Origin of the sequence: Variovorax davisae (genome assembly GCF_030316845.1) — a bacterium.
Classification (GTDB): Bacteria; Pseudomonadota; Gammaproteobacteria; order Burkholderiales; family Burkholderiaceae_C; genus Variovorax; species Variovorax davisae.
The window spans coordinates 219,655-275,765 of record NZ_JASZYS010000009.1 but is presented as its reverse complement, the minus strand read 5'-3'; the positions used below and the strand labels follow the sequence as shown (position 1 = coordinate 275,765).

The following is a 56,111-nucleotide window of genomic DNA, read 5'->3' as shown; positions in this document are numbered from 1 at the left end:
TTCCTGCAGCGCGACGTGGCGCTGCTGCCGCTCAACATGTTCCGCCGCGACGCCGCTGGCCGGGCGGCGGCGCCGCAGCTGCTGGCGCGGCTGGCCGACGGCACGCTGCGCCTGGACGTCCAGCCCTTCGCGCTCGAGGACGCCGCCACCGCCCTGGACTGGATCGCCCAGCGCGGCCATCGGGGCCGGGCGGTGCTGGTGGCCCGGCCCTGAGGCCGACCTTCAGTCTTCTTCTTCGACTGCTTCGCCCGGCGCCTGCGCATGCAGCGCAATGATGTGGCGCAGCGTGCGCTTGAGCTCTTCCGCGCGCTCCAGGCCGAAGGGCTCGAGCACCCGCAGTTCATGCTCGCGCGCCAGCTCCATCAAATGCTCCACCGCCTTGGTGCCGGCGTCGGTGATGCGCACCAGCGTGACACGCCGGTCACTGTCATGGGGCAGGCGCTCGATCTGGCCGCGCGCTTCCATGCGGTCGAGCAGCCGGGTCACGGTCGGCTGCTTGGTCACCGTGATCTGCGCCAGCTGCCCGATGCTGATCGCCTCGCTGCCCGCCAGCGAGGCCATGACCCGCCACTCCGAGACCGAGAAGCCGTGCTGGCGCGCCACCCGGTGGAACTCCGAGGAGATCAGCTGGCTCGCCTGCGCCAGCAGCGCGGGCAGGTAGTCGTCGACGAAGCGGTGGCTCGGCGCCGCCGCCTCCCTGAAAGGCCCCGGACCTGTGGCGGGCACGCTGCTTGCATGTCTAGGGTTATTCATGATTGTGAATACATTCAGTTGTCAACATTATAGAGACCGCGGTGCCGAAATGCGGCCCCGCAGTCCCCACGAATGAAGGAACACGATGGCAGAGCGCTCGTTCGTCGAAGAGGTGAAGAAGCTGCGGCTTTCCGCTGGCGATGTGTTCCGCGGTGAAGGCATTCTGGCAGTCACCAAGGCCTTGCTGGAGTCCGGCGTGTCGTACGTCGCGGGCTACCAGGGTGCACCGATCTCGCACCTGATGGATGTGCTGGCCGACGCGCAGGACATCCTCAGCGAGCATGGCATCCGCTTCGAGAATAGCGCCAGCGAGGCCACGGCCGCCGCCACGCTGGCGGCCTCGGTCAACTACCCGCTGCGCGGCGCCGTGACCTTCAAGGCGACGGTGGGCACCAACGTGGCGTCGGACGCACTGGCCAACCTGGCCTCGGGCGGCGTCACCGGTGGCGCGCTGATCATCGTCGGCGAGGACTACGGCGAGGGCTCGTCGATCATGCAGGAGCGCAGCCACGCCTTCGCGATGAAGTCGCAGATCTGGCTGCTCGATCCCCGGCCCAACCTGCCGTCGATCGTCGAGGCCGTGAAGCAGGGCTTCGAGCTTTCGGAGGCCAGCCACACGCCCGTGATGCTGCAGCTGCGCATCCGGGCCTGCCACGTGCACGGGCACTTCGTCGCCGGCGACAACAAGCGCGCCAAGTTCACGCTCCAGGATGCGCTCGAGAATCCGCAGCGCGACGTCGGCCGCATCGTGCTGCCGCCGGCCAGCTTCGTCCACGAGCAGGAGAAGGTGCGCGAGCGCTGGCCCGCCGCCGTCAAGTTCATCGAAGACCGCCAGCTCAACGAGTTCTTCGCCGAGGGCGCCGACGACATCGGCATCATCGTGCAGGGCGGCAGCTACAACACGCTGGTGCGCGCGCTCGAGCGGCTCGACCTGGCCGACGTGTACGGCAATTCGAAGATCCCGCTCTACGTCATGAACGTGGCCTACCCGGTGATCGAGCGCGAGGTGCTGCGCTTCTGCGAAGGCAAGCGCGCCGTGCTGATCGTCGAAGAGGGCCAGCCCAACTTCGTCGAGCAGAACCTGGCGACCATCCTGCGCCAGGCCGGTTCCACCACCGCGCTGCACGGCAAGGACATGCTGCCGGTGGCCGGCGAATACACGGCGGCCGAACTGCTCAAGGGCGCACGCGCCTTCGGCGAGCGCTACGGCCGGCTGCAGCCGCTGCCGGCGCCGGTGCGCAAGGTGATTGCGCTGACCGAGGTGGCGGCGATCGGCGTCGATGCCGCGCCCGAGCCCGCGCTGCCGCTCGGCGACAGCGTCCATGCGCGGCCGCCGGGCTTCTGCACCGGCTGCCCCGAGCGGCCGATCTTCAGCGCCATGAAGCTGGTCGAGCGCGAGCTCGGCGCCCACCACGTGAGCGCCGACATCGGCTGCCACCTGTTCTCGATCCTGCCGCCCTTCAACATCGGCAACACCACCATGGGCTATGGCCTGGGCGGTGCCGGCGCGGCCGCGCTCAATGCGCCGGCGGGCAAGCGCGCGATCTCGGTGATGGGCGACGGCGGCTTCTGGCACAACGGCCTCACCAGCGGCGTCGCCAACGCGGTCTTCAACCGCAGCGACAACCTGACCATCGTGGTCGACAACAACTACACCTCGGCCACCGGCGGCCAGGACATCCTGTCGTCGAGCGCCAACAATGCGACCCGCAGCACCGGCCATGCGATCGAGCGCGCGGTGCGCGGCGTCGGCGTGAAGTGGGTCCGGACCTTGCGCCGCACCTACGACGTCGCCGGCATGCGCGATGCGCTGAAGGACGCGCTGACGACGAAGGAGAAGGGCCCCAAGGTGCTGATCGCCCAGTCGGAATGCATGCTGAACCGGCAGCGGCGCGAAAAGCCGCTGGTGCGCAAGGCGATCGCCGACGGCAAGCGGATGGTGCGCGAGAAGTTCGGCGTCGACTCCGACACCTGCACCGGCGACCACTCGTGCATCCGGCTGTCGGGCTGCCCCTCGCTGTCGATCAAGCCCAACCCCGACCCGCTGCGCACCGACCCGGTGGCGACCGTGATGGACAGCTGCGTCGGCTGCGGCGTCTGCGGCGAGGTCTCGCATGCGGCCGTGCTGTGCCCCTCGTTCTACAAGGCGCAGATCGTGAGCAACCCCAGCCGCTGGGACCTGGTGCGCGAGCGCTTCCGCGCCAAGGTCATCGGCTGGCTGCAAAAGGGCGAGGCCAAGCGCCGCGCGGCCTATGCCTTCTAGGGCGAATTCCATGACTCAACCGATCAAGATTGCGATTCTGGCCATGGGCGGCGAGGGCGGCGGCGTGCTGGCCGACTGGATCGTCGACATGGGCGAGGCCAACGGCTACCTGGCGCAGACCACCTCGGTGCCGGGCGTGGCCCAGCGCACCGGCGCCACCATCTACTACGTCGAGCTCTACCCCGAGGCGCAGGCCGAGGCCGACGGCGGCCGGCCGGTGCTGGCGCTGATGCCGCTGCCGGGCGACGTCGACGTGGTGCTGGCCTCCGAGCTCATGGAAGCCGGCCGCGCGGTGCAGCGCGGGCTGGTCACGCGCGACCGCACGACGCTGATCGCATCCACTCACCGGGTCTACTCGATCGCCGAGAAGAGCGCGCTCGGCGACGGCCGGGTCGACAGCAGCGAACTGCTCAAGCATGCCGAGCGCGCCGCCCAGCGCTTCATCCGCTTCGACATGGCGCAGGCTGCCGAAGCCTCGGGCAGCGTGATCAGCGCGGTGCTGTTCGGCGCCCTCGCGGGCGCCGGCGTGCTGCCCTTCGGCCGGGCCCAGTTCGAGGCCACGATCGAACGCGGCGGGGTCGGCGTCAAGCCCAGCCTGCGGGCCTTCGGCGGCGCCTTCGCGCGGGCGCAAGGAGAGTTGGAGCCGGCAGCCGTGGTGCCGGAGGTGGCCGCGCCGCAGCCGCGCCATCCCGCGGTGCGGGCCCTGGTCGAGCGCGTGCAGCGCGACTTTCCGGCTTCGGCACGGCACTTCCTGCTGGAAGGCGTACGCCGCCTGATCGACTACCAGGACCTGGACTACGCGGGCCTCTACCTCGACCGCTTGTCCGTCGTCGCGGCGCTGCCGGGTGACGACGAAGGCCGCCTGCTGCGCGAGACCGCGCGCCACCTGGCGCTGTGGATGTCCTACGAGGACACGGCCCGGGTCGCGGCGCTCAAGACCCGCGCGACGCGCTTCGAGCGGGTGCGCGGCGAGGCCCGCGTGCAGGACGGCCAGGTGCTGGCGATCAACGAGTACATGCATCCGCGGCTGCAGGAGATCTGCGAAACCCTGCCGGCCGGCGTCGGCCGCTGGCTGATGGCGTCGCGCCTGCCGCGCCGCGTGGTCGAGCACTTCACGCAGAAGGGCCGCGTGGTGCAGACCAGTTCGCTGCGCGGCTACCTGATGCTGCGCACGGTGGCGGCCTGCAAGCGCTGGCGCCGCTCGACCTTGCGCTATGCCGAGGAGAACCGGCGCATCGAGGAATGGCTGGCGCGCATCGCCGAGACCGCGCCGCACCATCCCGCGCTGGCGGTCGAAGTCGCCCAGTGCCAGCGCCTGGTCAAGGGCTACAGCGACACCCACGAGCGCGGCCTGCGCAACTACGACACCGTGATGGCGGCCGTGCAGCGTGCCGGCGGCGCCATCGCGCCGGCCACCCTGCGCGAACTGCGCGACGCGGCGCTGGCCGACGAGCACGGCCACAAGCTGCAGGCCGTGCTCGCGCGGCACGCGCTCGCCTGAACCACCGGAAGCCGCCATGACCGCCCAGCCGATGACCCTGCAACTGCGCGTCGCCGAAGCGCGCGAACTGAACCCGCTGATCAAGACCTTCAGGCTTCGATCGCCGGATGGCGGCGTGCTGCCCGGCTTTGCCGCCGGCGCCCACATCCGCGTGCGCGTCCAGCTGCCCGACGGCTCGGCCGACTGGCGCCACTACTCGCTGATCAATTTTTCCGCCGATGCGAAGGCGACCGAGGCCCCGACCGACTACGTGATCGCGGTGCGCAAGGAGGCCGAGGGCCGCGGCGGCTCGCGCTTCATGCACGAGCGCCTGCGCGAAGGCGACACGGTCACGATCGAGGTGCCCAAGAACGACTTCCCGCTGCACACCGGCCCCGGCGGCACGGTGCTGCTGGCCGGCGGCATCGGCGTGACGCCCCTGGCCAGCATGGCGACCCGCCGCCGGGCCGAGGGGCTGCCGGTGCGCATGCACTACGCCGGGCGCAGCCGCGCGCTGATGGCCTTCCTGCCCGAACTCGAAGCACTGCTGGGCGACGACCTGCGCCTGCATGCCGACGTCGAGCAGGGCGGGCCCTTCGACATCGGCGCCATGCTCGACGGCATCGCGGCCGGCGACCGGCTCTATGTCTGCGGGCCCAAGCTCATGCTCGACGCCGTCCTGGCCCAGACCCAGGCCCGCGGCTGGACCCACGACCGCGTGCACTTCGAGCTCTTCACCACGCCGGTGGTGGAGGAGGGCGACCACGCTTTCGAGGTCGAGCTGGCGCAATCGGGCCAGCGCTTCACGGTGCCGGCCGACCAGAGCATCCTCGACTGCCTGATCGAGCACGGCTGCGACCCGATGTTCGACTGCAAGCGCGGCGAATGCGGCGTCTGCGCCACGCCGGTCATGGAAGGCGAGATCGACCACCGCGACTATGTGCTGACCGCGCGCGAGAAGGCGCAAGGCAACGTGATCCAGATCTGCATCTCGCGCGCCAAGGGGCAGCGGCTGGTGCTCGACATCTGAAGGAGCAACGAGACATGACTTCGTACCGAGGCAACCCCGAAGCAGTGCGGGCGCTGGTGCAGCCCGACCGCGTGCACCGCGACCTCTACACCAGCGCCGAGCTGTTCGCGCTGGAGCAGGAGCACTTCTTCGCCAACACCTGGAACTACGTCGGCCACGAGAGCCAGCTTCCGAAGACCGGCGACTACCTCAACACCGAGATCGCCGGCCGGCCCCTGATCATCGTGCGCCACACCGACGGCACGGTGCGCGCGATGATGAACCGCTGCGCCCACAAGGGCTCGCGGCTGGTGAGCGCGCCCTGCGGCAACACGGGCAAGTTCTTCCGCTGCCCGTACCACGCCTGGACCTTCAAGACCGACGGCTCGCTCTTGTCGATCCCGCTGAAGAACGGCTACGAAGGCACGCAGCTGCACGAATGCGAATCGGCCAAGGGCCTCACCACGATCAAGAACGTGCGCAGCCACCGCGGCTTCATCTTCGTCAAGATCAACGACGTCGGGCCGGATTTCGAGGAATTCTTCGGCGACTCGCTGAGCTCGATCGACAACATGGCCGATCGTTCGCCCGAGGGCGAGCTCGAGATCGCCGGCGGCTGCCTGCGCTTCATGCACCAGTGCAACTGGAAGATGTTCGTCGAGAACCTCAACGACACGATGCACCCGATGGTGGCGCACGAATCGTCGGCCGGCACCGCCAAGAGCATGTGGGCCGGCAAGCCCGAGGACGAGCCCAAGCCGATGGCGATCGAGCAGTTCGTGCCCTTCATGTCGGACTACAAGTTCTTCGAGGACATGGGGGTGCGCACCTACGACAATGGCCACAGCTTCACGGGCGTCAACTTCAGCATCCACAGCAAGTACAAGGCGATTCCCGAATACGACGACGCGATGAAGGCGAAGTACGGCGCCGAGCGCACCGCGCAGATCCTCGGCATGGCGCGGCACAACACGGTGTACTACCCGAACCTCACGATCAAGGGCGCGATCCAGGCGATCCGCGTGGTGCGGCCGATCGCGGTCGACAAGACGCTGGTCGAGAGCTGGACCTTCCGCCTGAAGGGCGCGCCGCCCGAGCTGCTGCAGCGCACGACCATGTACAACCGGCTGATCAATTCCCCCTTCTCGGTGGTGGGCCACGACGACCTGCAGGCCTACCGCGGCATCCAGGCCGGCCTGCATGCGAGCGGCAACGAATGGGTCAGCCTGCATCGCAACTTCGATCCGGCCGAGACCGCGGGCGGCGAGATCACCACGGTCGGCACCAGCGAGCTGCCGATGCGCAACCAGTACCGCACCTGGGCCAAGTACATGACGGAGACGATGTGATGCCGGCCGATGTGACCCGCCAGGACCTGATCGACTTCGTGGTCCACGAAGCACGCCTGCTCGACGCCAGGCGCTACGAGGAGTGGAACGCGCTCTTCACCGATGACGCCTTCTACTGGGTGCCGCTGGTGCCCGACCAGGAAGACGGCCTCAACCACACCTCGCATCTCTACGAGGACAAGCTGCTGCGCGAACTGCGCATCGAGCGGCTCAAGAGCCCGCGCGCCTTCTCGCAGCAGCCGCCGAGCCGCTGCCACCACCTGCTGCAGACGCCGACGGTCGAAGCCTTCGATGTCGAGGGCGGGCGCTTCGTGGTGCGCACCGAGTTCCACTACACCGAATCGCAGGGCGACGAGCTGCAGTTCTACGTCGGCACCTTCTTCCATCACCTGGTCGTGGTCGATGGTGCGCTGCGCATGACGCTCAAGCGGGTCAACCTCCTCAACTGCGACGCCGCGCTGCCGGCGGTGCAACTGTTCATCTAGGGACGCCATGCACGCCACCGTCCACGATGTCTTCGCCGCCACAGCGCGGCGCACGCCGCAGGCTGAGTTCCTGTTCACCGAGTCGGTGACCGCCGCCGCCTACGGCATCCCTGCCGGCGCGATCCGCTGGGGCGAAGCTTACGCAGGGGTCGAACGTTTGCGCATCGCCTACGCCGCCGCCGGCTACGGCCATGGCCACCGCGTCGGGCTGCTGCTCGAGAATCGGCCCGCCTTCCTGCTGCACTGGTTGGCCCTCAATGCGCTGGGTGTCAGCGTGGTGCCGATCAATGCCGAGATGCGCTCGGCCGAACTGATCTACCTGATCGGCCACAGCGAGATCGGCCTCGCGGTGACGCTGCCCGAACGGGCGGCCGACCTGCGCGCGGCGGCGGCCGAGGCGGGCATCGCCTTCGACACGATGGAAGCCGACGCCGTCGACGCGATCCCGCCGGCGCGCAGCGCGGCGCCGCATGCCGGCCGGCCGATCGGCGCCGACACCGAATGCGCGCTGCTCTACACCTCGGGCACCACGGGACGGCCCAAGGGCTGCATCCTGTCCAACGCCTACTTCCTGTGCGCGGGCGACTGGTATGCGGCGCTCGACGGCGTCTGCAGCATCCGCCGCGATGCCGAGCGCGTGATCACGCCGCTGCCGCTCAACCACATGAATGCGATGGCCTTCTCGACCATGGTGGTGCTGGTCGCGGGGGGCTGCCTGGTGCAGCTGGATCGCTTCCATCCGAAGACCTGGCTGCAGAGCGCCCGAGAGTCGGGGGCGACCATTGCCCACTACCTCGGCGTGATGCCCGCGATGCTGCTGTCTGCGCCACCGTCGGCCTCCGACCGCGACCACGCCATCCGCTGGGGCTTCGGCGCCGGCGTCGACCGCAAGAACCACGCGCCCTTCGAGCAGCGCTTCGGCTTCCCGCTGGTCGAGGCCTGGGCCATGACCGAGACCGGCGCCGCCGCCTGCGTGATGGCCAACCGCGAGCCGCGCCTGGTCGGCACCAGTTGCTTCGGGCGGCTGCCGGATTTCATGGAAGTGCGGCTGGTGGACGACCAGGGCCGCGAGGTCGCAGTCGACGCGCCGGGCGAACTGCTGGTGCGTTCGGCCGGCGCCGATCCGCGGGCGCACTTCTTCTCGGGCTACCTGAAGGACGAGCCGGCCACGACCGAAGCCTGGGCCGATGGCTGGTTCCACACCGGCGACCTGGTGCGGCGCGACGCCGAGGGCAACTTCTTCTTCGTCGACCGCAAGAAGAACGTGATCCGCCGCAGCGGCGAGAACATCTCCGCTGTCGAAGTCGAGAGCGTGCTGAACCAGCACCCGGCCGTGAAGACCTCCGCGGTGGCCGCCACGCCCGATGCGGTGCGGGGCGACGAGGTGCTGGCCTGCATCGTGCTGCACGAGGACGCGGCTTGCGCGCCTGAACAACTGGCCGCCAGCATCGTTGCCCATGCATTGGCGCAACTGGCTTACTACAAGGCGCCGGGCTACGTCGCCTTCGTCGATGCGTTGCCGCTCACGGCCTCGCAGAAGATCCAGCGCGGGCAGCTGCGCGAACTGGCGCACGCGCTGCCGGGGCAGGCGCACTGCATCGACACGCGCGCGATGAAGAAGAGGCAGTCATGAGCAGGCGGATGTCCTACGAGGGCGTGGCGGTCGCGGTGCCCGTCACCGTGCCGTACCAGCGCTACTCGACCCTCGGCGCCCACTGGTTCCTCGGCCAGGCGATGGAAGCGCTGGTCAAGGCCAGCGGCATCGCCAAGGAGCAGATCGACGGCCTCTGCGTCAGCAGCTTCTCGCTGGCGCCCGACACCGCGGTCGGCGTGACCCAGCACCTGGGCCTGTCGCCGCGCTGGCTCGACCACATGCCGACCGGCGGCGCTTCGGGCGTGATGTGCCTGCGGCGTGCAGCGCGCGCGGTGCAGGCCGGCGACGCCGACGTGGTGGCCTGCGTGGCGGCCGACACCAACCACGTGGATTCCTTCCGCCAGACGCTGGGCAGCTTCAGCAACTTCGCGCGCGATGCCACCTACCCGTATGGCTCGGGCGGCCCGAACTCGATCTTCGCGATGATCACGTCGCACTACATGCGGACCTTCGGCGCGACGCGCGAGGACTTCGGCCGCATCTGCGTCGACCAGCGCAGCAACGCGCTCAAGAACCCGAACGCGATGTTCAAGAAGCCGCTGACGCTCGACGAATACATCGCGGCGCGGCCGATCTCCGATCCGATCCACCTGTTCGACTGCGTGATGCCCTGCGCCGGCGCCGAGGCCTTCCTGGTGATGAGCGAGGAGCGGGCGCGCGACCTGGGCTTGCCGCACGCGGTGATCCGCGGCGCGATCGAGCGCCACAACGCCTACTCGGAAGACCCGGTGATGGTGCGCGGCGGCTGGCGCCAGGATCGCGACGAGCTCTATGCCCAGGCCGGCGTGCGGCCCGCCGACATCGACTTCGTCCAGACCTACGACGACTACCCGGTGATCGTGATGATGCAGTTCGAAGACCTCGGCTTCTGCGAGAAGGGCGAGGGCTCGGCTTTCGTGCAGTCGCACACGATGACGCATGACGGCAGCTTTCCGAACAACACCAGCGGCGGGCAGTTGTCGGCGGGGCAGGCTGGGGCGGCAGGCGGCTTTCTCGGGATGACCGAGACGATCCGGCAACTGACGGACACGGCCGGTCCGCGCACCGTGCCCGATGCCCGCCTGGGCCTGGTGGCCGGCTTCGGCATGGTCACCTACGACCGCTGCCTGTGCACCGGCGCCGTCATTCTCGGGAGACCTTCATGACCATGCCGCTCATGCGCCCCAAGCGCAAGAACCCGGTGCTGCGCACCCGGCAGATGAACCTGCCGCCGTGGGCCCGCGGCCGGGTGGCGCTGGGCATCACCGCGGCCGCGGCCGAGGGCCGCTTCGAGCTGCAGACCTGCGAGGACTGCGGCACCGTGCAGTACCCGCCGCGCGAGGCCTGCCACAAGTGCCTGTCGCCGCGCCTGCACTGGCGCGAGCAAGGCGGCGAGGGCGAACTGCTCAGCAGCACCACGCTGCACCACAGCAACGACCTGTTCTTCCGCGAACGCCTGCCGTGGCGGCTGGGCCTGGTGCGGCTCGACGCCGGGCCGACGCTGATGGTCCACCTGCATGGCGAGGTCGTGGACAGCGATCAGGCGCCGGCGCGCGTGCGCGTGGGCGCCCGGCTCGACCGCGCCGGGCAGGCGGTATTGATTGGATTTCCGAACGAAGGGAGCGCCCACATGGCCGACGACAAGATGCTCAGAGAAATGACCAGCGACCCGAAGTTCCGCAAGGTGCTGGTCACCGACGGCAAGACCGAGGTCGGCCAGGCGATCGTGCGCGCGCTGGTCAAGGCCGGCGCCGACATCGTCTGGGTCGGCCATGCCGAGCCCTGGAAGAAGATGGGCGGCCTGGAAGACATCACGGCGCTGCCGCAGGTGACGCTGGTGCCGCTGGACCTCACCAACGGCCGCTCGGTGACCGAGCTGGCGGGCGAGATCGGCGGCAAGGTCGACATCGTGATCAACAACGCCGAGGTGCACCGCAGCTTCGGCATCGGGTCGCGGCGCGGCACCGATGTCGCCAAGGCCGAGATGGACATCAACTACTTCGGCCTGCTGCGGCTGGCGCAGGAGTTCGGCCCGGCGCTCAAGGGCCGCTCGGCCGACGGCGCGACCGGCGCCACGGCCTGGGTCAACCTGCTGTCGATCTATGCGCTCAGCAACTTCCCGCCGCACGGCACCTTCAGTGCCTCGAAGGCGGCGGCCCATTCGCTGGCCCAGTGCCTGCGTGCCGAGATGCGGCCGGCCGGCATCCGCGTGATCAACGTGTTTCCTGGGCCGATCGACGACGAATGGAACCAGCACACGCCGCCGCCCAAGCTGGCCGGCAGCGCGCTGGCCAACGCCATCGTGAAGGCCCTGCGCGATGGCGTGGAAGACGTGTACCCCGGCGACGTGGCGCAGGAGTGGCTGGAGCGCTGGCGCGACAACCCCAAGATCCTGGAACGCGAACTCGCGGCCGGCGGCTAGAACATGAGCCACCCCCGAATCTCGCTCACTTCGTGTAGCGAGCTCCCCCTCAAGGGGGCAATACCAGCGGCCCGGCAAAGCCGGTTCCGCGGTATTCCTGGAATGAAACCGAACGCAGGAGCGAATCAATGACCACCACGACCGAACTGATGTCCGCCGCCGAGATCCTCGGTGGGCTGGTGAGCGCGATGGCCAGCGGCCGGATCCGCGTGGTCGACCTCACCCAGACGCTGACGCCCGAGTTTCCGCAGATCGCGCTGCCGCCCGAGATGGGCCAGTGCTGGCCCTTCCGCATCGAGGAGGTGTCGAAGTACGACGAACGCGGGCCGGGCTGGTACTGGAACAACTTCTCGTGCGGCGAGCACACCGGCACGCACTTCGATGCGCCGATCCACTGGATCTCGGGCCGCGACCTGCCGAACAACTCGGTCGACACCATCCCCGTGCAGCACTTCGTCGCGCCGGCCTGCGTGATCGACTGCTCCGAGCAGGTCAAAGGCGACGACGACTACCTGCTGAGCATCGCCGACATCGAGCGCTACGAAAGCCGATACGGTCGGATCCCGAAGGGCGCCTGGGCGCTGATGCGCACCGACTGGTCGAAGCGGCAGGACCCCGAGGCCTACCAGAACTTCGACGAGACCGGCCAGCACACGCCGGGCCCGAGCACCGAGGCGGTGCGCTTCCTGGTCGAGGAGCGCGACGTGATCGGCTTCGGCTCCGAAGCGATCGGCACCGATGCCGGGCAGGGTTACCACCTGCGCCCGCCGTACCCTTGCCACTACTACATGCATGGGGCCGGCCGCTACGGGCTGCAGTGCCTCAGCAACCTCGACCTGCTGCCGCCCGCGGGCGCGGTGCTGATCTGCCCGCCGCTCAAGATCGAGAAGGGCAGCGGCAGTCCGCTGCGCGTGCTGGCGCTCGTCGGAGCCGGCGCATGACGGCCAAGGTCGCTGCGGTCACCGGCGGCAGTGCCGGCATCGGCCGCGCCATCTGCGAAGACCTGCTCGCGCAAGGCTACGAGGTCGTTTCGCTGGCACGCCGGCGCTGCGACATCGACCATCCGAAGCTGCACAGCATCGAGGTCGACCTGGCCGATCGCGCCGCCACCGCGCAGGCGGTGGCCGAGCTGGTGCGGCGCTTCGAGGTGACCACCGTGGTGCACAACGCCGGCGTCATCCGCGCTGCGCTGGTCGCCGACGTCAAGCTCGACGACCTCGACGCGCTGGTCGACCTGCACCTGGGCTGTGCCATCCAGCTGGTGCAGGCGGCGCTGCCGGCGATGCGCGCGCAGCGATTCGGCCGCGTCGTGCTCTTGTCGTCGCGCGCGGCCCTGGGCCTGCAGACGCGCACCAGCTATTCGGCGACCAAGGCCGGCATGCTCGGCATGGCGCGCACCTGGGCGCTCGAACTCGCGCCCGAGGGCATCACGGTCAACGTGGTCGCGCCGGGACCGATCCGCACCGACATGTTCTACGACGTCGTCGAGGCCGGCAGCGAGCGCGAGCGCGCGCTCGCTGCGTCGGTGCCGGTGCGGCGCCTCGGCGAATCGGCCGACGTGGCACGGGCCGTGCGTTTCTTCGCCGATCCCGAGAACGGCTTCGTCACGGGGCAGGTGCTCTACGTGTGCGGCGGCACGAGCGTCGGCAGCCTGGCGCTGTGACGCCGAACGCGCGCGAATTCATGGTTCTCTCCCTTGCCATCGCAACGTCGCTTCATTAGCATTCTTGACACTTAAACATTTCATAAATCATGTTCTTGTTTGAAGTCCCCGCTTCGTCGTTCGTCTCCAACCTGAGGAGCTTTGCATGAAAGTCTTGACCCGACTCTGCGCACTGGCGGGCCTTGCGGCCGGCTTCGGCGCTTTCCACGCCACGGCGCTGGCCGCCGACCTGAAGGTCGGCTTCATCACCTCGCTGTCGGGGCCCGTGTCCTCGCTGGGCATCCCCTACGAGAAGGGCATGAAGGCCGCGGTGGCCTACAAGTCGGAACTCAACGGCCGCAAGATCCAGCTGGTGCAGCTCGACGATGCCTCCGACCCGTCGACCGCCGCCCGCAACGCGCGCAAGATGATCGACGAGGACAAGGTCGACGTCATCATCGGCACCGCGGGCTCGCCCGGCGCGCTGGCGATCGCCGCGGTGGCGCGCGAGACCAAGACGCCGCTGATCTCGATCGCCAACGCCAACCTCCCGGGCGACGACGGCGCCTGGATGGTCACCTTGCCGCAGCCGGCGCCGCTGATGGTCAGCGCGGTGGTCGAGCGGATGAAGAAGTCGGGCGTCAAGACGGTGGGCTACATCGGCTTCTCCGACGCCTGGGGCGACCTGGTCTACGACGCGCTCAAGAAGAGCGCCGAGCCGGCCGGCATCCAGGTGGTGTCGAACGAGCGCTATGCGCGCGCCGATTCGTCGGTCACCGGCCAGGTGCTGAAGATCGTCGCGCTCAAGCCCGATGCGGTGATCACCGGCACCTCGGGCACGCCCGGCGCCTTGCCCTACCTGGCGCTCGCCGAGCGCGGCTACAAGGGCCAGATCTACGGCATGCACGCCCTGATCAACCCCGACTTCGTGCGCGTCGGCGGCCCCTCGGTCGAAGGCCTGCTGGCCCCGACCGGCCCGGTGATCGTGGCCGAGCAGCTGCCCGATGCGAATCCGATCCGCAAGGTCTCGATGGACTTCCGCACCGCCTACCAGAAGGCCAACGGCGCGCCGCCGACCGATGCCTTCTCGGCCTACTCCTTCGATGCCTGGCTGCTGTTCCTCGACGCCGCCGCGCGCGCCAAGGGCGAGCCCGGCACGCCGGCCTACCGCGTGGCGCTGCGCGACGCGATCGTCAACACCAAGGAGCTGGTCGGCACCCACAGCGTCTACAACTTCAAGCCCGACGACCGCTACGGCTCCGACGAGCGCTCGCGCGTCATCGTCAAGCTCGAAAAAGGCCAATGGAAACTGGTTCCCTGATGAACTTGGCTCGCCCCCAGGTTGGCTCACTTCGTGTAGCCGCCCACCCCCGACCGGGGGCAATACCAGCGGCCCGGCAGAGCCGGTTCCGCGGTATTCCTGGAATGTCCCTTGCATTGAGTGCGGGCGGTTGACCGCATCGCATACCGGAACACATTGATCATGCGCACCTTCATTCGATTTCTCGGCGTCACGGCAGTTGCCTTCGCTGCTGCTCAGGCCTGGGCCGCGGACCTCAAGGTCGGCTTCATCAGCTCGCTCTCGGGCCCGGTCTCGGCGCTCGGCATTCCCTACGAGAAGGGCATCCGCGCCGCGATCGCCGAGCACCCGGTGCTGGCCGGCCACAAGGTCGAGCTGATCGTGCTCGACGACGCCTCCGACCCGACCACCGCCGGGCGCAATGCGCGCAAGCTGGTGGTCGAAGACAAGGTCGACGTGCTGATCGGCACCTCGGGCGTGCCCGGCGCGATGGCGATCGCGGCGGTGGCGCGCGAGCTCAACACGCCGCTGATCTCGCCGACCCCGGTCACCATTCCCGGGCCCGAGGGCGCTTGGACCGTCACCGTGTCGCAGCCCTTCCCGCTGATGGTCGCGGCGGTGGTCGACCGCATGAAGAAGTCGGGCGTGAAGACGGTCGCCTTCATCGGCTTTTCGGACGCGCTCGGCGATCTCGCCTACGACTCGCTCCTGAAGAGCACCGAGGCGGCCGGCATCAAGGTGGTGGCCAACGAGCGCTACGCGCGCAGCGATTCGTCGGTGGCGGGCCAGGTGCTCAAGATCATCTCGACCAGGCCCGATGCGGTGTTCGCCGGCAACTCGGGCACGCCGGGCGCATTGCCCTACCTGGCGTTGGCCGAGCGCGGCTACAAGGGCCAGATCTACGGCACGCACGGCCTGATCAACGCCGACTTCGTGCGCGTGGGTGGCGCCTCGATCGAAGGCCTGCAGGTGCCCAGCGGCCCGGTGCTGGTGGCCGACCAGTTGCCCGACGGCAACCCGATCAAGAAGGTCTCGATGGCCTTCCGCAGTGCCTACCAGAAGGCCAATGGATCAGCGCCGAACGACGCCTTCTCGTCCTACACCTACGACGCCTACCTGCTGCTGGCCGATGCCGCCGCGCGCACCAAGGGCGAGCCCGGCACGCCGGCCTATCGCACGGCGCTGCGCGACGCCATCGTCAGCACCAAGGAGCTCGCCGGCACCCATGGCATCTACAACTTCAAGCCCGACAACCGCTATGGCTCCGACCAGCGCGCGGTGGTGATCGTGCGCAGCGAGAAGGGCCAGTGGAAGCTGGTTCCGTAGATGACCTACCGCGACCGGCCCGAAGCGATCGCCGCGCTCGTCCAGGACGATCGCGTGCACCGCGACCTGTACCTGAGCGAGGAGCTGTTCGCGCTCGAGCAGGAGCGCCTCTTCGCCCGCACCTGGCTCTACGTCGGCCATGCGAGCCACGTGCCGAACAGCGGCGACTTCTGGTCGCTGGAGCTGGCCGGTCGGCCGGTGATGATGGTTCGGCAGGCCGACGGCGCGGTGCGCGTGTTCTACAACCGCTGCGCCCACAAGGGCAGCCGGCTGGTCACCGATGAATGCGGCAACACCGGCAAGTTCTTTCGCTGCCCCTACCACGCCTGGACCTACAAGCTCGACGGTGCGCCGCTGGCGATCCCGCTCAAGAGCGGCTATGAAGGCACGCGGCTGAAGGAATGCGAATCGGGCCAGGGCCTGACCGAGCTGAAGCACACGGCCGTGTACCGCGACTTCGTCTTCGTGCGGCTGTCCGACGAGGGGCCGGGCTTCGAGGAATTCTTCGGCGAGGTGCTGGGCGCGATCGACAACATGGTCGACCGCTCGCCCGAGGGCCGCCTCACGGTCGGCGGCGGCGTGCTGCGCAACATCATCCACTGCAACTGGAAGATGTACCTCGAGAATATCAACGACACGGTGCATCCGATGTCGACCCATGAATCGGCCACCCAGGCAGCCGATGCGCTGTGGCAGGGCCGCGCGCCCGATGCCCCCAAGCCGATGGCGATGGAGCAGATCCTGCCCTTCGGCTCGGGCTACGACTTCTTCGACAAGATGGGCGGGCGCGTGTTCGCCAATGGCCACAGCGTGCTGGGCGTCAATTTCAGCATCCACTCCAACTACGCCCAGCTGCCCGACTACGAGCAGGCGATGCGCGACGCGCACGGGGCCGAGCGCGCCGCCGAGATCCTGCAGCGCTCGCCGCAGAACTCGGTGTTCTTCCCCAGCCTGTCGGTCAAGGGATCGCCACAGGCGATCCGCGTGATCCGGCCGCTGGCCGCCAACCGGACGCTGATCGAGGCCTGGAGCTTCCGCGCGGCCGGCGCGCCCGAGGTGCTGTTCGAGCGCGCGATGAACTACAACCGGCTGGTCTTCTCGCCGATGTCGGTGGTGGCCCATGACGACGTGCACCTGTTCGAGAGCATGCAGCAGGGCCTGCGCGCCGACGGCAACGAGTGGGTCAGCCTGCACCGCGACTTCGATCCCTCGGAGCTGCAGCAGTCGACGATCACCACCAACGGCACCAACGAACTGTTGATGCGCAACCAGTTCCGCGCCTGGGCCCGGTACATGGCGGCGGCCGCATGACGACGCCCGAAGACTTCATCGCGGCGGAGGCGGCCTTGCTCGACGCCGGCCGCTTCGACGACTGGCTGGCCCTGTTCACCGACGACGGCCACTACTGGGTGCCGCTGCAGGGCGCGGCGCAGGCCGATCCCTACACCCACAACTCGATCGCCTACGAAGACCGGCTGCTGCTGCAGCTGCGCATCGAGCGCCTCAAGAATCCGCGCGCCCATTCGCAGCATCCGGCGAGCCGCTGCCAGCACGTGCTGCAGCGCGCCCGCATCGAAAGCGACGACGCCGAAAGCGGCGAAGTCGTGCTGCGCACCCCCTTCCTCTATGTCGAAGCCCGCGGCGAGCAGCAGCTGATGCTCGCAGGCAGCTATCGCCACCTGCTGCTGCGCACCGCCGCCGGCTGGGCGATCCGGCAAAAGCGGGTCGACCTTCTCACTGCCGGGCAGGCGCTGCCGGCCATCCAGTTGTTCATCTGAGCAATCCGCTCGTTCCATTCCACCCACCAGGAGCCCACGACATGAAGAGCTTGATGCAGACCTTGACCCGCAGCGCGCTGGCGGCCGCGCTGGGCGTCGGCCTCACGGCGGTGGCGATCGCCGCCGACCTCAAGGTCGGCCTGAGCGTGTCGCTCTCCGGCCCCAACTCCTCGCTCGGCGTGCCCTACGCCAAGGGCATGCAGGCCGCGCTGGCCTACAAGCCGGAGGTCAACGGCCGCAAGATCCAGCTGATCGTGCTCGACGACGGCTCCGACCCGACCACCGCCGGACGCAATGCGCGCAAGCTGGTCGAGGAGGACAAGGTCGACGTGCTGATGGGCACCTCGGGCGTGCCGGCCGCGATCGCGATGGCGCAGGTGGGCCGCGATGCCAAGGTGCCGATGATCGGGTTGACGCCGATCCAGCTCGACGCGGCCGAGAACCCGTGGGTCTTCACGGTCGCGCAGCCGACCCAGCTGATGATCGACGCGGTGGTCCAGCGCATGAAGAAGGATGGCGTCAAGTCGGTCGGCTACATCGGCTTCTCCGACGCCTGGGGCGACCTGGTCTACAACGCCCTGATGAAGTCGGCGCCAGAGGCCGGCATCCAGGTGCTGGGCAACGAGCGCTATGCGCGCGCCGATGCCTCGGTCACCGGCCAGGTGCTCAAGCTGGTGGCGATGAAGCCCGACGCCGTGATGACCGGCGGCGCCGGCACGCCGGGCGCGCTGCCCTTCCTGGCGCTGTCCGAGCGCGGCTTCAAGGGCCCGGTGTACGGCCAGCACGGCTTGATCAACCCCGACTTCGTGCGCGTGGTCGGCGCGGCCGGGCAGGGCGCGCTGATGCCCACCGGCCCGGTGATCGTGGCCGAGCAGCTGCCCGACGGCTATCCGACCAAGAAGATCGCGATGGACTTCCGCGCTGCCTTCCAGAAGGTCAACAACGCGCCGACCAGCGACGCCTTCTCGGCCTATTCCTTCGACGGCTGGCTGGTCTTCACCGACGCCGCCGCGCGCGCCAAGGGCGAGCCCGGCACGCCCGAGTTCCGCCTCGCGCTGCGCGACGCGATCGCCAGCACCAAGGAAGTGGTGGGCACGCATGGCGTCTACAACTTCAAGCCGGGCAACCTGTACGGCGTGGACGAGCGCGCCCGCGTGATCGTCAAGCTCGACAACGGCCAGTGGAAGCTGGCGCCTTAAGCTCCGCCCCCTCCAACGACAACAACGACTTCAGGACGATCATGCGAAGGGCATTTCAATGACATGGGACGTGGCGCTCATCCTGGGCATCGACGGGCTCGCCAATGGCGCGGTCTATCTGCTCGCGGGGCTCGGGCTGGTGCTGATCTTTTCCGTCACGCGGGTGGTCTTCGTGCCCTTCGGCGACATCGCGGCCTTCGCCGCGCTGACCCTGGCGGCCTTCGAGACCGGCCGCCTGCCGCCGACCATCGGGCTGGTGATGGTGCTGGCCGCACTGGCGACGCTGACCGAGGTCGGCAGCCTGCTGCGGCGTGGCGAAGGGCGCAAGGTGCCGAAGGCGATCCTGGCCTGGGGCCTGTTGCCGCTGCTGCCCTGCCTGCTGGCCTGGGCCACCGCGCGGCCTGACATGCCGGCGGCGGTGCAGATCGCGGTCACGGTGCTGCTGGTGGTGCCGATCGCGCCGCTCTTGGCGCGCGTGGTGTTCCAGCCGATTGCCGATGCCTCGGTGCTGGTGCTGCTGATCGTCTCGCTGGCGCTGCACTTCCTGCTGTCGGGCCTGGGCCTGCTGTTCTTCGGGCCCGAAGGCTCGCGCACCCGGCCGCTCGCGGGCGGCAGCATCGCGCTCGGCGACGGCTTCTCGGTCAGCGGCCAGGTGGTGCTGATGGTCGGGGCGGCGATCGTGCTGAGCGGCCTGTTCTTCCTGGTCTTCGAACGCACGGTGGCCGGCAAGGCGCTGCGCGCCACCGCCGTCAACCGCGTCGGCGCCCGGCTGGTCGGCATCCGGCCGGCGCGCACCGCCCTGCTGGCCTACGGCAGCGCCTCGCTGCTGGCCGGCCTGATCGGTGTGCTGATCGCACCCGTCACCACCATGTACTACGACTCCGGCTTCATCATCGGCCTCAAGGCCTTCGTGGCCGCGATCATCGGCGGCCTCGTGAGCTACCCGATGACCGCCATCGGCGCGCTGGCGGTCGGCGTGGTCGAGAGCTTCGCCTCGTTCTGGAGCGGCGCGCTCAAGGACGTGATCGTCTTCAGCCTGCTGATCCCGGTGCTGATGCTGCGCTCCTTCATGAGCGTGCATTCGGAAGAGGAAGAAGACGAGGTGGACCAATGAACCTCCTTCGAACCCGCAACTTCTGGATCGTCGTGATCGTCGCATTGGCCATCGCGCCGATGCTGGCCGGCAACTTCACGGTCTCGCTGCTCAACGACATCGGCATCGGCGCGCTGGTCGCGCTGGGGCTGGTGCTGCTGACCGGCATCGGCGGCGCCACCTCCTTCGGGCAGGCGGCCTTCGTCGGCATCGCGGCCTATGCCACCGCCTGGCTCACCACCACCCAAGGCATGTCGCCGTGGATCGGCCTCCTGTTCGCGCTGCTGCTGACCGGCCTTTCGGCGCTGGCCATCGGCATGCTGACCCTGCGCCTGGGCGGCCACTTCCTGCCGCTCAGCACCATCGCCTGGGGGCTGTCGATCGCGATGCTGTTCGGCAACGTCGATGCGCTGGGGCGCCACACCGGGCTGTCGAACATCCCGCCGCTGCGCATCGGCGGCTGGTCGCTGGCCGACCCGCGCGCCATCTACTACCTGATCTGGGTGCTGGTCGGGCTGGCCTTCCTGTTCAGCCAGAACCTGCTGCAGTCGCGGCCTGGCCGCGCGATCCGCAGCCTGCGCGGCGGTGCCACGCTGCTGGCCAGCGTCGGCGCCGACGCCTACCGCGTGCGGCTCACGCTGTTCGTGACGGCGGCGCTGTTCGCGGGCCTGGCGGGCTGGCTCTATGCCCACATGAACCGCTTCGTCAGCCCCTCGCCCTTCGACGTCCGCGCCAGCATCGAATACCTGCTGATGGCGGTGGCCGGCGGGCTCGGGCAGCTGGCCGGTGCGCTGGTCGGCTCGGCGCTGGTGCTGGTGCTCAAGAACGGCCTGCAGGACGTGCTGCCGATGCTCACCCAGCGCGCCGGCCAGCTCGAAGCGGTGGCCTTCGCGGCGCTGTTCATCCTGCTGCTGCATTTCGCCCGCGGCGGCCTGATGGGCTTCGTGCGGCGCTGGACCCGCGGGCGCTTCAGTGCGGCGCCGGCGCAGGCCTCGTCGACGCCGGTCGAGCCGCTGGCGCATCGCACGCTGCCCGATCGCGGCTCGCCGATCCTCACCGTGACCGGGGCGGTCAAGCGCTTCGGCGGGCTGGTGGCGGTGAACGACGTCAGCTTCGACGTCAAGGCGGGCGAGATCGTCGGCCTGATCGGACCCAACGGCGCCGGCAAGTCGACCATGTTCAACCTGCTGACCTGCACCTTGCCGATGACCGCGGGCCAGGTGCGCTTCCTGGGCCAGGATATCGCCGGCCTGCCGCAGCGCACGGTGGCGCGGCTCGGGCTGGCGCGCACCTTCCAGCACGTGAAGCTGCGCCCGCACATGAGCCTGCTCGACAACGTGGCGCTCGGCGCCCACTCGCGCACGAACGCGGGCGTGCTCAAGGCGGGCCTGCGCCTGGACCGCGCCGAGGAGCGCCAGATCCTGCAGGAGGCGCAGCGCCAGCTGGAGCGCATCGGCCTCGGCGACCGGGCGCACGAGCTCGCCGGCAGCCTGCCGCTGGGGACCCAGCGCATCCTGGAGATCGCGCGCGCGCTGGCGGCCGACCCGGTGCTGCTGGTGCTCGACGAGCCCGCGGCCGGCCTGCGCCGCAAGGAGAAGATGGCGCTCGGCGAGCTGCTGCGCAAGCTGCGCGACGACGGCGTGACGATCCTGATCGTCGAACATGACATGGACTTCGTGATGAAACTGGTGGACCGGCTGGTGGTGATGAACTTCGGCTCCAAGCTGGTCGAGGGCGTGCCCGCGGCGGTGCGGGCCGACGAGCGGGTGCAGGCGGCGTATCTGGGGAGTGTCGTATGACGGCGATGCTCGAAATCGGCGACCTGCACGTGTCCTACGGCCAGGTCGACGCGGTGCGCGGCGTCTCGCTGCAGCTCGAACACGGCCAGATCATCTCGGTGATCGGCCCCAACGGCGCCGGCAAGACCACCTTGCTGGCCGCGGCGATGGGCCTGCTGCCGAGCAAGGGCCTGCTGAAGTTCGAAGGCGAGGACCTGCACGGGCTCGACGTCGAGGCGCGGGTCGAGCGCGGCCTGTGCCTGGTGCCCGAGAAGCGCGAGCTGTTCGGCGAGCTCAGCGTGCTCGACAACCTGCAGCTCGGGGCCTACTCCAAGCGGCTGGCGAGCGCGGCGCTCAAGCGCCAGCTGCAGCAGGTCTACGAGCGCTTCCCCCGGCTGGCGGAGCGGCGCTCGCAGCGCGCCGACACGCTGTCGGGCGGCGAGCGCCAGATGCTGGCGGTCGGCCGGGCGCTGATGTCGGCGCCGCGCCTGCTGATGCTCGACGAACCGAGCCTGGGCCTGGCGCCGCTGATCGTGCGCGACATCCTGGCCATCGTGCGCAAGCTGCGCGACGACGGCGTGTCGATCCTGCTGGTCGAGCAGAACGCGCGCGCCGCGCTCGAGAGCTCCGACCACGGCTATGTGCTGGAGACCGGCGAGATCGCGCTGTCGGGGCCGTCCGAGCAGCTCGAGAGCGATCCGCGCGTGCAGGCCACCTACCTCGGCGGAGGCACCCACGATGACGACTGAGCCGCGCCGGCTGCCGGCCGCGCAGCGCACCTTGCCCGCGATGCTGCAGCGGCAGGCGGCCGGGTTCGCGCAGCGCCCCCTGCTGCAGGTCGCGGGCCGCAGCTGGACGCATGCCGATGCGGCCGCGGCCGCCGCCAGCCGTGCCGGCGCGCTGGCGCAATGCGGCGTGGCGCGCGGCGACCGCGTGGCGATCATGAGCGGCAACCGCATCGAGTTCCTCGAAGCCTTCCTCGGCGCCGGCTGGCTCGGCGCCGTGGCGGTGCCGGTCAACACCGCGTCGATGGGCCCCCAGCTCGAATACTTCCTGGCCAACAGCGAAGCCCGGCTGCTGGTGATCGAGGCCGGCCTGCTCGAACGGCTGCAGACCGCGGACCTGGCGCGCACGGCGCTGCAGACGATCTGGGTCATCGGCGAGGCGACCGGCGGCTGGCAGCCGCCCGAAGGCATCCGCCTCGTGCCCTGGCCGGCCGGCGCCGAGGCGGTCGCGCCGGCGGCGGTCCAGCCCGGCGATCCGCTCGCCATCCTCTACACCTCCGGCACCACGGGCCCGGCCAAGGGCGTGGTCTGCCCGCATGCCCAGTATTTCTGGTGGGGCGTGAACAGTGCCGAGGTGCTCGGCGTCGGCGCCGACGACGTGCTGTGCACCACCTTGCCGCTGTTCCACATCAACGCGCTCAACACCTTCGCGCAGGCCGCCCTGACGGGGGCCGAAGTGGTGTTCGAATCGCGCTTCTCGGCCTCGGGCTTCTGGCCCTCGATGCGGGCCTGTGGCGCCACGGTGGTCTACCTGCTGGGCGCGATGGTGCCGATCCTGCTGGCCCAGCCCGAGGGGCCGGGCGAGCGCGACCACCGGGTGCGCACCGGGCTCGGCCCCGGGGTGCCGGCGGCGGCCGGGCAGGCCTTCCTGGCCCGCACCGGCGTGCGGCTGCTCGAAGGCTATGGCTCGACCGAGACCAATTTCGCCATCGCCACCGCCCCCGACTCGCCGCGCGGCGGCGTCATGGGCTGGCTGCGGCCGGGCTTCCAGGCCCGGGTCGCCGATGCCGACGATGCCGAATTGCCGCCCGGCGAGGCCGGCGAGCTGCTGCTGCGCGCCGACGAGCCCTATGCCTTCGCGAGCGGCTACTTCAACATGCCCGGGAAGACGGTCGAGGCCTGGCGCAACCTGTGGTTCCACACCGGCGACCGCGTGCTGCGCGAGGCCGACGGCGCCTTCCGCTTCGTCGACCGCATCAAGGACGCGATCCGCCGCCGCGGCGAGAACATCTCCTCCTTCGAGGTCGAGCAGGTGCTGCTGAGCCATCCTGGCGTGGCGGCCTGCGCGGTCTACCCGGTGGGCTCCGAACTGGCCGAGGACGAGGTGATGGCGGCGCTGGTGGCGCGCGCGGGCCATGCGATCGAGCCGGCCGAGCTCATGCGTTTCTGCGAGGCGCGCCTGCCTTATTTCGCCGTGCCGCGCTATGTCGACCTGCTCGACGACCTGCCGCGCACCGAGAACGGCAAGGTGCAGAAGTACAAGCTGCGCGAGCGCGGCGTGACGGCCGCCACCTGGGACCGCGGGCCGGGCGCCCCACGCGCCAAGGGCTGAAGCCATGTTCTCCCTCGACGGCCAAGCGGCTTTCGTCACCGGCGCGGGGCAGGGCCTGGGGGCCGCGATCGCGCAGGGGCTGGCGCAGGCGGGCGCCGGCGTGATGCTGACCGACATCGACGCGCCGGCCGTCGAGGCGGTGGCGGCGGGCCTGCGCGACGCCGGCCACCGCTGCATCGCGATGGCGCTCGACGTCCGCGACGAGAGCGCCTTCGCCGGCTGTTTCGAGGCCGCAGCGGCGCACTTCGGTGCCGTCGACGTGATGGTCAACAACGCCGCGCTGACGCCCTCGACCTCGCTCTGGGACATCAGCGCCGGCGAATGGGACGAGGTGATGGCGGTGAACCTGCGCGGCAGCTTCTTCGGCTGCCGCATCGCCGGACGCCACATGCGCGGGCGCGGCGCGGGCCGGATCGTCAACCTGGCCTCGATCGCCGGCCAGCAGGCCAGCGCGGCGAGCGGGGTCCACTATGCGGCTTCGAAGGCCGGCCTGATCGCGCTGACCCGCTCGTTCGCGCAGGCGCTGGCGGCCGATGGCGTGACAGTCAACGCGATCGCGCCGGCGGCGATCCGCGGTCCCCTGCTCGACGCCATGAGACCGGAGCGGCAACAGGCGCTGCTCAGCGGAATCCCGCTCGGCCGCTTCGGCGAGGCGCAGGAAGTGGCGGCGGCCGTGGTCTACCTGGCCTCGGCGGCCGGGGCTTTCGTCACGGGCGCGACGCTGGATCTCAACGGCGGCCGCTTCATGCGCTGAGCCCCGGAAAAAGCACCCGTGGTTAAAATGTTTAGTTGTCAACGGTTTTGCTAGCCATGAAAAATTCACTGAATGGGCGCCACGCGGTCGTGACCGGCGCGGCCCGTGGGATCGGCGCCGAGATCGCGCGCACCCTGGCGGCCGAGGGCGCCCGCCTGACGCTGCTCGGCCGCGATCGCGCCGCGCTGGAGCGGGTGCGGGGCGAACTGGCGGGCAGCGGCCACGGCGTGGCGACGGTCGATGTCGCCGATGCCGACTCGGTGCGCGCCGCCTTCGAGGCCTTGCGCGCGGCGTCGGGCCCGGTCCAGATCCTGGTCAACAACGCCGGCCAGGCCGAGAGCGCGCCCTTCCTCAAGACCTCGGTCGCGCTCTGGCAGCGCATGCTCGGCGTCAACCTCACGGGCAGCTTCCTCTGCGCGCAGGCGGCGCTGCCCGACATGCTCGATGCCGGCTGGGGCCGGGTCGTCAACATCGCCAGCACCGCGGGGCAGAAGGGCTATGCCTACGTGGCCGCCTACACGGCGGCCAAGCATGGCGTGATCGGCCTCACGCGCTCGCTGGCGCTCGAGGTGGCGCGCAAGGGCATCACGGTCAACGCCGTCTGCCCGGGCTACACCGACACCGACATCCTGCGCAACAGCGTCGCCAACGTGGTCGGCAAGACCGGCCGCAGCGAGGCCGATGCGCTGGCCGAGTTCGCGGTGGTCAATCCGCAGCGCCGCATCGTGCAGCCGGCCGAGGTCGCGGATGCGGTGCGCTGGCTCTGCGGCGAGGCGGCGGCCTCGGTCACCGGCCAGTCGATCTCGGTGTCGGGCGGGGAGGTCACATGATCGACAGCACCAACGACCCGTCGCATGCGGCGCTCAGCGACGCCGAGGAGCTGGGCCACGAGGCCCGCGCCGGCAACGACGACCACGCCGTGCTCAAGCTCTGGCTGCGCATGCTGGCCAGCACGACGCAGATCGAGGCCGAGATCCGCAAACGGCTGCGCGAGCGCTTCGACATCACGCTGGCGCGCTTCGACTACATGGCGCAGCTCTACCGCTACAAGGACGGCCTCAAGATGCGCGTGCTGTCGCGCTACCTGATGGTCACTGGCGGCAACGTCACCGGGCTCACCGACGAACTGGAGCGCGAAGGCGTGGTGTCGCGCACCGCCAGCCCGGACGACCGCCGGGCCTGGATCGTGAGCCTCACGCCCAAGGGACGTCGCAGCTTCGAGGCCATGGCCAGCGAGCACGAGCAATGGATCCTCGAGATGTTCTCGGGGCTCGACATGAAGACCGTGAAGCAGCTGCACAGCCAGCTGGGCCAACTGCGGGTCCACGTGATGCGTAACGAGGCCGGCGGCGAGGAGCCGGCGTGAACGCAGCGGCAGCCCCTGCCTTCCGCCGCGAGCGGCTGATCCGCTTTTCCGACTGCGACCCCGCGGGCATCGTGTTCTACCCGCAGTACTTCGTGATGTTCAACGGGCTGGTCGAGGACTGGGTCGATGCCATGGGCATCGGCTACCGCCACCTGATCGCCGACCAGCGCATCGGCCTGCCGACCGTTCGGCTCGAAGCCGACTTCCGCGCCGTGAGCCGTTTCGGCGACAGCGTGACGCTGGAACTCGCGGTCGAGCGCCTCGGCACGCGCTCGCTGACGCTGGCGCTGCAGTGCGTGGGCGCCGACGGCGAAATGCGCATGCAGATGCGCCAGGTGCTGGTGACGACCTCGCTCGAGACGCACCGCGCGCTCGAGATCCCGGCGGCGCTGCGCGACGCGATCCTGCGCGGCCTTCCCGACGCGGGCTGAGCCTTCGCGTCAAGCCGAGACGGGCTGCAGTCAGCTCCACGGGCGCAGGGGTTGGCACAGCCTCGACGCCTGCAGCCTCCGACTCGCCCCGCGCTTGCAGCACCGCCGGCGCGTGCCGCGTCTTGTTGAACAGCAACCAAGTGACGCCGGGCCGCGAATCGACATCGAGTTGTTGTCCAGGTTCGCTGCCGTCGCAGTTTCCCCGCTTCGAGGGCACATTTTCGGCTCTCGTGCCCCTCTACGGGCCAACGGACGGACTTCTGCCAAGGTCCGCATGCGCACGAACTTGCATTTGCGGGAGACTTTCGAACAAGGTGTTTCAGCAGCGTTTTAGGTCGACGTTGCCATTCTTTTTCACAATTGTCTTTTCCTTGTCAGTCGCCTTGATTTCGTTGCGCGTTGCGTGGAGAGCAGGTAGAAAACCACTCCATCTTTGAGGCATTTTGGCAAGGATTCGACTTCTGATGGTGTGAAATAAAAGACGGCGATTCGCCGGCCAAGGGAGTTTTAAATGAGTTCAACTGTTACTTTTTTTGGTGTCACCCAATCAAAGCCACTCGGTGCAGATTCGCAACATACGAGTTTGCGAAGTACCGTGCTTTCGCTGATCACCCACGGTTATGCAGTCATGAAGATGCCGATGACGGCTCAAATTGCTGTGTGGTCAACGCTTGATGGCATCTCGCGCGTCCCGAAAGAGCAGAGCCGAGACTTCTGCTTTCCCGATCGAACGGATGGATTCCTTCTCAAGGGAGGTGAGCATGCCAAGTACACAGAGAACGTGGACCTCTGCGACCGCTTCTGCTATTGGCACAAGCATCGCGGACTTCATTCAGGCCATCCGTTCGTTGACACTCCCGTATACAAGGACATACAAAAAAGCGAGAGCGAATTGTGGTCGCTGAGTCAAAGAATTGTTTCGGGACTGTGGGATTTTTTTCGCAATGAGGATCAAATGATCATCCGCGATAGTTCTTATGTTCAGCTCTGCATGTACGAGAACGGCCACCAAGTAGATGATCGAGGCTACTTGCAGGACCGTCATGAAGACGGGCATCTGATTACGTTGATCAAACCGACGCGTGATGGGTTGGTCATTTTTCTCAGCGACGAGGAAGTTCCTGTGCACTTGGCCGATGATGAGATCATCGTTATCACCGGCTCGCTGTTGACGCTGCTTTCAGACGGAAAAATCCCTACGATGTATCACGCGGTTCGCAACCCGAAAATGGAGCTTTCACGCAAATCATTGGTTTACTTCGCCATTCCTGATCTGGGGCAACCGTACACCACACTGCTCGAAAAAAAGACGATCAACATCGCCTCGATCGCCGATGAGAGTCATCGTGCGTTCGGCAATGCACCGCTGATCTAACCCAACAGAGAGGGCTCGTCGCCCTCTCCAATTTTGACTGGATCGAACGTGCTCAACCTGCATTTCACTGAGGGGTTCGTTCTTGGCGCCGGCCTGCTTGTCGCCCTGGGACCCAAGGATACATTTGTCATCAAAAACAACCTAACAGGAAGTAACACGTTCGCGCTGGTACTGATCTGTGCTTTTTCGGATGTGCTTTTGATCGCTTTGGGAGTGGTCGGACTTGGTGCGTTCATTACGGCGAATCGCTGGATCATGGTTGCGACCATGTCCGTCAGCATTGTGTACTTGTCGTACTTCGGTATTCGAGCCTTGTACGCAGCTTATCGCGGTGAAACGTTTCTCGACGAGCAAGGTGCCCCGCAGCGCCCAATGCCACGCAATCAAGTCATCAAGGGGGCGATTCTTCATTCTCTGCTGACGCCATTCGCTTGGCTGGATACCGTGCTGGTCATCGGATCGATCAGTGCTATCAAGGTTGGGATGGACAAGCTCTTCTTCGCGAGTGGCGCCGTTGTTGCGTCCTTTCTGTGGTTCATCGCGCTCACAACAGGATCCCGATTTGCCGCGCCCATGTTTCGAAATCGCAGGGTGTGGCAAGCCTTGGACATCATCGTTTGCGTATCGGTGTTTTTCCTCGCTGGAAAGTTGGTCGCGGACTACCCATGGAACGGTTCGTAGTCGGCGTTACCGAATTTCCGCGCCGTGAGCCGTTTCGGCGACAGCGTGACGCTGGCGCTCGCGGTCGAGCGCCTCGGCACGCGCTCGCTGACCTTGGCGCTGCAGTGCGTGGCCGCCGACGGCGAACTGCGCATGCAGATGCGCCAGGTGCTGGTGACGACCTCGCTCGAGACGCACCGCGCGCTCGAGATCCCGGCGGCGCTGCGCGACGCGATCCTGCGCGGCGTGCCCGCCGGGGCCTGAGCCTTCGATCAGGCCGCGAGGCCGTTCATGAGTCCGGTGCGCGGGTGGCAGTGGATGTACTCGTAGCGTTGCTCGTCCGCCTTCAGCACCGACACCTCGTGGTACACGCGCAGCTGCAGCTCGAAGTTGAGCTCCTGCACATAGCGCATGAAGCTGCCGAAGATCGCCACGTGGGTCGGGTGCGACTCGGCCCAGCGTTCCATGTCCGCCAGCGAGCGCCAGAAGCTCAGGCCGAAGGACTTCTGCAGCCGTGCGCCGCTGGCGTCGAGGTGGTGCATGTAGCGGTTGCTGTAGCAGCCGATCGCAAGGCCCTGGTCGCGCAGGAAGTCCATGCCCTCGCGCAAGGTCGGTTCCATGTCCTCGAGGTAGAGCGTGCGCTCCTTGCCTGTCGTGTCGGTCCATTCCTGGCCCGAGCGGATCATCGCCACGTTCTGGTGGCCGTCGATGCGCACGCGCTGGCCCGGCGACGGTGTGCCCGCGATCACGCCGCGGGTCCCCGACGGTGCCATCGCATCGGTCTGCGACAACGGGATCCGGTCGCGCATCGAACCCCAGTAGCCGTGCTCCCGGATCTCGCCGCTGACCCCGCCGCCCATCACCACGCCGACGCCTTCGAAGCGGTCGGGGGTGCTGAACATGGTCTCGTAGTGCTCGGCCCGCGGCGAGGCGATCTCGCGGAAGTAGCCCAGGCCGTCGTCGAGCCGCGCGGGCGAGCGCCACCAGTCGTCGATCTCGGGCGTGGCGCACCAGCGCGCGAAGGCGGCCGGGTCGCTCCAGTAGGCGATCGCGATCATGTTGTCGAAGCCCTCGGCGTCGACGAAATGCGCCAGGTCATGGTGGCCCGGCCCGTCGGCGAGGCCGAAGCCGCGCGCGATCTGCATCAGGGCGCCACAGGCGCGGCCCTGCATTCCGGGCCCGCGCGACTGCACGCCGAAGTAGCCCATCACCACCTGGCCCACGCCGGCGGCTGCGCGGGCCGACCAGACGGGGTAGGGCGGCGTGTAGTCGTCCTCCACCCGGCGGTGCCGGGTGCGCGGACATTTCAGGTGCTCGGCAATGGCGGATTCCATGGCGCTTCCCCTGGGTGCGGAGGCTCAGGCCACGACCGGCTGGCGGACGGCGGCCGCAGCCGGTTCGACCGTCTCGGACACCGGCTCGGCGACCGCCTTCTCGGGCTCGGCCGGGCCCTGCAGCACCACCGGCTCGCGCCGCTTCCTGTTGAACAGCAGCTGCGTCACGTCCGGCCGCGAATAGTGGCCGGCCGGGTCGCCCGCGGCCTTGGCCAGCGAGATCATGCCGAGATCGATGTCGGCGACCACCAGCCCCTCCTCGTCCTCGGCCAGGTTCTTGCCGAGCGGCGATCCGTCGGGCCCGTAGATGCGCGCGAAGCCGCCACCGACCAGCAGCATCTGCTGCTTGCCGGCATCGGTGCACAGCAGCTCGTGCATCGCCTTCGACACCGTGGCGCAGGGCGCCACCACGAAGCACTGCCCCTCCGCCGCATACACCTGGCTGGCGGCGTTGTTGACTTCGGCGCCAAGCGCATAGGCACCGCCGCGGTAGAGCGAGAAGCTGGGCCAGGCGCCGCAGTGGATCTGCTCGTTCTGCGAGTACATCGCGTACTTGCTGAGCGGCTGCAGGTGCTCCCAGCACGACAGCGAGCCGATGTTGCCGATCGACGTCTCGACCACGGCGAGGTCCGAGCCGTCGCCTTCGCCGAACACGGTGCGCTCGACATGCGTCGGCTTCAGCTTGCGGCGCGTCTGCAGCGTGTGGCCCTGGTCGTCGATCAGCGCCTGGGCGATGTAGAGGCTGCCGGCGGCCTTCTCGCTGTAGCCGAGCGAGACCCAGATGCGGTGCTTGCGCGCGGCCTCGCGGATGCGGTCGAACTCGGGCGAGCCGACCACCAGGGCGTTGTCGTGGTAGCGCTGCACGAACTGCATGCCCCAGGCCGGCGAATCGAGCCAGATCCACCACGGATAGCCGGGCACCCAGGTTTCCGGGAAGGCGATCAGCTGCACGCCCTGGCTGGCTGCCTTGGCCATCAGGTCGATGGTCTTGTCGATGGTGCCGTCGAGGTCGAGGAAGACGGGCGCGGCCTGCACCGCGGCGACGCGCAGGCGGGGATGGGTGGTGCTGGACATGGCGTTTCTCCAAAGGGGTGTGAAGGGACCCGCGGCATCCGGGTTAGCGCGGTGGCACACGGGTTGCTTGAAGCGTAAGTTCGCCGCCTGGAAGCGCCTTGTCCGCAATTCGCGGCGTTCTTGATCCAGCGTTGCAGGCCACCTGTCCCGGAAGGATCTCTCCATGGCCCGATTGCTCAGCACCGATGTCGTTCCGCGCGAGCAGCGGCTCGCCTACTGGACCGACATGATCTGCAACGTCTACGTGCAGCTCGGCTGCGATCCGGTGGCCCGCAGCGCCGGCGGCTTCGACGGCAGCATCCGCCAGCACACGCTGCCCAGCCTCGACGTCTCGGTGGTCACGTCGGGGCCGCAGAAGGTGATGCGCACGGCCGGCCACATCGCGCGTTCGTCCGATGACTGTTTCCTGGTCAGCATCCAGGCCCGGGGCCGCGGCGTGGTGCGGCAGGACGGCCGCGACGCCGTGCTGTCAGAAGGCGATTTCGCGCTCTACGACAGCACGCGGCCCTACCAGCTGCTGTTCGACGACGCGTTCGAGCAGATCGTGCTCAAGCTGCCCGGCGAGCGCCTGCGCAGCGAGCTGCGCCAGACCGAGGCCCTGACCGCCACCACGGTGTCGGGGCGCGAGGGCGCCGGCCATCTGCTGCTGGGCATGATCCGCACGTTGCACGAGGACATCGACGCGCTGCAGCCGGCCTCGGCGCTGGCGGTCGCCAACGGCGTGCTGAACATCCTGGTGGCCGGGCTGCAGACGCTTCCGGCCGCGCGGGCGCCGGCGCTGAGCAACCTGACCGCCTTCCACCTGGCGCGGATCAAGCGCCGCATCGACGAGCAGCTCGACGATCCCGCGCTGTCGGTCGGCACGCTGTCGGCCGCGCTCGGCCTGTCGGTGAGCCAGATCCACCGCGTCTTCAAGAGCGAGCCGGTGACGCCGGCGCAGTACATCTGGGAACGCCGGCTCGAGGCCTGCAGCCGCGACCTGCTCGACCCGCGCGCCGCCGGCCGCACGGTCGGCGAGATCGCCTATGGCCGGGGCTTCAACGACGCGGCGCACTTCAGCCGGGCGTTCCGCGAGCGCTTCGGCTGCTCGCCGCGGGAGTGGCGGCAGCGCATCGCGCATTGATCCGGCACCCGGCCACCCGGGTCGATTGCGGCATGATGCGCGAAAGAGCCACACCGGAGACCCCCATGGCGCGCGCCGAGAGAGCCGACCCCGACGAAGCACTGGACCGCCGGGCACGCGCCCTGGCGAGCGCCTTCACGACGCCCCGGCCCGGCGTCGAGGAGCGCATGGCCATGGGCAAGGCGCTGCGAGAGCGCCTGCCCCGGGCCAGCCACGGCGCCTTCGAGCGCTCGCCGCAGGTCGATCCGGTGGCCATCCTGCTGGCGCAGGCGACCACCCGGATGCCGCAGCTGGTGCCGGTGCGGCACGCCCGCATGCTGCAGTCGCCGTTCGCCTTCCTGCGCGGCTCGGCGGCCGTCATGGCGGCCGACCTGGCGCCGAGCCCGAGCACCGGGCTGCAGGTGCAGGCTTGCGGCGACATGCACGTCGCCAACTTCGGCGTCTTTGCGTCGGCCGAGCGGCAGCTGGTGTTCGCGATCAACGATTTCGACGAAACCCAGCCCGGGCCCTGGGAATGGGATGTCAAGCGGCTGGCGGCCAGCGCCTATGTGGCGGCCGATCACCTGGGGTGCGACAAGGCCGGGCGGGAAGCCGCCGCGCGGGCGGCGGTGGAGAGCTACCGCAGCCGGATGCGCCGCTATGCGGGCATGGGGCAGCTGGAGGTCTGGTACGACACCATCCACAGCGACCGGCTGCTGGATTCGCTGCCGCCGGCCATGCGCGGCAGCGCCGATGCGGTGCTCGACAAGGCGCGCAAGCGCACCCACATGCAGGTGCTCGACAAGATGACCGACTTGGTCGACGACCAGCACCGGATCATCGAGCAGCACCCCTTCATCGTGCGCGCCAGCGTGACCTCGATGGGGCGGCCGGTGGACGAGGCGATCGGGCACTGCCTGGCCCACTACCTGGAGTCGCTGGCCCCGGAGCGGCGCTTGCTGCTGTCGCGCTACCGCGTGCTCGACGCGGCGCAGAAGGTGGTCGGCGTGGGCAGCGTCGGCACCCGCTGCTGGGTGGTCCTGATGCAGGGGCGCGACTGGGACGACCCGCTGTTCCTGCAGCTGAAGGAGGCGCAGCCCTCGGTGCTCGAGGCCTATGTGGGCTGCGCCGCATCGCCCGATGCGCCCACCAACCATGGCGAGCGCGTGGTGCGCGGGCAGCGGCTGATCCAGGGCTCGCCCGACATCTTCCTCGGCTGGGGCGAGATCGACGGCGTGCACTTCTACATCCGCCAGCTGCGCGACATGAAGGGCGGCGTCGACCTGGAGCCGGGCCAGACGTCGCCAGCCGCCTTCGTCGAGTACTGCCGCCTCTGCGGCTGGGCGCTGGCGCTGGCGCACGCCAAGTCGGGCGACGCCGGGATGATCGGCGGCTACCTCGGCAAGTCGGACGTCTTCGACGATGCGCTGGTGGCCTTCGCCGCCGCCTACGCGGCCCAGACCGAGGCCGACCATGCGCGCTTCGCCGAGGCCGCGAAGGCGGGCCAGGTCGAAGTCGCCGCGTAGGCCCGCGGGCCTCAGACGATCGCGCGCTCGCGCAGCGCCTGCAGCCGCCCGGCGTCCAGGTCGTGGCCGAGAACCACTCGGTGATCGGCGGCCTGGGGGAAGCGGTTGCCGGCCTCCTGATGCGCTCGGGCGTCACCACGGTCTTCCGCCAGATCGGCCTGCCGGACGCCTTCCTCGACGCCGGTGCGCTGCCGACACTGCACGACCGCTACGGCATTTCAACGCAGGCGATGAGCCGGCAGATCAAGGCCTGGACCTGAATCCGGCGCGGCGGCGAATGCTGGCGGGTCGAGGACCGAGAATGATCGCGGGTCGGCTCGACAGCGTCGCGTCGGCTGCAAGAACCCCCTGGCCACGGCGCGCAGGCAAGGCGCCGTGGCATGTTCGATGCTTTGAAGGACCTTTGCGCCGGAACCCGCCAGGGCGAACAGGCGTGCTGACTCACTCGATGCTGCAAACACTGGCCATCACCGGGCCCATCTATCTCGTCATTGCGCTCGGCTTCCTCGCCGGGCGTGCCGGCATTTTCAGCAAGCTGGACATGCGGGTGCTCGGCACCTACGTGGTCAAGTTCGCGCTGCCCGCACTGGTCTTCACGGCGCTCTCGCAACGCCCGGCGGGGGAGGTCATGAACGGGCGCTATGTGCTGGGCTATGCCGTGGGTTCGCTCGCGGTGATGATGACGGCCTTCGGCTGGGCGTGGCGCTGGCGGGGCAAGAGCTTCACGCTGAGTGCTCTGTGCGGGCTCGGCTGCTCGAGTTCGAACAGCGGCTTCATTGGCTACCCGATCGCGATACTGGTCGCCGGACCCTCCTCGGCGGCGGTCGGTCTCGCCATGTGCATGCTGGTCGAGAACCTGTTGATGATCCCGCTCACGCTGGTGATGGCAGACAGCGGCCACGCCGGCGCAGGCCGGTGGCATCGCATCCTCGTTCAATCGCTCATCCAGCTGGCCAGAAACCCGGTCATCCTGGCGATCGCGGGCGGCCTGGCCGTCTCGACGATCGGCATCCCGATCACCGGCGTGCTGGCGCGCAGCATCAACATGCTGGCCATGTCCTCGGCGGCGGTGTCCCTGTTCGTGATCGGAGGCACCCTGGTCGGCTTGAGGACCAAGGGCATGCGGCGCGACGTGGCCTCGATCGCCCTCGGCAAGCTCACCCTTCATCCCCTGGCCGTGGGATTGATGATGTGGCTCGTGCCGCCGACCGATCCGACGCTGCGCGCGGCGGCCGTGGTCTTCGCTGCCACGCCGATGCTCAGCATCTTTCCGATCCTGGCCCAGAAGTACGGCTTCGAGGAAATGTGTGCGGCAGCCCTGCTGCTGGCGACCGTGATGTCGTTCGTCACGATCAGCATCGCCCTGTGGGTGCTGGGGCCGCTTCTCGGTTGGGCCGTATGAGGCCCGTTTGACACGGGGGAGACCGGCGGGCTCCGATTCACGACGATCCATCGCCGCTCAGAACCACCCAGACGGTGCGCACCAGAATCTTCGCGTCGAGTGCCAGCGACCATTGCGTGGCGTAGCGGGCGTCCAGCGCGACCCGCTCGGCGTAGGAGAGGCGGTTGCGGCCGCTGACCTGCCAGAGGCCGGTGATGCCGGGTCGCATCTGACAGTAGTGGGCCCAGCTGCTTCCGTACAGGCTGCGCTGGCGAACCATGCAGGGGCGAGGCCCGACCAGGCTCATGTCGCCCTTCAGCACGTTGTAGAACTGCGGCAGTTCGTCGAGGCTCAGTCTCCGGATGAAGCGACCGACGGGCGTGACGCGTGGGTCGTCGTCGAGTTTCTGAAATCGTTCCCATCGCGCTCGCGCGACGGCGTCGTGCGCCAAGTGAAGCGCGAGAAGGTCGTCCGACCCCGTCACCATCGAGCGGAACTTGTAGCAGCGGAAGGATCGGCCGCCCTGGCCCAGCCGGGTCTGCCAGTAGTACACCGGCCCGCCCATGCTGACCAGGACCGCGGCGGCGACCAGCAGGTAGAGCGGTCCGAGGAACACGAAGAAGGCCAGCGCTCCCACGATGTCCACCGAGCGTTTGAGCGCTCGCTGAGAAGCCGTGAGGCAGTAGGGTACGGGGGACGTTTCCGGGTGAAGGCTCATGGGATTCCAGCAGTTGCTCATGTCGCTCCGCGTGTCGGGGCGCCCGTCCTGAAGCTCGACACGCTCGTTGTCGAAGCCGATTCCATCCATTGGTGCAGACATGGGAGTCTCCTTCGCGACCAAGAATTCGCTTGCGGGCCGATTGCGCCGCACTCAACGCCCGGGGCCGCCGCCACCGCCACCGGGACCGCTGCCCCCGCCACCCGGGCCGCCCCCACCGGGGCCGCCACCGCCAGGGCCGCCACCGCCGGGTCCACCGCCACCGCCTGGCCCGCCACCGCCACCGGGACCGCTACCCCCGCCACCCGGGCCGCCCCCACCGGGGCCGCCCCCACCAGGGCCGCCACCGCCGGGTCCACCGCCACCGCCTGGCCCGCCACCGCCTCCTGGCCCACCGCCACCGCCTGGCCCACCGCCGCCGGGTCCACCACCGCCTCCTGGCCCACCGCCGCCACCGGGCCCACCACCGCCGCCGGGCCCACCACCGCCACCGGGCCCACCACCGCCACCGGGCCCACCACCGCCCCCAGGCCCACTGCCGCCGCCGGGGCCGCCACCGCCGGGGCCGCCACCACCCGCCCCACCGCCACCGGCCCCGCTACCGCCAGCCCCACCGCCACCGCCACCGCCACCGCCTGCACTCCCGCCCGGGCCACCCGCACCGCCGCTGGCGCCAGCACCGGCGCTTGCACTTGCTCCGGCCCCGCCGCCTCCCGAAGCGGCGCCACCCGCGCTGCCGCTGGCAGGGCCAGCGCCACTGCCCGGCCCGGCACCCGCGCCCGTGGCACTGCCGGCCGGGTCTGCCGGGCTGTTCGCGATCACGGCGCTGCCGAGCGAAGCCTTGGACGTCGTTGCGGATGGCTCCGCCGATGAGAACGAACTCACCGCCGTGGCGGGGCTCGGCGTTCCACTCCCTGTCGTCGGCGTGCTCACGCAGATGGCTTCTCCGAAGGGGTTGTAGCGGTCGCAACGCGTCGGCCCGCCGGCGGTCGGTGGCGGGATGGCTGGGACTCGCGCCACCGGGCGAGGCGCCGCCGCTGCGGTTCCGGTGCGCGACGCCGGCTCCTGCAGGAGCGGGCGTGGGGGCGCAGGGACGACGAGGCCGGTCGGCCTTCGGTTGGCCACCTCGAGCGCGGGCGCGGCGCCCACGCTCGTGGCGATGCCGCGCTCGTGCGATGGCGTGCGGGCCCGGCCGCGTGGCGCCGCGGCCGAGGCTTGCGGGGCGGCCGACACCAGGGGCGGCGGGCTGTCCGGGAGACGTTCTTGCGTCGCAGGTCGAGGATCGGCCTCCGGCTCCGGGTCGGGCGTCGGCTGGGGCGCCGATTCGTCAGGCGCCGGCGCGGGCGCTGGCGACGCCATGACGACGTCGGTTCGAGCGGGCGCGGGCTGCGATTCGGCCGGCCGCAGCGCCATCGCTGCGGCGTCCCTTGCGGACGCGGGTTGGCGTTCGACCGTGCGGTCCCAGTACCAGAACACGAACGCCCCGCTCGACAGGACGACCCCGATCAGCAACAGCAGGACCGGCCCATCGAGGCTGCTGGGCAGAAGCGCCTTGCGTGGCGGCTCGCGCTGCTCGGCATGACGCTCGATCACGGGCGGCGGGACACGGCGTCCCCAGCCGTCGGGGGCAGGGACGGCAAAGGCGTGCGCAGCCGTGCGGATCCCCGTGAACCTGCCTGCGCAACCCAGACAGTATCTGGCGCGGTCCCGATTGGCGGTGTGGCAGGACTCGCAGAACTTCGTCATGGCGAGACCGGAATGCTCAACGGATGGGTATGGATGCAGTGATCACCATGAGCACGTTGATGACCACCGAAAAGGCAGCGAAGTCCATCGCCGAGGCCCGTTGCGACAGGCCCAGCGATTTCCAGAGAAGGGCCTTGGGCTGCGGACCCTGCGCACCTTCCAGCGCGGCGTAGAACGCCGGCAGCTTGTGCGCGCAGCATTTGCAATGGCGCGCCGAGCCGATGTTGATGGTGTTGCAGGCGTCGCAGATCTCGGCCGAGGGGGTCCCGATCTGGAGCCGCGCGAGATCGACCAGGCTGCCGAAGGCCTCGGGGGCGGATGCGACCGCGGCGTCGCCGCCTCGAACGGCCGACGCATCGCTGGCCGCCGCGCAGGTCGGCTTGGTGTTGGCACGAGCGGGCCGGTGCGGCCTGGCGCGCCGCAGCACGCTGCGCGTCGAGTGACTCCACGACGGGGTGGCAAACCACGAGGGGCTGGGCATATCGCTCTCCAGGAAAAAGTTGTATGTGAAAAGTTCACATGACTGGTAATCTCTTCCTGCGAGCGCACGTAATCTGTAAGACGGAAGCTGGAAAGTTTGCCCACTTCGTAACGAGTCGTTAAATTCGCTGCCGCTCGGGTCAGAATGAAAGATGGCCATCCAACACACGGGATCGACAAACAGCAGGCATGGCCGGAAACCAGGCGGTCCGGCGCAGCCGATCGCGCAGTCGCGGGACGGTCAGATCGCGTGGGTGCTCGGCGCGTTTGCGCGGGTGCTGCGCCCCCTGGTGAGGCTTGCGCTCGCGTTCGGCGTCAAGCACGCACACCTTGAAGAGGTGCTGCGGGATGTGCTGCTCGACGAGGCGCGCCGCGCATGGCTGCAGAAGGGCACCGAGCCCAACATCAGCCAGCTGTCGGTGACGACCGGACTGAACCGCAAGGCCGTGACCAGCCGGGTGCGCGAGACCGCGTCGTCGCTGCCGCAAACCGAGATGTCGGCCGAGGCGAGAACCTTGACCCTGTGGCTGCAGATGTTCGCCGAGAACCCGGCCCACCGCTCGCTGCCGATCGTGTCCGACGACGCGTCGGCGGCTTCCTTCGAAGCCGTGGCCCGCCGCGCCAGTCGCGGCAACGTGCACCACCACGCCATCCTTGGCGAGCTGGTGCGCCTGCACATGGCGACCGTGCGCGATGGCATGGCGGAACTCGCCGTGGCGGGATTCGTCCCCTCGAACGATCTGAGGGGAATGCTCGCGTTCCTCGGCGACAACGTGCGCGACCATCTGCTGGCGGGCCATGCGAACGTGCTCGCAGCCCAGCCGCCGCTGCTCGAGCGGTCGGTGTTCGCGAGCGGCATCTCGCGCGCGGAATGCGAGCGCATTCATCAGCTGGCGCGCGATCGCTGGGGCGGTCTCCACCATGAACTGACCCGTGAGATGAGGCGGGCCTACGAGGCCGCGGACGCGGCTGATTCGGGGCGCATCCGCGTCGGCATCTACACCTACTACGAGGATGCGCAGGAACAGGCGGCCGCTGCGCCGACCGCGCCCTCCAATGCTTCGGGGAGAGAACAACCATGACGATCCAACTCCGCAACGGGCTGCTGTCGCTGCTCGCGCTTCTCGTGATTTCCTGCGGAGGCGGCGGCGGCGGCGGTGGCGGCGCAGGGGGCGGCGGCGCGGGTTTCGTCGGGCCGTCGACGCTGGCCGCCTCGGGCAGCCCCGGGGATTCCGGGCCCGGCGCAGCGGCCGGCGCCACCGGGCCCGGCGCAGCGGCCAACGGCATCGGCGGCATTGCGTCCGACGAGGGCGCCACCGCCAGCGCCGCGGGCGGCGGGGACGACGCTTCGGGCGTCGGGTCGGGCGGCACGGGCGTGAGCACGGCCGATGCCACCGGCGTCGGCGCCGTCGACGGCGCGGGCAGCATCATCGTCAATGGCCTGCGCTATGACACGCAGACCGCGGTCGGCAATGTCGAGGATGCCCCCGCCGGGCTGCAGCTGGGCATGAGCGCGAGGGTCATCGGCCCGGTCAACGCGAGCTTCACCCAGGGCATCGCCCGTCGGGTCGAGTCGGCTGCCGACATTCGTGGGCCGGTCACGTCGGTGGATGCGGCCCATGGCAGCTTCGTCGTCCTCGGCACGACGGTGACGACCGACGAAGCCACCGTGTGGGCGGACGCCGCCGGCCTGGCCGCGATCCCGGCGGGCGCCACCGTGCAGGTCTGGGGCCTTCCGTCCGCGCCCGGGGCGCTGCGTGCGACCCGTGTCGAGCAGCGCGAGCCGTCCGCGACGCCGATCCTGACGGGCACGGTGCAGAACCTCGATACCGCACGGCGCAGCTTCTCGCTGGGCGGCCGCTCGGTCGACTACGCCGGCGCCGTCCTGAGCGGCAGTCCGGACGGGCAAGCGCTCGCCAACGGGATCATCGTGCGCGTGCGCGCGACGGCTGCCGCAACGGGCAACCTCGCCGCGACGCTGGTGCAATGGTGGTACCCCTTGCCGACCGTCGACGCCGCGACGGCCCAGTTCGCAGGGGTCGTCACGGAGTTCGCGGGGCCGGGCTCGCTGCGGGTGCTGGGCTATCCGGTCGATGCGAGCGCCGCCCAGGTCAGCGGCGGACCCGCGGGCGCGATCGGCAACGGCGTGAAGGTCGAGGTGGGAGGCAGCATCGCCGGTGGCGTGCTCAGGGCGACCAAGCTCAAGATCCGCAATGTGCCCGGCACCGGCGGGCCCGCTTCGTTCGATCTGATCGGCACTGTCGGCGCCTTCAGGTCGCCGTCGGACTTCCGCGTCAGGGGGCAACCCGTGAATGCCGGTGGCACGGAGGTGCTGTTCTTCAACGGGAGCGCGGCCAAGCTGGGCAATGGCGTGAGGGTGAACATCCACGGCACGCAGGTCGTCGACGGGGTCCTGACGGCTGCGACCGTCACTTTCGAGTGATGCGCGCCATCGCCGATCAAAGGCCGGAGCGAAATCGGTTGTACAACGGCATGGACCCGTTGCCGAGGCGCTTGCGGACATGACCACCGAATGGAGCCCCGCCGTTGCCCGGACGCCGTTCGGCCGATCGAGTACACCATCGTCGGCGGCCCAGGCCGTACATCGCCAGCGCACTCGACCTCGGCCCGACCGCCGGGCAGTGCGAGGACCGGCGCGACGGCTACGACAACGAGCTCGCGCAGTTCGGCCGGATCACGGCGCCGGTGCTGATCGTCCAGGGCATCGTCGACTCGGGCCTGCCGCCTCCGCACAGCGACTTCGCGGCCGCGACGATCCCGGACGAAGGAGTTTCATGGCACGCCCCTTCACTCCACGGCGCATTCCAGCGCGAAGCGCGGCACATCGGCTCGTCGGCTGAGCCACAGGCCGCCGCCCATGCCCTTGAACTTTCTCGACAGCCCCCGCCGGTACATCTCTGCGCGGTGCCGAAACAGGAGAGGGTCTGTGAGGTCTTCGTCGACGATGTCGTTCTCGTAGTCTTCGAGCGTCACTGCCTCCACGTAGAGCGCGCCACGGCTCAGTGACCCGAGATTGCGCAGGGCACGCTTGAGGTCGACAGGATTCAGATAGGCCAGGACGCCCTGGCAGATGACGAGATCGAAAGGCTCCTGGGCCTGGTAGTCCACGACCGAGCCACGCTCCCAGCCGTAGCGATCGCACAGGTATTCGCTGACCTCGACGCCCTGATACCTCGCCTGCGGAAAGTGACGGGCGACGATGTCGCGCCACAGCCCGATGCCACAACCGACATCCAGCACCCGGCGGACGGGGACGCGCAGGTACTTGAGGTAGGAACTCACGAAGGCACCCAGCCGTTCGACATGCTGCGGATCGGCGACCTTGGTCTTCTTGTCGAAATAGTAGCGCGCGTAGTACGACGCATCGAAAGTGGCGGCATCTGCAGATTCCATGCGTGGATCCTACTCGTGCCCACTGGCGCTCTTCATGGCGATGCGCCTGAACTCTTCGCAGCCCTGCTGCCCTGGCGCCGGCGGTACAGCGCCGCGTGTTCGCGCGTGTAGGCCTGCAGCGGGCCAAGGCGGGCATCGGCGACGGTGAACTGCTCCCGAGGCTTGACGTAGGCATGGACGCGGCGGACCGTCCCGCGGCCATCCGCCAGCGCCTCCACATCGAGCATCACGCGACGGTACCCGTCTTGCTCGGCGATGCGCTCCAGCTCGTCCATCGCGGCCAACGTCGCCTCGTCGACTTCGAACACCTGACCGACAACCCGCTCGCCTTCACCCGCTGCATCGATGAGCCAAGGTGAAAACCGCTCGCCGACCAGGTACAGCGGATAGCGTTCGACCGTCATGAAGTCGCCCGCGACACGCGCCCCCTTGTTGGTTGCGAAGTTGGGGAAACCTTCCTTCAGGGTTCCGAAAACGAAGACGAGTTGTGACATGGGGGTCCTGATGGCTGAGGAGCGGTGCAACGGGGACAGGGCAGAGATCAAGCGACGAAAGCGGCCATGGTTCACGGCGCGGTCGCCCTCGCCCCCTCGGCGGCATCGCGGCCGTCGGCGGCGCGACGGTCCTGGGGCGAGGTGGCCATTCCGACGCGCGCGATCGAGGCCGTCAAGCAGGCGGCGCCAGCGCCCGCTTGAGGATCTTGCCCGTCGCCGTGGTGGGCAGCGCATCCAGCACCGTGATCCGCGTCGGCCGCTTGTACGGCGACAGATGCTCCCGCAGATGCGCTTGCAGGGCGCCCCGGTCGAGCGTGGCGCCGGATTCGAGTTCGACGAAGGCCGCGATCACCTCGTTGCCGTCGGCCTCCGGCACGCCCACCACCGCGCTCAGGTGCACACCGGGAAAACGGTTGAGCACGCCCTCGACCTCGGCCGGGTACACGTTGAAGCCCGAGCGGATGATCATCTCCTTGAGCCGCCCGACGACGAACAGGGCGCCGTCCGGGTCGAGCCGCCCGAGGTCGCCCGAGGCGTACCAGCCGCCGGGTCGCATGACCTGGGCGGTCGCCTCCGGATCGCGGAAGTAGCCCAGCATCAGGCCGGCGCCCCGCAGCCAGATCTCGCCCACCTCGCCGGCCGCGGCATCACGGCCGCTCGGGGTGACGATGCGGGCTTCGCCGCCGTCGACGAGGTAGCCCGCCGCGCTGTCGTCGCGCGCCACGCCGCGCCGGGTCAGGAACACCGAGCCGGCGTACTCCGACAAGCCGTAGCCATGGTGCAGCGGCTGCCCGAACAGGCGCTCGACACGCTGCTTGAGGGCCAGGTCGAGCGGTGCCGAGCCGGTATAGACGTAGCGCAGCTGCGGAAAAACCGGCTGCCTGCGCGCTTCTTCCAGATGCGCCAGCAGCCGCGCATACAGGGTGGGCGGGCCCTGCAGGTTCGACACCCGCTCGTGGGCCAGCGCCTGCAGCAAATCGGCGGGCGAGAAGCTGCTGCGCAGCACCAGCGAGGCGGCGCCGCTGAGCGAGGCCATCAGCACCGTGCCCAGGCCGAAGATGTGGGTCATCGGCAGGAAGGCGTAGGCGCGGTCGTCGGATGTCAGCGCGCGCGAAGCGGCCGACACGCGGCCGAAGTGCAGCAGGCCGCGGTGCGACACCATCACGCCCTTGGGCGTGCCCGAGGTGCCCGAGGTGAAGATGATGGCCGCGGCATCGGCCAGCGCCTCGGCCGCTTCGGTCGTGGCTTGGGTACGCAGCGGTGAGCGCATGACGCCGGCCAGCGCACTGGGCACGGCCTGCGCCCGCAGGGCGTGCTGCTGGGCGGCGTCGGATGCGCCGCTCGTGAAGCAGCACAGCCGCGCATCGGCGCGCTCGACGATGGCGGCGATCTCGCCCGGCGACATCCGCGCGTTGACGCCGCAGGACCAGGCGCCGACCTGGCTGCAGGCCATGATCAGCGCGATGTGGGCGGGGCAGTTCTCGGCCACCAGCAGCACCCGGTCGGTGGGCCGCACGCCGGCGTCGCGCAGGTCCTGGGCGGCCGCATCGGCCATCGCCTGCAGCGCGGCATAGGTCGTCCCGCCGGTGGCCTCGTGCAGGAACACCGCGTCGGGCGTCTGCGCGGCGCGCAGCGCCAGCAGTTCATGGATGCGCCGCATCGTCAATCGGCCTCGATGCCTTGCGACGCCGTGGCCCACAGCGCGCGGTCGGAAACCCCCTTGGCCGCCAACAGCTCGGCGCCGCCGGTCCATACCTCGTAGCCTTGGTCGAGAAAGCGCGCCGCGAGCGCCTCGCTCGCCACCGCCTTGCGCGCCGCCTCGTTGAGGCGCGCCACCAGTGCCGGGTCCATCCGCGCGGGGCCGTAGAGGCCGAACCAGCCACCGACGTCGAATCCCGCCACGCCGGCCTCGATCATGGTCGGCACCCCCGGCAGCATGCGGTTGCGCTCGCGCGAGGTCACGGCCAGCGCGCGGACCTTGTCCGACTCGATGAACGGCCGCGAGGTCGCGATGATGTCGAACATCATGCTCAGGGTGCCGCTCATCACGTCGACCAGGGCCGGTGCGCTGCCCTTGTAGGCCACGTGCAGCAGCGGCGCACCGGTCATCTTCTCGAGCAGCGCGCCGCTCAGGTGGTTCGACGAGCCGACCCCCGCCGAGCCATAAGAGAGCTTTTTCGGATGGGCCTTGGCGAAGGCGAGCAGTTCGCCCACGCTGTTGACCGGCAGGTCCTTGTTGACCACCAGCACGTTCGTGTAGGCGACCAGCGGCGCGATCGGCGACAGGTCCTTCATCGGGTCGAAGGCCATCTTGCGCTGGACGTTCGGATTGATGGTGATCGTCGGGCTGGCGCCCATGAACAGCGTGCTGCCGTCGGGCGCGGCCTTGGCGACCACGTCGCCGCCCATCGAGCCGCCCGCGCCAGGCCGGTTCTCGACGATGACCTGGACGCCGAGCTCGCGCGACAAGGGCACGGCCAGCACGCGCGCGGCGCCGTCGACCGGACCCCCGGGCGGATAGCCGACGATCAGCTTGATGACCTTCGGCAGCGCGGCGGCTGCCGCGGTCTGCGCCGGCGCCAGCAGCGGCCAGAGGGCGCCGCCGGCGAGCAGCGCCAGCGTGCGCCGCCGCGGCGGCGTGGAGTTCAAGAGCTTCGGGGTCGGTTCGATGCGTGCGTGGCTCATGGGCTTGCCTCCGGGTGTTGTGGTGTCAGCGGCACTCAGCCCGGCAAGTCGAGGACCTGCCGCGCGAGGATGTTGCGCTGGATCTCGTTGGTCCCGCCGTAGATCATGGCGGAGGTCGATCCGATCAGCGGCGACAGCGCGTTGAACGGCCGTCCGTCCAGGTCCTGGTCGCCGGCCGCGGCGCCCTGTTCGTCGCTGGCCTCGACCAGCAGGGCGCCGATGCGGTGGTAGGTCTCGCTGGCGAAGATCTTCAGCAGCGACACCGAGGGCGGCAGCGGCTTGCCGGCTTTCACGATGTTGGCGAAGACTGTGTAGGCGGCCGAGAGGTCGGCGACGTCGAGCCTGAGCGCCGTGTAGCGCTGCATGAACACCGGGTCGGCGAACAGCCGCCGCGCCTGCGCCAGCCGCGCCAGCTGGCCCAGCGCGTACTGCGACTGCTTCGGGCTGCCGAGGAAGATGCGCTCGAAGCCCAGCAGCGCCTTGGCGATGGTCCAGCCGCCGTGCAGCTTGCCGACCAGGTTCTCGGCCGGCACCCGCACGTTGTCGAAGAACACCTCGCAGAACTCGGGCTCGCCGGCCAGCGTGTGGATCGGCCGGATGGTGATGCCCGGTGTCGCCAGCTCGCACAGCAGGAAGCTGATGCCGTCCTGCTTCTTGGCATCGCGGTCGGTGCGCACCAGCATGAAGATGTGGTTGGCGTCCTGCGCCAGCGTGGTCCAGATCTTCTGGCCGTTGACGATGAAGTGGTCGCCCGCGGCATCGCGCGCCGGCAGCGCCTCGGTGCGCAGGCCCGCGAGGTCGGAACCGGCATTGGGCTCCGAATAGCCCTGGCACCAGACGTGGTCGCCGGCCAGGATGCGCGGCAGGAAGCGCTGCTGCTGCGCGGGCGTTCCGTGCTGGATCAGCAGCGGGCCGATCATCACGATGCCCTGGTCGGGCGCGCGCGCCACGCCGTGCTGCTCCAGCTCCTCGATCCAGGCGATCATCTTGTCGGCCGGCAGGCCCATGCCGCCGTGCGCCTGCGGCCAGGCCGGCGCCACCCAGCCCTGCGCCGACAGCGTCAGGTACCAGGCGCGCATCTCGCGCCAGCGCGCGCGGTGCGACAGGTAGCGCAGCTGCGCCGGGTAGCGCTGCTGCAGGAAGGCGCGCACCATGCGCCGGAAGTCGGGCTCGGGCATGGCGCCCCAGTCGGCCGTGCGCGGGAAGTCGCCGGTCCAGGCGATCGCGTCGCTGGCCCGGGCGCTGGTCTCGGCCAGGGCGGCGTAGCGGCGCTGGTGGGCCGTGGCGTTGCCGAGCCAGGCCGCGAGCCGCAGCGTGCGCTTGTAGAACAGGCTCAGGTCGCACTCCTGCGTGTAGCCGATCGCGCCATGCAGCTGCACCGCCGAGCGCGAGATCTGCAGCGCGGCCGTGCTGCAGCGCGCGTTGACGCGGCTGGCCTCGGCCTCGAGCCGCTCGATCGGCAGGCCCGGCTCGGCCGCCAGCGCCAGCACCTCGGCCAGGGTGGCGCGCGCCACCTCGAGCTGGATGAACATGTCGACCGCCCGATGTTGCAGCGCCTGGAAGCTGCCGATCGGCTTGCCGAACTGCGAGCGGGTGCGCAGGTAGGCCAGCGTCTGGTCGAGCATCGCCTGCGCCGTGCCGGCCAGTTCGGCGGCCTGCAGGATCTGGCCGGCGGCCAGGGCCCGGCGCAGCGCCTCGCGGGCGGCGGCGCCCTCGGCCAGCACGGCTTCGGCGGGCAGCGAGACGCGGTCGAAGCGCAGGCTGGCCGCCTGTTCGCCATCGACCAGCGGCGTCAGCGTCTCGGTCACGCCGGCGGTGCCGCGCGGCACCCACAGCAGCACGGTGTCGTCGTCGCCGCGCGCCGACACCAGCCAGCCGCTCGCGGCCGCGCCCGGCAGCACCATCATCTTCTCGCCCTGCAGCAGCACGCGGCCTTGCGGATCGGCTTCGCAGCCGCAGTCCAGCGGCACGTCGCTGAGGTCGCCGGCGCTCTCCTGCCAGGCCAGGGCGGGCAGGCTGCGGCCTTCGACCAGCTCGGCCAGCAGCCGGCGGGCGGCGGCGCCGTCGAGGCGCCGCAGCAGCAGGGCGCCGAGGCCGGCCACGGCCAGCAGCGGCTCGGGCGCCACGTGCTCGCCGGCGGCACGCAGCAGTTCCGCGGCGCCCGCCAGGTCGAAGGCCAGGCCGCCCGCGGATTCGGGCGCCAGCATGCCGGGCCAGCCCAGTGCGACCAGTTCGGGCCAGCCGGCCGCCTCGGCGCCGCGGGGGCTTTCGGTCAGCGCGCGGCAGCGGCGGATGCTGCCGCTGCGCTCGAAATAGTCCCGTGCGGCTTCGCGGATGGCGGCCAGTGATTCGTGGTCCATGGTGTCCCGGTTGATGAATCGATCCGGGTTCGGAGCGTGCCAGAGCGCGCCCGCCCCGACGTTCGCGATTGCCGAAGGGAGCCTTCGGCAATCACGGACCGGCAGCGCCACAACAGGACTAGATTCACGGGATCGACATTTCGCGCCTCCACGCCGCCATGACCAAGATCAAGAAATCCCTGCACACCGAACTCGGCCACAGCACGCCCGACAAGATCACGGTGCGCGGGCGCGACCTGCCCTCCGAGATCCTCGGCCACCTGAACCTCGGCGACATGGCTTTCCTCGAGCTCACGGGGCGGGTGCCGACGCCGCAGGAATCGGTCACCTTCAACGCCATCGTGGTGACGCTGGTCGAGCACGGCATCACGCCGAGCGCGCTGGTCGCCCGGCTGACCTACGCCGGCGCGCCCGAGGCGCTGCAGGCCGCCGTGGGTGCCGGCCTCTGCGGCCTGGGCAGCGTGTTCGTCGGCAGCACCGAAGGCGCGGCGCGCATGCTGTACGAGGCGATCCCGCCCGGCACCGCGCCCAGCCGGCCGCTGGCCGACCTGGCGCGCGAGATCGTCGCCGCCTACCGCGCCCGCAAGGAGATCGTGCCGGGCCTGGGCCATCCGCTGCACAAGCCGATCGATCCGCGCACGCCGCGGCTGTTCCAGATCGCGGCCGAGAACGGCCTGTCGAGCCACTACGTGGCGCTGATGCAGGCGGTGCAAGCCGAGGCCGAGCGGGTCTCGGGCAAGTCGCTGCCGATCAACGCCACCGGCGCCATCGGCGCCATCGCGGCCGAATTCGGCTTCCCGTGGCGCATCATCCGCGGCTTCGGCGTGATGGCGCGCGCCATCGGCCTGGTCGGCCACATCCTGGAGGAGATCGACGATCCGATGGGGGTCGAGATCTGGCAGCGGGTCGAGCGCGAGGCCGGTGCCCCGCGGCAGGACTGAAGGCCCAGCCCATGACCGACCCGCTCGACATCGCCCACCTGCAAACCTGGATCGGCCGCACCGAGACCCACGACGACCTGCTGTCGCCCTGGACCGCGAGCGCGCTGGCCGCCACCCTGCGCAACGACGGCCAGCCTTGGCCGGCGGGCCGGGCGCTGCCGCCGCTATGGCACTGGTGCTACTTCCTGCCGACCGCGCCGCAGATCCAGCTGGGCCCGGACGGCCATCCGGCGCGTGGCGGCTTCCTGCCGCCGGTGCCGCTGCCGCGCCGCATGTGGGCCGGCAGCCAGCTGGAATTCTTCGCCCCGCTGCCGCTCGGCGCGCCGGCGCGCAAGACCTCGCGCGTGGTCGACGTCGCGCTGAAGCAAGGCAAGGCCGGCGCCCTGGTGTTCGTCAAGGTCGCGCACGAGGTGCACGCGGGCGACACCCTGGTGCTGCGCGACCAGCACGACATCGTCTACCGCGAAGCTGCCAAGCCGGGCGAATCGGCGCCGCCGCAGGCACCGCCGGCCGATGCCGCCTGGTCGGTCGAGCATCGGCCCGACGCCACCCTGCTGTTCCGCTACTCGGCGCTCACCTTCAACAGCCACCGCATCCACTACGACCACCCCTACGTCACGCAGGTCGAGGGCTACGACGACCTGGTGGTGCACGGTCCGCTGATCGCCACGTTGCTGCTCGAGGCGGCGCAACAGCACAACCCGGGCCGCCGCGTGCGCACCTACCGCTTCAAGGCCGTGCGCCCGCTGACCTGTGGCCGCCTGCTGCGGGTCTGCGGCCACGCGGCCGACGCCGACGGCAAGCTCGCCCTCTGGGCCGAGGACGGCCAGGGCGCGCTGCTGATGCAGGCCAGCGCCGAACTCACTTCCTCCTGATCGCCATGACCGACTCCAACCCCCGCTTTCCCGACATCCGCGACGCCGTGCGCGACCTCTGCGCCCAGTTCCCGAACGAGTACTTCCGCAAGGTCGACGAGGCCCGTGCCTACCCGGCCGAATTCGTCGACGCACTGACCAAGGCCGGCTGGATGGCCGCGCTGATCCCGCAGGAATACGGCGGCTCGGGCCTGGGGCTCACCGAAGCCTCCGTGATCATGGAAGAGATCAACCGCGCGGGCGGCAACTCGGGCGCCTGCCATGGCCAGATGTACAACATGGGCACCCTGCTGCGGCATGGGTCCGAGGAACAGAAGCGCAAGTACCTGCCGAAGATCGCGACCGGCGAACTGCGCCTGCAGTCGATGGGCGTGACCGAGCCGTCGACCGGCACCGACACCACCAAAATCAAGACCACGGCCGTGAAGAAGGGCGACCGCTACGTCATCAACGGCCAGAAGGTGTGGATCTCGCGCATCCAGCACTCCGACCTGATGATCCTGCTGGCGCGCACCACGCCGCTGGCCGATGTCAAGAAGAAGTCCGAGGGCATGTCGATCTTCATCGTCGACCTGCGCGAGGCCATCGGCCACGGGCTCACGGTGCGGCCGATCCTCAACATGGTCAACCACGAGACCAACGAGCTGTTCTTCGAGAATCTCGAAATCCCGGCCGAGAACCTGATCGGCGAGGAAGGGCAGGGCTTCAAGTACATCCTCGACGGCCTCAATGCCGAGCGCACGCTGATCGCGGCCGAGTGCATCGGCGACGGCCACTGGTTCATCGACAAGGTCACGGCCTATGTCAAGGAGCGCGTGGTCTTCGGCCGGCCGATCGGCCAGAACCAGGGCGTGCAGTTCCCGATCGCCGAGGCCCACATCGAGATCGAGGCCGCCGACCTGATGCGCTACGAGGCCTGCCGCCGCTTCGACGCGCACGAGCCCTGCGGCGCCCAGGCCAACATGGCGAAGTACCTCGCCGCCAAGGCCTCGTGGGAAGCGGCCAACGCCTGCCTGCAGTTCCACGGCGGCTTCGGCTTCGCCTGCGAGTACGACGTCGAGCGCAAGTTCCGGGAGACCCGGCTCTACCAGGTGGCGCCGATCTCGACCAACCTGATCCTGAGCTACGTGGCCGAGCACATGCTGGGCCTGCCAAGGAGCTTCTGATGCGCCCGCTCGAAGGCATCACCGTCCTCACGCTCGAACACGCGATCGCGGCGCCGTTCTGCACCCGGCAGCTGGCCGACCTGGGCGCGCGCGTCATCAAGGTCGAGCGGCCCGGCAGCGGCGACTTCGCGCGCGCCTACGACCAGCGCGTGCACGGGCTGGCCTCGCACTTCGTCTGGACCAACCGCTCGAAGGAGAGCCTGACGCTCGACGTGAAGCATCCGAAGGGCCAGGAGATCCTTCAGCGCCTCGTGGCCGGGGCCGACGTGCTGGTGCAGAACCTCGCACCCGGCGCGGCCGCACGGCTGGGCCTGTCGTTCGAGGCCCTGGCGCCGAAGCATCCGGGCCTGGTCGTGTGCGACATTTCGGGCTATGGCGACGATGCGCACAAGCCTGGTCCGTACCGTGACAGCAAGGCCTACGACCTGCTGATCCAGAGCGAGTCCGGCTTCCTCTCGGTCACCGGCACGCCGCAGGACATGGCGAAGGCCGGCTGCTCGATCGCCGACATCTCGGCGGGCATGTACGCCTACAGCAACATCCTGGCGGCGCTGCTGCAGCGCGGCAAGACGGGCAAGGGCTGCCGCATCGATGTCTCGATGCTCGAGAGCATGGTCGAGTGGATGAGCTTCCCGATGTACTACGCCTTCGACGGCGCCGAGCCGCCGCCGCGCGCGGGCGCCGCGCACGCGACCATCTATCCCTACGGCCCGTTCCCGGCCGGCGACGGCAAGCTGGTCATGCTGGGCCTGCAGAACGAGCGCGAATGGCAGGTGTTCTGCGCCAAGGTGCTGGAGCAGCCGGCCCTGGCGACCGATGCGCGCTTCGCCTCCAACACGCTGCGCACCGAATCGCGCGACGCGCTGCGCGAGATCATCGTGCAGGCTTTCGCGCCCTTCACCGCGACGCAGATCATGCAGCGCCTCGACGCCGCGCAGATCGCGACCGCGCAGGTCAACACGATGCACGACGTCTGGAACCACCCGCAGCTCGCGGCGCGCGAGCGCTGGACCGAGGTGGGCACGGGCGCCGGCCCGATTCCCGCGCTGCTGCCGCCGGGCATGCCGCGCGAATGGGATGCGCGCATGGATGCGGTGCCCACGCTGGGCCAGCACACCGACGCGATCCTGGCCGAGTTCGGCTACGACGCGGACGCCATCGCGGCGCTGCGTTCGGCCGGCGCCGTCTGAGTCCCCTTTACTGACCAAGAAACTTGCCATGAGCGCCAACACCTTCGATCACCCGAGCCGGACCCTCGCCACCTTCGCCGCCGGCCTCTCTTTCTCGCAGATCCCCGACCCGGTCCTGCGCCGCGCCGAAGACCTGATGCTCGACTGGCTGGGCTCCGTGCTCGCCGCCCGCTCGGCGCGTCCGGTGCAGGCCATCCAGCGCTTCGCCGAGACGATGGGCCCGGCCGAGGGTTCGAGCGAAGTGCTGATCTCGCGCCGCACCACCTCGCCGGTCTTCGCGGCGCTGGTGAATGCCGCGGCCTCGCACTACGTCGAGCAGGACGATGTCCACAACGGCTCGGTGTTCCATCCGGCCGCGGTCGTGTTCGCACCCGCGCTGGCCACCGCCCAGGCCCTGGGCGCGAGCGGGGCGCAGTTGCTGACGGCGGTGGTGGCCGGCTATGAAGTCGGCATCCGGGTCGGCGAATTCCTCGGCCGCTCGCACTACCGCACCTTCCACACCACCGCCACCGCCGGCACACTGGCGGCCGCGGCGGCGGTGGGGCGGCTGCTGGAACTCACGCCGGCCCAGATGCTGCATGCCTTCGGCTCGGCCGGCACCCAGTCGGCCGGGGTCTGGGAGTTCCTGCGGGACGCCGCCGATTCGAAGCAGCTGCACTGCGCGCATGCGGCCGCAAGCGGGTTGATGTCGGCCTACCTCGCGAAGGACGGCTTCACGGGCGCGCAGCACGTGCTCGAAGGCGCGCAGGGCCTGGGCGTGGGCATGTCGAGCGATGCCGACCCCGCGCGCCTCGTCGATGGGCTGGGCACGCGCTGGACGCTGGCCGAGACCTCCTTCAAGTACCACGCCTCCTGCCGCCACACGCACCCGGCCGCCGATGCGCTGCTGCAGGTGATGACGGCGCACGGCCTGAAGCACAGCGACATCGCGCGGGTCGTGACCCATGTCCACCAGGGCGCCATCGACGTGCTGGGCCGTGTCGTTGTGCCGACCACGGTGCACCAGGGCAAGTTCTCGATGGGCACGGTGCTGGGCCTGATCGCGGTGCATGGCCGCGCCGGCCTGACCGAATTCGACCGCGACTACCTGGCGCCCGAGGTGGCGGCCTTCCGCGACAAGGTCATGATGGAGCTCGACCGCGAGGTCGACACCGCCTACCCGGCGCGCTGGATCGGCAAGGTCAGCATCGAGACCACCGATGGGCGCCGCTTCCCGGGTCGGGTCGACGAACCGAAGGGCGACCCCGGCGACACGCTGAGCCGGGCCGAGATCGAGGACAAGATGAAGCGGCTGGTGCAGTACGGCGCAGCCGCCACGCCCGAGGAGGCGCAGGCCCTGTGCGATCGCATCTGGGGGCTGGCGGACGCAGCGCGCGTCGATCGCCTGCTGGGCTGACATGGCAGCCGTCGCGCGCAGCCTGCTGTTCGTCCCTGGCCATCAGCCCGCGCGCTTCGACAAGGCCTGCCAGAGCGGCGCCGATGCGATCGTGCTCGATCTCGAGGACGCGGTGCCCATCGAGCGCAAGGCCGAAGCGCGCGCGCAGCTCGCCCACTGGCTCATGGCGCGCGGGGACGATGGCGGCCCGATCGTCGGCGTGCGCATCAACGCCGCCGACACGCCCTGGCATGCCGCCGACCTCGCGCTGTGCGCGCAAGCGGGCGTCGCCGCCTTGATGCTCCCCAAGGCCGAGGACGCGGCGGTGCTGCGGGCGATCGCCGAGGTCCTGCCTGCGGCTGCGCTGTGGCCGCTGGTCGAGACCGCGCGCGGCATCGACCAGCTCGGCGCGATCGCCGCGGCGCCGGGGGTCCAGCGGCTGGTCTTCGGTTCGATCGATTTCCAGGCCGACCTGGGCATCGAAGGCGAGGGCATCGAGTTGCTATTCTTTCGCTCCCGGATCGTCCTCGCGTCCCGCCTCGCCGGCTTGCAGCCGCCGGTCGATGGCGTCAGCACCGCGATCGACGACCCAGCCAGTGTCGAGGCCGATGCGAGGCAGGCGCGGCGCCTGGGCTTCGGCGGCAAGCTGTGCATCCATCCGAAGCAGGTGGATACGGTCAACCGGGGCTTCTCGCCCACGCCGGGACAGATCGAATGGTCACAGCGCGTCATCGCGGCCGATGCGGCCAGCGGCGGCGCGCCGGTCGCGGTCGACGGCAAGATGGTCGACCGCCCCGTGGTGCTCAAGGCGCAGGCGCTGCTCGCCGCGGCCGCCCGCGGCTGAGCCGTCCGCGCGTTCAGTCGAACAGCCGCCCGTGCCCCGGCGAGCGCGCGTCGAGCCCCGCGCAACGCACCAGGTCCCAGAAGCCTGCGGGCGAGCTCGACACCACCGGCACGCCGTAGCGCGCCTCGACCGCGCGCACCGCATCGAGCGTGACCAATCCGCCGCACGAGATCAGGATGCCGTCCGCCCCCGGACTCGCCTCGAAGACGGTCGTGCAGAGCTCGGCCAGCACGGCGGTCGGTACTTCACCGACCGCTTGCACGTCGGAGATCGACAAGCCTTGCAAGGCGAGCGGTTCGAAGTCGCTGTCCTCCAGGTAGCGCCGGAGCTGCACATTGACCTCGTCGATGTACGCGGTCGCCACCGCGGGCCGCCGCACGCCGAGGCTGCGCAGGCCGCCGACGATCGCATCGCTCATGGTGCTGCAGGGCAGGCCGGTGGCGCGTGCCATCTCCTGCTGCAGTTGCCGGTTGAAGGCGGCGCCACGGAAGAAGCTCAGCGAGGTGCCCATCAGCGAGACGGCCGAGACGCCTTGGGCGGCCAGGCCGAGCGCCTTCTCGATCACCGAGTCGATCACCTCGGTGTAGCCGCGCGTCGAGATCTCGCCCAGACCGAGCCCGCGGGCGCTGAAGCGGATGCGCTCGCCGTACAGCAGCGGGCCGTCGACCGGCACCGCGCCGGCGGCCGGGGGAACGATCAAGCCCAGGTGCGCTGGCGTCACCGTCAACTCCCTTCGGCCACGATGCGCTGGTCGGTGATGATCCGCTTCCAGCGTGCGTTCTCGTCGGCCATGGCCTGGCGCAGCTGGGCCGGCGTCGCGTAGGCCCGCAGGGTGCCCTGCGCAGCGGCCGCGGTGGCCGCCTCGGGCGTGTCGAGCACGGCCTTCACCGCGGCCGAGAGCTTGTCGACGATCTCGTCGGGCGTGCCCGCCGGCGCCAGCACGAAGAGCCGCGGCGCCACGTCGAAGCCCGGCAGCGCGTCGGCCAGCGGCGCCACGCCGTCGGCGCCGTCGAGCTTCGCCGTGTTCATGAGGGCCACCGCGCGCAGCTTGCCGGCCTTGGCCTGCGCCATGCCCGCCGTGGCGCTGACGACGCCGATCGGCACCTGCCCGCCGACCACGTCGGGCACGATCTGCGCGGCGCCGCGATAGGGCACGTGGACCACGAAGCTGCCCGTGCTCTGCTTGAGCATTTCGAAGCCCAGGTGCTGCACCGTGCCGACGCCCGAGGTGGCGAAGGAATAGCGGCCCGGATGGGTCTTGAGCTCGGTCACCAGTTCGGCCGGCGTGCGGGCCGGGAAGTCGTTGCCGGTGACGATCATCAACGGCGAGACGAAGGCACCGGCCACCGGCTTGAAGCTGGTCATGGGGTCGATCGCGATCTTCGGCTGCAGCAGCTTGGTGATCAGCATGGCGCTGTCGCCCATCATCAGCGTGTAGCCGTCCGGCGCGGCCTTGGCGACCAGGTCGGCAGCGATCATGCCGGTGGCGCCGGCGCGGTTCTCGACCACCACCTGCTGGCCCAGCACCGCCGGCAGGCGGGCGCTGAGGATGCGGGCCGCGGCGTCGACCCCGCCGCCGGCCGAATAGCCCACCACCAGGCGGATCGGCCGGTCGGGGTACTTCTGGGCCCAGGCGGCGCCCGCCATGCCGAGGGCCATCCCCAGCGTGGCCAGCGTCGCCAGGCGCAGGGCCCGCCGGCGTGGGGGTCGAGCCGCTTGCTGTCTCTCGTTCATCGTGTCTCCGATATCGTTGTCAGTTCCAGGTGGATGAAACGCCGGCGCCGCCAGATCCCAGGGATACCGCGGAACCGCATCCTAGGCCTTGCCCTTGCCGTGCGAGGTGGGGAGTTTCGCCAGCTCCCGCACCCGGTCCGCATTCGGCGCGAAGCCGAGCCCCGGCGTCTCGGGCAGCGTGAGCCAGCCCTGGTCGGGCACCGGCAGGCCGTCGAAGATCTGCTTGAGCATCTGCACCGCGACATAGTGGTATTCGACCATGCCGCCATTGGCCACGCCGGCATGCAGGTGCATGTTGTGGAAGGGCCAGGCGCCGCCGTTGTCGATCGGCACGTTGAAGGCCTGCGCCATGCCGGCGATCTTCAGGCACTGCGAGTAGCCGCCGGAGATCGTCACGTTGGGCTGCAGCACGTCGGCCGCCTGGTTCACCAGCAGGTCGCGGAATCGGAAGGCCAGGCCCTCGTTCTGCCCGCAGGCGAGCGGGATCGTGGTGCGGCTGCGCAGGTCGGCCATCTGGCGCACGTCGTTCTGCGTCAGCGGCTCCTCGAAGAAGCTGATGCCGTAGGGCTCGATGCGGCGGGCCAGCTGGGTGGCGTGGAACAGGTCGAGCCCGCAGTTGGCATCGACGTAGAGCTTGACCTCGGGGCCCACCGCCTCGCGCACCGCGGCCACCCGGCGCACGTCCTCGTCGATCACCTGGTCGATCGGGCGCGGCTCGTCGCGGCGCGCCAGGGCATGGCCGCCGACCGTCATCTTGAGCCGCCGGAAGCCCTGCGACACCCAGAGCTTCGCGGCCGCCGCGAGCTGGTCGCGCTCGAAGAAGCCGAAGCCGAAGGTCGCATACACCGGCACCCGCGCGCGTGCGCCGCCGAGCAGGCGCCAGAGCGGCTGGCCGAGCGCCTTGGCCTTCAGGTCCCACAGCGCGATGTCGAGGGCCGCGATGGCGTGGCTCGCGTAGCCGGTCTGGCCGCGCGGCGAGAGCAGCCAGTAGAGCTTTTCCCAGAGCCGCTCGGTGGCCATCGGGTCTTCGCCGACCAAGGCCGGTCCCGCCACTTCGCGCACCGCGGCGGCGATGATCTCTTCTTCGGTGATGGCGGTCATGCCGTGGCCGACCAGGCCGGTGTCGGTCTCGATCTCGGTCAGGCACAGCGACAGCGAGGTCTGCTTGTCGAGGCCCAGCACGTCGATGGTGACCGGGATGTTCAGCGGCGTGGCGCTGACGCGGATGATCTTCAAGAA

General features: G+C 69.6%; 53 protein-coding genes and 1 pseudogene (1 of these 54 running past the window's edge). 40 read left to right on the top strand and 14 right to left on the bottom strand.

The annotated features are described in order from the left end of the window. On the top strand, positions 1–213 hold the 3' portion of the coding sequence (locus QTI33_RS21775) for a quinone oxidoreductase family protein (protein WP_286508351.1). The gene continues 732 nt to the left of window position 1, outside the view; the window shows 213 of its 945 coding nt (coding positions 733–945); its start codon lies off the left edge, out of view; the stop codon is at positions 211–213. A 9-nt stretch (positions 214–222) separates the two neighbouring features. Here the strand turns inward: QTI33_RS21775 and QTI33_RS21770 are convergent, their stop codons facing one another. After that, a complete protein-coding gene (locus QTI33_RS21770; protein ID WP_286508350.1) occupies positions 223–726 on the bottom strand; it encodes a MarR family winged helix-turn-helix transcriptional regulator in 504 nt (167 codons plus the stop codon). Between the two features lie 112 nt (positions 727–838). On the opposite strand from QTI33_RS21770, the gene QTI33_RS21765 reads away from it, so the two are divergent. The 26 genes from QTI33_RS21765 (at position 839) to QTI33_RS21640 (ending at position 28,697) form a co-directional block, all read left to right on the top strand. Further along, complete coding sequence (locus QTI33_RS21765) at positions 839–3,016, top strand: thiamine pyrophosphate-dependent enzyme (RefSeq protein ID WP_286508349.1); 2,178 nt, start codon at positions 839–841, stop codon at positions 3,014–3,016. Positions 3,017–3,026: 10 nt separating this feature from the next. Next, entirely contained in the window at positions 3,027–4,517 is a 1,491-nt protein-coding gene (locus QTI33_RS21760) for an indolepyruvate oxidoreductase subunit beta family protein (RefSeq protein ID WP_286508347.1), read from the top strand. 16 nt (positions 4,518–4,533) lie between these two features. Further along, on the top strand, positions 4,534–5,526 hold the full coding sequence (locus tag QTI33_RS21755) for a PDR/VanB family oxidoreductase (protein WP_286508345.1): 993 nt from the start codon (positions 4,534–4,536) through the stop codon (positions 5,524–5,526). A 14-nt stretch (positions 5,527–5,540) separates the two neighbouring features. After that, a complete protein-coding gene (locus tag QTI33_RS21750) occupies positions 5,541–6,854 on the top strand; it encodes an aromatic ring-hydroxylating dioxygenase subunit alpha (RefSeq protein ID WP_286508343.1) in 1,314 nt (437 codons plus the stop codon). Next, a complete protein-coding gene (locus QTI33_RS21745) occupies positions 6,854–7,339 on the top strand; it encodes an aromatic-ring-hydroxylating dioxygenase subunit beta (protein ID WP_286508342.1) in 486 nt (161 codons plus the stop codon). The genes QTI33_RS21750 and QTI33_RS21745 overlap by 1 nt, the downstream gene beginning before the upstream one ends. A gap of 7 nt (positions 7,340–7,346) precedes the next feature. Continuing rightward, positions 7,347–8,972, top strand: a complete 1,626-nt coding sequence (locus QTI33_RS21740) for an AMP-binding protein (RefSeq protein WP_286508341.1) — start codon at positions 7,347–7,349, stop codon at positions 8,970–8,972. After that, positions 8,969–10,138 carry a thiolase family protein gene (locus QTI33_RS21735; protein WP_286508340.1) on the top strand — a complete coding sequence of 390 codons (1,170 nt, stop codon included), beginning with the start codon at positions 8,969–8,971 and terminating at the stop codon, positions 10,136–10,138. Before QTI33_RS21740 ends, QTI33_RS21735 begins: the two co-directional genes overlap by 4 nt. Then, positions 10,135–11,394, top strand: coding sequence for an SDR family NAD(P)-dependent oxidoreductase (locus QTI33_RS21730; protein ID WP_286508339.1), 1,260 nt, complete (start codon positions 10,135–10,137; stop codon positions 11,392–11,394). Before QTI33_RS21735 ends, QTI33_RS21730 begins: the two co-directional genes overlap by 4 nt. 128 nt (positions 11,395–11,522) lie before the next feature. Further along, a complete protein-coding gene (locus QTI33_RS21725; RefSeq protein WP_286508338.1) occupies positions 11,523–12,335 on the top strand; it encodes a cyclase family protein in 813 nt (270 codons plus the stop codon). Further along, complete coding sequence (locus tag QTI33_RS21720; RefSeq protein ID WP_286508337.1) at positions 12,332–13,057, top strand: SDR family oxidoreductase; 726 nt, start codon at positions 12,332–12,334, stop codon at positions 13,055–13,057. Before QTI33_RS21725 ends, QTI33_RS21720 begins: the two co-directional genes overlap by 4 nt. Positions 13,058–13,202: 145 nt before the next feature. Continuing rightward, the gene (locus tag QTI33_RS21715; RefSeq protein ID WP_286508336.1) at positions 13,203–14,357 is read left to right on the top strand and encodes an ABC transporter substrate-binding protein; all 1,155 of its coding nucleotides are present in this window, start codon (positions 13,203–13,205) and stop codon (positions 14,355–14,357) included. A 162-nt stretch (positions 14,358–14,519) separates the two neighbouring features. Next, positions 14,520–15,662, top strand: coding sequence for an ABC transporter substrate-binding protein (locus QTI33_RS21710; RefSeq protein ID WP_286508335.1), 1,143 nt, complete (start codon positions 14,520–14,522; stop codon positions 15,660–15,662). After that, on the top strand, positions 15,663–16,973 hold the full coding sequence (locus QTI33_RS21705; RefSeq protein WP_286508334.1) for an aromatic ring-hydroxylating dioxygenase subunit alpha: 1,311 nt from the start codon (positions 15,663–15,665) through the stop codon (positions 16,971–16,973). It begins immediately after the preceding gene. After that, positions 16,970–17,440: an aromatic-ring-hydroxylating dioxygenase subunit beta gene (locus QTI33_RS21700; RefSeq protein WP_286508333.1), complete on the top strand. Its 471-nt coding sequence runs from the start codon at positions 16,970–16,972 to the stop codon at positions 17,438–17,440. The genes QTI33_RS21705 and QTI33_RS21700 overlap by 4 nt, the downstream gene beginning before the upstream one ends. Positions 17,441–17,481: 41 nt before the next feature. Further along, on the top strand, positions 17,482–18,639 hold the full coding sequence (locus tag QTI33_RS21695) for an ABC transporter substrate-binding protein (RefSeq protein ID WP_286508332.1): 1,158 nt from the start codon (positions 17,482–17,484) through the stop codon (positions 18,637–18,639). A 58-nt stretch (positions 18,640–18,697) separates the two neighbouring features. After that, a complete protein-coding gene (locus QTI33_RS21690; RefSeq protein ID WP_286508331.1) occupies positions 18,698–19,753 on the top strand; it encodes a branched-chain amino acid ABC transporter permease in 1,056 nt (351 codons plus the stop codon). After that, positions 19,750–21,531: a branched-chain amino acid ABC transporter ATP-binding protein/permease gene (locus QTI33_RS21685; protein ID WP_286508330.1), complete on the top strand. Its 1,782-nt coding sequence runs from the start codon at positions 19,750–19,752 to the stop codon at positions 21,529–21,531. The genes QTI33_RS21690 and QTI33_RS21685 overlap by 4 nt, the downstream gene beginning before the upstream one ends. Next, the gene (locus QTI33_RS21680) at positions 21,528–22,259 is read left to right on the top strand and encodes an ABC transporter ATP-binding protein (protein WP_286508329.1); all 732 of its coding nucleotides are present in this window, start codon (positions 21,528–21,530) and stop codon (positions 22,257–22,259) included. Before QTI33_RS21685 ends, QTI33_RS21680 begins: the two co-directional genes overlap by 4 nt. Next, entirely contained in the window at positions 22,249–23,847 is a 1,599-nt protein-coding gene (locus QTI33_RS21675; protein ID WP_286508328.1) for an ATP-dependent acyl-CoA ligase, read from the top strand. Before QTI33_RS21680 ends, QTI33_RS21675 begins: the two co-directional genes overlap by 11 nt. Positions 23,848–23,851: 4 nt before the next feature. Next, positions 23,852–24,601, top strand: coding sequence for an SDR family NAD(P)-dependent oxidoreductase (locus tag QTI33_RS21670; protein WP_286508327.1), 750 nt, complete (start codon positions 23,852–23,854; stop codon positions 24,599–24,601). A gap of 56 nt (positions 24,602–24,657) precedes the next feature. Further along, positions 24,658–25,431: an SDR family NAD(P)-dependent oxidoreductase gene (locus QTI33_RS21665; protein ID WP_286508326.1), complete on the top strand. Its 774-nt coding sequence runs from the start codon at positions 24,658–24,660 to the stop codon at positions 25,429–25,431. After that, the gene (locus QTI33_RS21660; RefSeq protein ID WP_286368490.1) at positions 25,428–25,967 is read left to right on the top strand and encodes a MarR family winged helix-turn-helix transcriptional regulator; all 540 of its coding nucleotides are present in this window, start codon (positions 25,428–25,430) and stop codon (positions 25,965–25,967) included. The genes QTI33_RS21665 and QTI33_RS21660 overlap by 4 nt, the downstream gene beginning before the upstream one ends. Further along, on the top strand, positions 25,964–26,398 hold the full coding sequence (locus tag QTI33_RS21655; protein ID WP_286508325.1) for an acyl-CoA thioesterase: 435 nt from the start codon (positions 25,964–25,966) through the stop codon (positions 26,396–26,398). The genes QTI33_RS21660 and QTI33_RS21655 overlap by 4 nt, the downstream gene beginning before the upstream one ends. A 511-nt stretch (positions 26,399–26,909) precedes the next feature. Next, on the top strand, positions 26,910–27,773 hold the full coding sequence (locus QTI33_RS21650) for a 2OG-Fe(II) oxygenase family protein (protein WP_286508324.1): 864 nt from the start codon (positions 26,910–26,912) through the stop codon (positions 27,771–27,773). Between the two features lie 48 nt (positions 27,774–27,821). Then, entirely contained in the window at positions 27,822–28,454 is a 633-nt protein-coding gene (locus QTI33_RS21645; protein WP_286508323.1) for a LysE/ArgO family amino acid transporter, read from the top strand. Between the two features lie 24 nt (positions 28,455–28,478). Then, on the top strand, positions 28,479–28,697 hold the full coding sequence (locus tag QTI33_RS21640; RefSeq protein ID WP_444814865.1) for an acyl-CoA thioesterase: 219 nt from the start codon (positions 28,479–28,481) through the stop codon (positions 28,695–28,697). Positions 28,698–28,705: 8 nt separating this feature from the next. Here QTI33_RS21640 and QTI33_RS21635 read toward each other — a convergent pair whose 3' ends face one another. Further along, the gene (locus QTI33_RS21635) at positions 28,706–29,767 is read right to left on the bottom strand and encodes a phenylacetaldoxime dehydratase family protein (RefSeq protein ID WP_286508322.1); all 1,062 of its coding nucleotides are present in this window, start codon (positions 29,765–29,767) and stop codon (positions 28,706–28,708) included. A 24-nt stretch (positions 29,768–29,791) separates the two neighbouring features. After that, positions 29,792–30,841 (bottom strand): carbon-nitrogen hydrolase family protein, encoded by a 1,050-nt coding sequence (locus QTI33_RS21630; RefSeq protein WP_286508321.1) that lies wholly within the window; start codon positions 30,839–30,841, stop codon positions 29,792–29,794. Positions 30,842–31,004: 163 nt separating this feature from the next. Here QTI33_RS21630 and QTI33_RS21625 point away from each other — a divergent pair, with 163 nt between their 5' ends. From QTI33_RS21625 to QTI33_RS21610, 4 genes and pseudogenes are all read left to right on the top strand, one after another. After that, complete coding sequence (locus QTI33_RS21625; protein WP_286508320.1) at positions 31,005–31,964, top strand: AraC-like ligand-binding domain-containing protein; 960 nt, start codon at positions 31,005–31,007, stop codon at positions 31,962–31,964. Between the two features lie 65 nt (positions 31,965–32,029). Then, positions 32,030–33,469, top strand: coding sequence for a DUF2252 domain-containing protein (locus tag QTI33_RS21620; RefSeq protein WP_286508319.1), 1,440 nt, complete (start codon positions 32,030–32,032; stop codon positions 33,467–33,469). Positions 33,470–33,528: 59 nt separating this feature from the next. After that, positions 33,529–33,729 (top strand): annotated as a pseudogene (locus tag QTI33_RS21615) (transketolase family protein); the annotation flags it as partial. A 188-nt stretch (positions 33,730–33,917) separates the two neighbouring features. After that, positions 33,918–34,871: an AEC family transporter gene (locus QTI33_RS21610; protein ID WP_286508318.1), complete on the top strand. Its 954-nt coding sequence runs from the start codon at positions 33,918–33,920 to the stop codon at positions 34,869–34,871. 37 nt (positions 34,872–34,908) lie between these two features. Here QTI33_RS21610 and QTI33_RS21605 read toward each other — a convergent pair whose 3' ends face one another. Together QTI33_RS21605 and QTI33_RS21600 are read right to left on the bottom strand one after the other, a co-directional pair. Further along, complete coding sequence (locus QTI33_RS21605; RefSeq protein WP_286508317.1) at positions 34,909–35,670, bottom strand: sugar transferase; 762 nt, start codon at positions 35,668–35,670, stop codon at positions 34,909–34,911. Further along, a complete protein-coding gene (locus QTI33_RS21600; RefSeq protein ID WP_286508316.1) occupies positions 35,586–36,260 on the bottom strand; it encodes a hypothetical protein in 675 nt (224 codons plus the stop codon). The genes QTI33_RS21605 and QTI33_RS21600 overlap by 85 nt, the downstream gene beginning before the upstream one ends. A gap of 89 nt (positions 36,261–36,349) precedes the next feature. Between QTI33_RS21600 and QTI33_RS21595 the strand changes: the two genes are divergently transcribed. Continuing rightward, positions 36,350–36,529 carry a hypothetical protein gene (locus tag QTI33_RS21595; RefSeq protein ID WP_286508315.1) on the top strand — a complete coding sequence of 60 codons (180 nt, stop codon included), beginning with the start codon at positions 36,350–36,352 and terminating at the stop codon, positions 36,527–36,529. An 801-nt stretch (positions 36,530–37,330) separates the two neighbouring features. Here QTI33_RS21595 and QTI33_RS21590 read toward each other — a convergent pair. Continuing rightward, entirely contained in the window at positions 37,331–37,795 is a 465-nt protein-coding gene (locus QTI33_RS21590) for a hypothetical protein (RefSeq protein WP_286508314.1), read from the bottom strand. A 151-nt stretch (positions 37,796–37,946) separates the two neighbouring features. Here QTI33_RS21590 and QTI33_RS21585 point away from each other — a divergent pair, with 151 nt between their 5' ends. Both QTI33_RS21585 and QTI33_RS21580 read left to right on the top strand, forming a co-directional pair. Beyond that, on the top strand, positions 37,947–38,876 hold the full coding sequence (locus QTI33_RS21585; protein WP_286508313.1) for a DUF6502 family protein: 930 nt from the start codon (positions 37,947–37,949) through the stop codon (positions 38,874–38,876). Beyond that, positions 38,873–40,237: a DUF5666 domain-containing protein gene (locus QTI33_RS21580; protein ID WP_286508312.1), complete on the top strand. Its 1,365-nt coding sequence runs from the start codon at positions 38,873–38,875 to the stop codon at positions 40,235–40,237. Before QTI33_RS21585 ends, QTI33_RS21580 begins: the two co-directional genes overlap by 4 nt. 365 nt (positions 40,238–40,602) lie before the next feature. On the opposite strand, the gene QTI33_RS21575 is transcribed toward QTI33_RS21580, so the two are convergent. From QTI33_RS21575 to QTI33_RS21555, 5 genes are all read right to left on the bottom strand, one after another. Further along, entirely contained in the window at positions 40,603–41,208 is a 606-nt protein-coding gene (locus QTI33_RS21575; RefSeq protein WP_286508311.1) for a class I SAM-dependent methyltransferase, read from the bottom strand. A 32-nt stretch (positions 41,209–41,240) separates the two neighbouring features. Beyond that, the gene (locus QTI33_RS21570; RefSeq protein ID WP_286508310.1) at positions 41,241–41,702 is read right to left on the bottom strand and encodes a gamma-glutamylcyclotransferase family protein; all 462 of its coding nucleotides are present in this window, start codon (positions 41,700–41,702) and stop codon (positions 41,241–41,243) included. Positions 41,703–41,874: 172 nt separating this feature from the next. Then, complete coding sequence (locus tag QTI33_RS21565) at positions 41,875–43,362, bottom strand: class I adenylate-forming enzyme family protein (protein WP_286508309.1); 1,488 nt, start codon at positions 43,360–43,362, stop codon at positions 41,875–41,877. A 2-nt stretch (positions 43,363–43,364) separates the two neighbouring features. Beyond that, positions 43,365–44,387 (bottom strand): Bug family tripartite tricarboxylate transporter substrate binding protein, encoded by a 1,023-nt coding sequence (locus tag QTI33_RS21560; RefSeq protein WP_286508308.1) that lies wholly within the window; start codon positions 44,385–44,387, stop codon positions 43,365–43,367. A 35-nt stretch (positions 44,388–44,422) separates the two neighbouring features. Beyond that, complete coding sequence (locus QTI33_RS21555; RefSeq protein WP_286508307.1) at positions 44,423–46,747, bottom strand: acyl-CoA dehydrogenase family protein; 2,325 nt, start codon at positions 46,745–46,747, stop codon at positions 44,423–44,425. A gap of 158 nt (positions 46,748–46,905) precedes the next feature. Between QTI33_RS21555 and QTI33_RS21550 the strand changes: the two genes are divergently transcribed. The 6 genes from QTI33_RS21550 to QTI33_RS21525 are packed head-to-tail and all read left to right on the top strand — an operon-like array spanning position 46,906 to position 53,138. Then, positions 46,906–47,688: a citryl-CoA lyase gene (locus QTI33_RS21550; protein ID WP_286508306.1), complete on the top strand. Its 783-nt coding sequence runs from the start codon at positions 46,906–46,908 to the stop codon at positions 47,686–47,688. Positions 47,689–47,699: 11 nt separating this feature from the next. After that, entirely contained in the window at positions 47,700–48,563 is an 864-nt protein-coding gene (locus QTI33_RS21545; protein ID WP_286508305.1) for an HTD2 family dehydratase, read from the top strand. A 5-nt stretch (positions 48,564–48,568) separates the two neighbouring features. After that, positions 48,569–49,729 (top strand): acyl-CoA dehydrogenase family protein, encoded by a 1,161-nt coding sequence (locus tag QTI33_RS21540; RefSeq protein WP_286508304.1) that lies wholly within the window; start codon positions 48,569–48,571, stop codon positions 49,727–49,729. Then, positions 49,729–50,919 (top strand): CaiB/BaiF CoA transferase family protein, encoded by a 1,191-nt coding sequence (locus QTI33_RS21535; RefSeq protein ID WP_286508303.1) that lies wholly within the window; start codon positions 49,729–49,731, stop codon positions 50,917–50,919. The genes QTI33_RS21540 and QTI33_RS21535 overlap by 1 nt, the downstream gene beginning before the upstream one ends. 28 nt (positions 50,920–50,947) lie before the next feature. Next, positions 50,948–52,315, top strand: coding sequence for an MmgE/PrpD family protein (locus QTI33_RS21530; RefSeq protein WP_286508302.1), 1,368 nt, complete (start codon positions 50,948–50,950; stop codon positions 52,313–52,315). A gap of 1 nt (position 52,316) precedes the next feature. Beyond that, complete coding sequence (locus QTI33_RS21525) at positions 52,317–53,138, top strand: HpcH/HpaI aldolase/citrate lyase family protein (RefSeq protein WP_286508301.1); 822 nt, start codon at positions 52,317–52,319, stop codon at positions 53,136–53,138. Between the two features lie 13 nt (positions 53,139–53,151). Here QTI33_RS21525 and QTI33_RS21520 read toward each other — a convergent pair whose 3' ends face one another. The 3 genes from QTI33_RS21520 to QTI33_RS21510 form a co-directional block, all read right to left on the bottom strand. After that, positions 53,152–53,859, bottom strand: coding sequence for an arylmalonate decarboxylase (locus tag QTI33_RS21520; protein WP_286508300.1), 708 nt, complete (start codon positions 53,857–53,859; stop codon positions 53,152–53,154). 2 nt (positions 53,860–53,861) lie between these two features. Continuing rightward, positions 53,862–54,872 carry a Bug family tripartite tricarboxylate transporter substrate binding protein gene (locus QTI33_RS21515; protein ID WP_286508299.1) on the bottom strand — a complete coding sequence of 337 codons (1,011 nt, stop codon included), beginning with the start codon at positions 54,870–54,872 and terminating at the stop codon, positions 53,862–53,864. Positions 54,873–54,953: 81 nt separating this feature from the next. Then, positions 54,954–56,108: a mandelate racemase/muconate lactonizing enzyme family protein gene (locus QTI33_RS21510; RefSeq protein ID WP_286508298.1), complete on the bottom strand. Its 1,155-nt coding sequence runs from the start codon at positions 56,106–56,108 to the stop codon at positions 54,954–54,956. Positions 56,109–56,111: the final 3 nt, after the last annotated feature.

Coding starts and splice junctions, on each gene's coding strand:
- QTI33_RS21765 (WP_286508349.1), top strand. CDS start 839: ATGGCAGAGCGCTCGTTCGTCGAAGAGGTGAAGAAGCTGCGGCTTTCC.
- QTI33_RS21760 (WP_286508347.1), top strand. CDS start 3,027: ATGACTCAACCGATCAAGATTGCGATTCTGGCCATGGGCGGCGAGGGC.
- QTI33_RS21755 (WP_286508345.1), top strand. CDS start 4,534: ATGACCGCCCAGCCGATGACCCTGCAACTGCGCGTCGCCGAAGCGCGC.
- QTI33_RS21750 (WP_286508343.1), top strand. CDS start 5,541: ATGACTTCGTACCGAGGCAACCCCGAAGCAGTGCGGGCGCTGGTGCAG.
- QTI33_RS21745 (WP_286508342.1), top strand. CDS start 6,854: ATGCCGGCCGATGTGACCCGCCAGGACCTGATCGACTTCGTGGTCCAC.
- QTI33_RS21740 (WP_286508341.1), top strand. CDS start 7,347: ATGCACGCCACCGTCCACGATGTCTTCGCCGCCACAGCGCGGCGCACG.
- QTI33_RS21735 (WP_286508340.1), top strand. CDS start 8,969: ATGAGCAGGCGGATGTCCTACGAGGGCGTGGCGGTCGCGGTGCCCGTC.
- QTI33_RS21730 (WP_286508339.1), top strand. CDS start 10,135: ATGACCATGCCGCTCATGCGCCCCAAGCGCAAGAACCCGGTGCTGCGC.
- QTI33_RS21725 (WP_286508338.1), top strand. CDS start 11,523: ATGACCACCACGACCGAACTGATGTCCGCCGCCGAGATCCTCGGTGGG.
- QTI33_RS21720 (WP_286508337.1), top strand. CDS start 12,332: ATGACGGCCAAGGTCGCTGCGGTCACCGGCGGCAGTGCCGGCATCGGC.
- QTI33_RS21715 (WP_286508336.1), top strand. CDS start 13,203: ATGAAAGTCTTGACCCGACTCTGCGCACTGGCGGGCCTTGCGGCCGGC.
- QTI33_RS21710 (WP_286508335.1), top strand. CDS start 14,520: ATGCGCACCTTCATTCGATTTCTCGGCGTCACGGCAGTTGCCTTCGCT.
- QTI33_RS21705 (WP_286508334.1), top strand. CDS start 15,663: ATGACCTACCGCGACCGGCCCGAAGCGATCGCCGCGCTCGTCCAGGAC.
- QTI33_RS21700 (WP_286508333.1), top strand. CDS start 16,970: ATGACGACGCCCGAAGACTTCATCGCGGCGGAGGCGGCCTTGCTCGAC.
- QTI33_RS21695 (WP_286508332.1), top strand. CDS start 17,482: ATGAAGAGCTTGATGCAGACCTTGACCCGCAGCGCGCTGGCGGCCGCG.
- QTI33_RS21690 (WP_286508331.1), top strand. CDS start 18,698: ATGACATGGGACGTGGCGCTCATCCTGGGCATCGACGGGCTCGCCAAT.
- QTI33_RS21685 (WP_286508330.1), top strand. CDS start 19,750: ATGAACCTCCTTCGAACCCGCAACTTCTGGATCGTCGTGATCGTCGCA.
- QTI33_RS21680 (WP_286508329.1), top strand. CDS start 21,528: ATGACGGCGATGCTCGAAATCGGCGACCTGCACGTGTCCTACGGCCAG.
- QTI33_RS21675 (WP_286508328.1), top strand. CDS start 22,249: ATGACGACTGAGCCGCGCCGGCTGCCGGCCGCGCAGCGCACCTTGCCC.
- QTI33_RS21670 (WP_286508327.1), top strand. CDS start 23,852: ATGTTCTCCCTCGACGGCCAAGCGGCTTTCGTCACCGGCGCGGGGCAG.
- QTI33_RS21665 (WP_286508326.1), top strand. CDS start 24,658: ATGAAAAATTCACTGAATGGGCGCCACGCGGTCGTGACCGGCGCGGCC.
- QTI33_RS21660 (WP_286368490.1), top strand. CDS start 25,428: ATGATCGACAGCACCAACGACCCGTCGCATGCGGCGCTCAGCGACGCC.
- QTI33_RS21650 (WP_286508324.1), top strand. CDS start 26,910: ATGAGTTCAACTGTTACTTTTTTTGGTGTCACCCAATCAAAGCCACTC.
- QTI33_RS21635 (WP_286508322.1), bottom strand. CDS start 29,767: ATGGAATCCGCCATTGCCGAGCACCTGAAATGTCCGCGCACCCGGCAC.
- QTI33_RS21630 (WP_286508321.1), bottom strand. CDS start 30,841: ATGTCCAGCACCACCCATCCCCGCCTGCGCGTCGCCGCGGTGCAGGCC.
- QTI33_RS21625 (WP_286508320.1), top strand. CDS start 31,005: ATGGCCCGATTGCTCAGCACCGATGTCGTTCCGCGCGAGCAGCGGCTC.
- QTI33_RS21620 (WP_286508319.1), top strand. CDS start 32,030: ATGGCGCGCGCCGAGAGAGCCGACCCCGACGAAGCACTGGACCGCCGG.
- QTI33_RS21610 (WP_286508318.1), top strand. CDS start 33,918: ATGCTGCAAACACTGGCCATCACCGGGCCCATCTATCTCGTCATTGCG.
- QTI33_RS21605 (WP_286508317.1), bottom strand. CDS start 35,670: ATGTCTGCACCAATGGATGGAATCGGCTTCGACAACGAGCGTGTCGAG.
- QTI33_RS21590 (WP_286508314.1), bottom strand. CDS start 37,795: ATGCCCAGCCCCTCGTGGTTTGCCACCCCGTCGTGGAGTCACTCGACG.
- QTI33_RS21585 (WP_286508313.1), top strand. CDS start 37,947: ATGGCCATCCAACACACGGGATCGACAAACAGCAGGCATGGCCGGAAA.
- QTI33_RS21580 (WP_286508312.1), top strand. CDS start 38,873: ATGACGATCCAACTCCGCAACGGGCTGCTGTCGCTGCTCGCGCTTCTC.
- QTI33_RS21575 (WP_286508311.1), bottom strand. CDS start 41,208: ATGGAATCTGCAGATGCCGCCACTTTCGATGCGTCGTACTACGCGCGC.
- QTI33_RS21570 (WP_286508310.1), bottom strand. CDS start 41,702: ATGTCACAACTCGTCTTCGTTTTCGGAACCCTGAAGGAAGGTTTCCCC.
- QTI33_RS21565 (WP_286508309.1), bottom strand. CDS start 43,362: ATGCGGCGCATCCATGAACTGCTGGCGCTGCGCGCCGCGCAGACGCCC.
- QTI33_RS21560 (WP_286508308.1), bottom strand. CDS start 44,387: ATGAGCCACGCACGCATCGAACCGACCCCGAAGCTCTTGAACTCCACG.
- QTI33_RS21555 (WP_286508307.1), bottom strand. CDS start 46,747: ATGGACCACGAATCACTGGCCGCCATCCGCGAAGCCGCACGGGACTAT.
- QTI33_RS21550 (WP_286508306.1), top strand. CDS start 46,906: ATGACCAAGATCAAGAAATCCCTGCACACCGAACTCGGCCACAGCACG.
- QTI33_RS21545 (WP_286508305.1), top strand. CDS start 47,700: ATGACCGACCCGCTCGACATCGCCCACCTGCAAACCTGGATCGGCCGC.
- QTI33_RS21540 (WP_286508304.1), top strand. CDS start 48,569: ATGACCGACTCCAACCCCCGCTTTCCCGACATCCGCGACGCCGTGCGC.
- QTI33_RS21535 (WP_286508303.1), top strand. CDS start 49,729: ATGCGCCCGCTCGAAGGCATCACCGTCCTCACGCTCGAACACGCGATC.
- QTI33_RS21530 (WP_286508302.1), top strand. CDS start 50,948: ATGAGCGCCAACACCTTCGATCACCCGAGCCGGACCCTCGCCACCTTC.
- QTI33_RS21525 (WP_286508301.1), top strand. CDS start 52,317: ATGGCAGCCGTCGCGCGCAGCCTGCTGTTCGTCCCTGGCCATCAGCCC.
- QTI33_RS21515 (WP_286508299.1), bottom strand. CDS start 54,872: ATGAACGAGAGACAGCAAGCGGCTCGACCCCCACGCCGGCGGGCCCTG.